Consider the following 54,666-nt stretch of genomic DNA (forward strand, 5'->3'; position numbering starts at 1 on the left):
CGCGCGGGCCGGCGGCGGGGTGTGTGGCCGCCGCCTGGTCATGGTGGGGGGCGGGGGCCCCCGGGGGGCGCGTCCCCCCGCGGCCCCGCCCCCCCCCCCCCCCCCCCCGCCGGGGCCCCCCGCGACGCTGTTCGGTGAGGTAGGTCACCGTTCGTTTTGACCAAGCGCCCAAAAGTACTTATTTGGACGCAAAGTCGCGCACCGTTTCGTACGCAGTGTTAAGGAAGCAGTAAGAGACGTATAGCCCTGGCCGCAGCGCGGGAGGCCGGGGCGGAGCGCCAGGTACGTTCGCTCGGAGTGTGCAAGGGGCGACGGACGAGCTCTCGGGCCGATGGGGCCCGGGGCGCGACCTGACGCGAGAGGTGCTCATGACTACAGCGCTGCCGGGCGGGACCAGTGGGTCCACCCAGTTGACAGCGCCAGGGAACTTCCTCCGACCTGGTTCGGGGAGGGGCCCGCGCCGATGACCTACCGATTACACGACGACGAGTCCATCGACAGATCGAATGACGTGTCCGGCCGGTACGGATCCCACTCCGCCGACAGCACGGGCGACGATCGATACACCTACCAGCGCCCTGCGGACTGGGCTCCGCGACGGCGCCGCCGCTACGCCGACCCCGACGAGCAGCCGACCGCGGAGGAGACTCCGGTCGACTGGTGGGGCGGAAGCGCGAACTACGCCGAGCCGAGCATCGGCGGCGCGAACTACGCCGAGCCGATCGTCGGCGGTGCCAACTACACCGAATCCGGGTTCGGTGGCCGCAATTCCGATCGCCCCTCGGACTCGGCCCCCGACACTGCTGCCGGACCGACCTGGTACGAGCAGGCTCCGCCGGACTGGAACAACCGCCGCCGCGGTGACGACAGCGCCTGGGATGCCGACGCGTTACGCGCGGCCGCCGGCGTGCTTTTCCGCGACCGGCAGCACGTCGACCCCGACGCCACCGAGGTCCGTGCGCCGTCCTACGGAGCGCCTGCTGAACAGCGTCCGCAAGAAAGTACGGAACCGGCCGTGCCGGTCGAACCACCGCCCCCCGGAACGGGGAAACGACCGCGGAAGCACCTCGTGCTGCGGATCGCCGCCGCGCTCGTGCTGGTCTTCTCGGCGGCGATCGGCGTCGCGGTGACCGTCCTGCGGGACTCCGACCCGGACACCGTGCAGGTCCAGCAGGACCTGCAGGCGGACGCGCCGCTGAAGGCGCAGCCGTCCAGCGACTCCGGTGCCGTCTCGGCCTCGCCGACACAAGACTCGGCGGCAGTGCAGAAGCAGCAGCACGAAGCGGCGGTGGACGCGGCGCAGACCCGGGCCGCGGACAAGGCCACGACCGTGCAGAAGAAGGCCGCGCAGACCGCCGAGCGGGCGGAGAAGGCGCGGGCCTCCCGAAGCGAGGCGCGGACCGAGAGCAGCACGTCGAGCAGTTCCGGCTCGAGCAGTTCGAGCAGCGGGTCCAAGGGTGACCCGGTGCCGTCCGGGCCGGCTGACTGCAGCTCCTACTCGGGTAACAAGAAGACCGGGTGCTCGCTGCTGAGCGAGTTCGGGTTCGCGACCAGCCAGATGTCGTGCCTGGAGAAGCTCTGGGACCGCGAGAGCGGGTGGCGCGTCTCGGCGCAGAACCCCTCGTCGGGGGCGTTCGGCATCCCGCAGGCGCTGCCGGGAAGCAAGATGGCGACGGTCGCGGGTGACTGGCAGACCAACGCCGCCACGCAGATCCGCTGGGGTCTCGGGTACATCAAGGGCCGTTACACCACTCCGTGTGGCGCTTGGGGTCACTCCGAGTCGTACGGCTGGTACTAAGTCCGTGTTTGCCGGCCCGCCCCCGGACGGGGGCGGGCCGGTTCCGTTCAGGGGCGGGTCATCGCCAGGACGTCGAGGGCGGCGTCGAGGTCCTTCTCGCTCACCTTGTCCGGGACGTGACCGCGCTCGATCACGACCTCCCGGATCGTCTTGCGCTCCTTGAGCGCCTGCTTCGCGATCGCCGCCGCCTCCTCGTAGCCGAGGTAGCGGTTGAGCGGCGTGACGATCGACGGTGACGACTCCGCGTACTCGCGGCACCGGTCGACGTTGGCGACGATCCCGTCGACGCAGCGGTCGGCGAGCAGCCGGGAGACGTTCGCGATCAGCCGCATCGACTCGAGCACGTTGCGGGCCAGCACCGGCAGCATGACGTTCAGCTCGAACGATCCGGACGCCCCGGCGAAGGTGACCGTCGCGTCGTTGCCGATGACCTGTGCCGCGACCTGGGCCACCGCCTCCGGGATGACCGGGTTGACCTTGCCCGGCATGATCGACGATCCCGGCTGCAGGTCGGGCAGCGCGATCTCGGCCAGCCCGGCGCGCGGGCCGGAGCCCATCCAGCGCAGGTCGTTGGCGATCTTGACCAGCCCGACCGCGATCGTGCGCAGCTGACCCGACACCTCGACCAGGCCGTCACGGGCGCCCTGGGCCTCGAAGTGGTCGCGGGCCTCGGTGACCGGGAGCCCGGTGCGGGTGGCCAGGTCGGCGATGACCCGGCCGGCGAATCCGGGCGGGGTGTTGATGCCGGTGCCGACCGCGGTGCCGCCGAGCGGGAGTTCGGCCAGGCGGGGGAGCGTGGCGTGGAGTCGCTCGATGCCGAGCTCGATCTGGGTGGCGTAACCGCCGAACTCCTGACCGAGCGTGACCGGGGTGGCGTCCATCAGGTGGGTGCGGCCGGACTTCACGACGTCTGCGAACTCGCGCTGTTTGCGGCGCAGCGCACCCGTGAGGTGCTCGAGCGCCGGGACGAGGTCGTTGGAGACCGCGCCGGTGGCGGCGAGGTGGATCGACGACGGGAACACGTCGTTCGACGACTGGGACGCGTTGACGTGGTCGTTCGGGTGGACGGGCTTCCCGAGCCTCTCGGTGGCGAGCGTGGCGATGACCTCGTTCGCGTTCATGTTGCTGGACGTGCCGGAGCCGGTCTGGAACACGTCGACCGGGAACTCGGCGTCGTACCGGCCGGAGGCGACGTCCTCGGCGGCCGCGGTGATGGCCTCGGCGACGTCGGCGTCGATGACACCGAGTTCGGCGTTGACGCGAGCGGCCGAGGCTTTGATGCGGCCCAGGGCGGCGATCAGTGCGGGTTCGAGTGGGGTGCCCGAGATCGGAAAGTTCTCGACGGCGCGCTGCGTCTGAGCCCGCCACTTCGCGGCCGCGGGGACCTTTACCTCGCCCATGGTGTCGTGCTCGATGCGGAATCGGCTCTCGCTCATACCTCATACCTACGCCGTCGGCCGGGGCCGCGCCCAGTTCGGTCCGCTGGTACACTCATCCCAACGAACCATCGAGCGAGAAGCGGGAGTAATGGCATGAGCACTCCCACGTTAGATCCGAGTACGCGCAGTCAACGCGGACGACGTGAACGTTCCGCGTGCGACGATGTTCCCGTGGCGACCGCGGGCAAGGCTCCGGAGGGCCCGGAGGCGATTCTCCGCGTGCCACTCCCGATGCCCCCGGACGGCTACACCGTTGCGGATCTGCTCGCGATGCCGGAAACCCCTACCCGGATCGAGCTGACCGACGGAGTCCTGACCGTGTCGCCCTCTGCGTCGAGCGCCCATCAACATCTGGCAATGAGGCTCGGCGCTCGTCTCGACCAAGTACGAACGAAGGGATACCGGGTCAACCTCGACGTCGATGTTCATCTGAGCAGGCAGACGACTCGGCGACCGGATGTACTGATCGTGCGGTCGGGAACCAGCAGCGGGTGGCCCCACTACGCGGGTGACGACCTCGTGGCGGCGATCGAGATCGAGTCGCCGACCAGCAGCCGGATGGACCGGATCGTCAAGCCCCTCATCTACGCCGACTACAAGATCCCGCACTACTGGCGGATCGAGCTCGAGGCCGAGCCGGTCGCGATCGTCCATCGCTGGTACCTCGGCGGGTACGCCGAGGTCTCACGTGGGCCTCGGATCGAGGTCACCGAGCCGTTCCCGTTCGCGGTAGACCTGAAGGAGCTGATCGACCCGGACGCGTGAGGCCGAGGAAGCGGGTGATGTTGTCTACTTCGGAGGCTACGGCCGCCTGAACGGCGTCGCTGAGGGGTTCGAACGGTTCCAGCGCGATCGTGTTGCCGTGCAGGCGCCAGGTGGCCACCGCGATGCCGTCGACCAGCACCGTCGGAGTCACGAAGCCGCCGCCGGTGCGGACGCGGTCGACGTACGAGGCCGGCACCGCGGCGGTCTTGTCGGCGTAGCCGAGCAGGTAGGGGTCGAAGTGACCGACCATCCGGACGGTGCCGGTGGCTCTTGGGTTGGCAGCGGCAGCCGCGGCCGGGGCGGTGGCAGCGCTGGCCGGGGCGAGCCTCGTGAACGCGGCCTTTGCGTCTCGTGCCGGGAGGCCCGACCAGGCGGCGAAGTCCGCCGGGTCGGCGGGACGGTGGCCGTTCAGATAGCGTCGCGCGAGTTCCGGAAGCGCGTCCGCTCGGGGCGGTCCGGCGTGCAGCAGGCGGTAGGACGCTTTGCCGCGGGCCACCTCCGGGCCCAGACAGAGAACGCCGGCGGCGGCCGCGTAGGCGAGCAGGTGCGCCGGGGCCTGTCCGGTCGGGTCGATGACGACGCCCAGGGCCGCCAGCCGGGCCACTAGTTCCTCGCGCCCCAACGGACCCCCGGCCAGGGCCTCGGGTAGCGCCTCGACCGCCCGGTCGCAGAGCGTGTCGTCGAGGCCGAGCTGGGCCCGCCGACGTGCGCCTCGGGTGCGGTTGAGCGGGCCCAGCAGCCCGAGCATCCAGCCCGCGTCTTCGGCGGCGACCAGGTGCAGGGTGCCGCGCATGAGCCAGATCCGGACGAACGCCGGCCCCTCCAGCCCGAGGTCCGCCGCCACGAGATCGTGAGTCCGCGCCCGGACCGCGAGGGCGGTGGCCGCCAGATCCTGCGCCTGCAACGCCCCGAGCCGCCCGACGACGCCGGCCGCGTCGGTGGCCCGCTCCGTCCCGAGCAGCTGCGCCTCGACCCGAGCCGCCGCCACCCGCCCGACCGTCCCGCCGCTCACGCGCCTGACACCCGTCTGCCGGGCCTACTCCCCGCCAACCCAGCACCCCACGGCCAGATCCCTGCCGGCCCGGCACGCAGCGGCCGGGTTTTTGCTGGTCTGGCGTTCAGCGGCCGGGTTTTTGCCGGTGCGGCGCTCAGCCGCCGGGTTCCTGCCGGCCCGGCGCGCAGCGGCTGGGCTTCTTGTCGGCCCAGCGGCTGTCGGCCGAGCTTCCGCTGGTGTCTGCGTGTCGGCCGAACACTCGCCGGCCCGGGGTAGGTCGGCTCGAGGCCCGTTGGTCCGGGGTGTGTCGGCCCGGCTTCCGCCGGCTTGGAGCCTGCCGGCTCGGCGTCCTTTGGCTCAGTCCTCATCGGCCTGTCTCCAGCGGTGCGATCTCCGGACCGACAACATTTTCGGGGATACCGACGACTTTCCGGTCCTACGACCGGCGATTGAGCACCGAAAACTTGTCGCACACCCGAAACGACATCGGCCACGCCCCAAGCAGCGCGATCTCAGCGGTGCGGGTTCTCAGCGGTGCAGGGTCTCCGCCGCGCGGGACCTGAGGGGCGGGGGCTCAGCGGCGCGCGGCCTCAGTCGCTCGGGCCCCGGGGCGCGGGGTCTCAGCGGCGGGGTCCCCAGGCGCGTGGGGCCGAGCCGCGTGGGGCCGAGCCGCGTGGGGCCGAGCCGCGTGGGGCCGAGCCGCGTGGGGCCGAGCCGCGTGGGGCCGAGCCGCGTGGGGCCCAGCCGCGCGGGGCGGCTGGGCCGGGCCGGCCGGCCCGGGGCCGGGCCCGGTCGGGCGGGGCGGGGTCAGGGGCGGGGGCCGATCGTCAGGACGGGCTTGGACGTCTCGGCGAAGAAGTCCTCGCCCTTGTCGTCCACCACGATGAACGCCGGGAAGTCACGCACCTCGATCTTCCAGACCGCCTCCATGCCGAGCTCCTGGTACTCCAGCACCTCGACGTGGGTGATGCAGTCCTGCGCCAGCCGCGCGGCGGGCCCACCGATCGAGCCCAGATAAAAGCCGCCGTGGGTGTGGCACGCATCGGTGACCTGCTTCGAGCGGTTGCCCTTGGCGAGCATCACCAGCGAGCCACCGGCAGCCTGGAACTTCTCCACGTAGGAGTCCATCCGCCCGGCGGTGGTCGGCCCGAACGATCCGGACGCGTATCCCTCCGGGGTCTTCGCCGGGCCGGCGTAGTAGACCGCGTGGTCGCGCAGGTACTGCGGCATCGGCTCGCCGGCGTCCAACCGTTCCGCGATCTTGGCGTGCGCGATGTCCCGCGCCACGACCAGCGGCCCGGTCAGCGACAGCCGGGTCTTCACCGGATACCGCGACAACTCCGCGCGGATCTGCTCCATCGGCCGGTTGAGGTCGATCTGGACGACGTCGGAGTCCAGGTCGTCGTGGGTGGTCTCGGGCAGGTAGCGCGCCGGGTCGGTCTCGAGCTGCTCGAGGAAAACGCCCTCGGCGGTGATCTTGCCCAGCGCCTGCCGGTCGGCCGAGCACGACACCGCGATCGCGACCGGGCAGGAGGCACCGTGCCGCGGCAACCGCACGACCCGGACGTCGTGGCAGAAGTACTTGCCGCCGAACTGGGCGCCGATGCCGAACTGGCGGGTCAGCTCGAGCACCTGCCACTCCAGCTCGATGTCGCGGAAACCGTGCGCCGACAGGGAGCCCGACGTGGGCAGCGTGTCCAGGTACTTCGCGCTCGCGTACTTCGCGGTCTTCAGCGCGTACTCGGCGCTGGTACCGCCGATGACGATCGCCAGGTGGTACGGCGGGCAAGCCGCGGTGCCCAGCGAGCGGAGCTTCTCCTCCAGGAACCGCATCATGCGCGTCGGGTTCAGGACGGCCTTCGTCTCCTGGTACAGGAAGCTCTTGTTGGCCGAGCCGCCGCCCTTGGCCATGAACAGGAACTTGTACTCGCCCGGCTTGCCGTCGGCGTACAGCTCGACCTGCGCCGGCAGGTTCGACCCGGTGTTCTTCTCGTCCCACATGGTCAGGGGCGCGAGCTGCGAGTACCGCAGATTGAGCGACGTGTAGGCGTCGTAGACGCCACGCGAGATCGCCTCGCCGTCGATCGCCCCGCCGCCGGTGAGGACGCGCTCGCCCTTCTTGCCCATGACGATCGCGGTGCCGGTGTCTTGGCACATCGGCAGCACGCCGCCGGCCGAGATGTTCGCGTTCTTCAGCAGGTCGAGCGCGACGAACCGGTCGTTCCCGGAGGCCTCCGGGTCGTCCAGGATGTTGCGCAGCTGCTGGAGGTGCGCCGGGCGCAGCAGGTGTGCGATGTCCCGCATGGCGGCCCTGGTCAGCGTGGTCAGCGCCGACGGCGCCACCTTCAGAAACGTCTCGCCGGCGACGTCGATCGGCTCGACGCCCTCGGACGTGAGCAGCCGGTACTGCGTTTCGTCGGGCCCGAGCGGGAGCAGATCCGAGTAGCGGAAGTCAGGCATCGAAGGAACCTCACGGCGTTGGGGAGTTGCCGCAAGATTAATCCTGCCCCCGGACAGCTCCAGGGTGAGAAGCACCACCGACGCGCGGGAAAACCGTTCGGCGCGGCGCGACCCGCCGATGCAAACTGAGCTCCTCACGACCTGACGAGGAGCAACGCCATGCGATGGCCGACCGGCGAGCGAGGCATCCGCGCCTCCGCCGTGTGCTCCCCGAGGTATCAACCCGCCTGATCCCCTGCGGTGGTCCGGAAGTTCGGCGGGGCGGCGGTGGTTCGCCGCTGAGCCCCTCACCTGCGGTGTTCCGGGGCTGACGTCATCAAGAAGGAGAAGCATGTACACGTTGCTGCCCGGAACGCGGGCGCCGGTGAAGGTATGGACGGATCCCGACGACATCGAGGCGGAGGCTGCGAAGCAGCTGCGGAACATCGGCGCTCTGCCGTGGGTCGAGGGCGTCGCGGTCATGCCGGACGTGCACTTCGGGAAGGGCGCCACGGTCGGTTCGGTCATCGCGATGCGGCAGGCGGTCTCGCCGGCCGCGGTCGGCGTCGACATCGGCTGCGGGATGTCCGCGGTCCGGACGTCGCTGACGGCGGAGGACCTGCCGGACGACCTCGGTCCGCTGCGCCGGGCGATCGAGGACGCGATCCCGGTGGGGTTCCACTCGCACGACGAGCAGGTCGACCCGCGCCGGGTCCGCGGCGTCGACACTCGCGGGCTCAGCAACTTCTGGGCGGCCTTCGACGATCTGCACGTCGGCGTCTCCCCGCTGCGGACGCGCGCGGGTAAGCAGCTCGGCACGCTCGGGGGCGGTAACCACTTCCTCGAGGTCTGCCTCGACACCGACGGTCAGGTCTGGCTGATGCTGCACAGCGGTTCGCGCAACATCGGCAAGGAGCTCGCGGAGCGGCACATCGCGGTCGCGAAGAAGCTGCCGCACAACGCCGATCTGCCCGACCGCGACCTGGCCGTCTTCCTCGCCGGCACGCCGGAGATGGACGCCTACCGGCGGGACCTGTACTGGGCGCAGGAGTACGCGCGGCGCAACCGGGCGCTCGTGCTGGGGCTGTTCGTGCGCGTGGTCCGGGGAATGTTTCCGCAGGTCACGCTGGACGAGCCGATCTCCTGCCACCACAACTACGTGTCCGAGGAGCAGTACGGCGGCGTGGACGTGCTGGTGACCCGGAAGGGGGCCATCCGCGCCGGGAAGAACGACCTGGGCATCATCCCGGGATCGATGGGCACCGGTTCGTACATCGTGCGCGGGCGGGGTAACCCGGACTCTTACAACTCGGCCTCGCACGGGGCCGGGCGCCGGATGAGCCGGGCGAAGGCCAAGAAGACGTTCACGGCCGAGGATCTGGCGGCGCAGACGGCCGGGGTCGAGTGCCGCAAGGACCCGGGCGTCATCGACGAGATCCCCGGCGCGTACAAGGACGTCGACGCGGTCCTGGCCCAGCAGACCGACCTGGTCGAGGTGGTCGCCCACCTCAAGCAGGTCGTCTGCGTGAAGGGCTAGCGGTCAGCCGAACTCTTTGAGAGCGGCGTCGAGCTCCGCCGCAGTGGGGGGCTCGGCGCCGACCCGGGTGCAGGTCAGCGCAGCCGCCGTCGCGGCGGTGCGGATGACCTCGGTGAGGGTCGCCGCATCGAGGCCGGCGATCCGGTCCGCGCCTCCCGGCCCCAGCAGCCCGCGGACGCCGAGCGCGTGCAGAAGTGCACCGGCGAACGAGTCACCGGCCCCGATCGTGTCGGCGACATCGACCCTCGGAGCGGGCACGGTCACGGTGGCCGCCCGCCCGATCGCGGTCGCACCTTCGGCGCCGCGGGTCAGTACCACCAGCGCCGGCCCGATCTCGGCCCATTCGGCCGCCGCGTCCTCGGCCGGCGAGTCCGGGTAGAGCCAGCCCAGGTCTTCGTCGCTAACCTTGACGACGTCGACGAGCCGGACGAGACGCTCGGTGCGCGCCCGGGCGGCATCCAGCGAGCCGTCGGCCGCGGCGATGATCGTCGGGCGGATGTTCGGGTCGAAACTCAGCGTGACCCGGCCCCGGTAACCCTCGCGGGCGATGACCTTCTCGATCACCTCGGCACCCGGCGAGAGGTACGCCGCCAGCGAGCCGATGTGCAGCGCGGCGACGTCGTCGTCGAGCGGGTTGGGCAGGTCGCGGTCGCGCCACTGCCAGTCGGCGGTGCCGTTGAGCCAGAAGTCGTAACTGGCCCGGCGCTCGGCGTCGAACGTGACGACCGCGAGCGACGAGGGCTCGGCCGCGTCGACCAGGTAGCGCGCCTCGACCCCGGCCCCGGCGAGCCGGGACCGGATGCGGGCGCCGAACACGTCCCGGCTGACCCGGGCCGCGAGCGCGGCCTGGGACCCGAGCTTGGCCACCGACACCGCGATGTTGGCCGGGCTGCCGCCGGCACGCGCGTGGTACGGAGCGTCGTCCCCGTGGTCAGGGACCAGGTCGATGATGTTTTCGCCAACGACCGTAATCAGGTTTGTGGTCACTCGTCCTCGTCGTCGCCGCGGTGTCCGAAGTCGATCAGCGAGTAGGCCCGGAGCTTGGTCAGCGAGTGCCAGCTTCCCACGGTCCGGATCGTCCCGCTGCGGGACCGCATCACGAGCGACTCGGTCGAGGCCCCGCCGCGACGGTAGTGGACGCCACGGAGCAACTCGCCGTCGGTCACACCGGTGGCGCAGAAGAACACGTTGTCGCCGCTGACCAGGTCGTCGGTGGTGAGCACCCGGTCGAGGTCGTGACCGGCGTCGATGGCCTTCTGACGCTCGTCGTCGTCGCGGGGCCAGAGCTTGCCCTGGATCTCGCCACCCAGGCATTTCATCGCGCAGGCGGTGATGATGCCCTCGGGCGTGCCCCCGATGCCGACCAGCAGGTCGACGCCGGTCTGCTCGCGGGCCGCGGAGATCGCGCCGGCGACGTCACCGTCGGAGATGAACTGGATCCGTGCGCCGGTCTCCCGGATCTCCTCCACCAGCTTCTCGTGACGCGGACGGTCGAGGATGCAGACCGTGACGTCCCGGACGCCGGTGCGCTTGGCCTTGGCGACCGCGCGGATGTTGTCGCGGATCGGCGCGTTGATGTCGACGACGCCGACCGCGTCCGGGCCGACCGCGAGCTTCTCCATGTAGAAGACGGCGGACGGGTCGAACATCGCGCCTCGCTCGGCCACCGCGAGCACGGCGATCGAGTTCGGCATGCCCTTCGCCATCAGCGTGGTGCCGTCGATCGGGTCGACCGCGACGTCGACCTCGGGGCCGGTGCCGTCACCGACCTCTTCGCCGTTGTAGAGCATCGGGGCGTTGTCCTTCTCGCCCTCGCCGATCACGACGACGCCACGCATCGAGACGCTGTTGATGAGCTGGCGCATCGCGTCGACGGCCGCGCCGTCGCCGCCGTTCTTGTCGCCGCGGCCGACCCACCGACCGGCGGCCATCGCCGCGGCCTCGGTGACCCGGACCAGCTCCAGGGCGAGGTTGCGGTCCGGTACTTGGGGCTCAGACATCTAACCTCCATCGACGGGGCCTTCATCCTGACATCACGGATGGGTCACGCCGGGAGGTATGGGGCCCCGAGGTGGTCAATGCCACCGGCCGATTCGATTCAGTCGCCTCGCGGGGAGCCGGGGGTGGCAGTTCGCGCCGCGTGTACGACGATAGAGACATGAGCAGTGACGAGCCCTCGAACGACCGGGGCATGGTCGACATCGTCGAGTCGAAGCGGACGCCGAAGGTCAAGCCGGAGCCCGAGCCGGACTACGTCACGGTCGCTCTGAGCACTGACGAGGGATCGAGCACGCCTCCGCCCAAGGCGACCCGGCGCGACGCCACCGTCCGCAACCTGGCGATCGCGCTCGGCATCCTGGTCGTTCCGCTGGTGGCGATCGTCGCGCTGTTCCAGCCCAAGGCGTCCGACGCCCCGGCCGTCGACCCGGCGCACGTCTACGACACCGCCAAGGCGCAGAAGGCGTTCCGGGTGCGGGAGCCGCAGGGCCTGTCCGGCTGGAAGCCGACGGTGGCCGCGTACAACCCGGCGGTCGGCGGGCGCTTCACGATCCGGGTCAGCTACTCGACGCCGGACGGCGGCTATCTCCAGCTCGTCCAGAGCAACGCGGCCGCCGACTCGCTGATCGCCGGCATCATCGACCGGACCGCTCCGGTCGGTACCGAGCAGATCGAGGGCGACACCTGGACGCGGTACACCGCGCGGGAGGGCAAGGAGAACGCGTTCGTGCTCCTCGAGCCGGACGTGACCGTCGTGGTGGTCGGCGACGCGTCGGCCGATACCGCCCGCACGATGATCCGTTCACTCCAATAAGACCGATTAGCGTAAATTGTCGGTTTGTTCCGGGGCGACCATTCGAAGAATGGTCGCCCGGCCTTTCCGCTGCTCAATTCCGGTGTCGATCGCACTCCGAAAAATTTCTTTCTCCGGGTGTGTGAGAACTCGTTGCCCCGGGCATCAGATGGTCAACGCCAACCCGCCAGGGAGCGACAACCTCCAGGAAGTAAAGGGAGCAAGCCATGACCATCACCGGCATCATCACCGCGCTGATCATCGGTGCCATCGTGGGCGCGCTGGGCCGGCTCGTCGTTCCCGGAAAGCAGAACCTGCCGATCTGGCTGACGATCGTCGTCGGCATCGTCGCTGCCTTCCTCGGTACGGCCCTCGCCCGCGCGATCGGCATCCCGACCGCCACCTCCGGTATCGACTGGCGTGAGCTGGCCGTTCAGGTCGTGCTCGCCGCCGTGGGTGTCGCCCTGGTGGCCGGCTTCTACGGTCGCAGCGGTGGCCGTGGCCGTCGCCCGCTGGTTCGCTGAACCAGCTAGTACCGGAAACGCGGCTCGGGCCGCTCCCCTTCGAAGGGGAGCGGCCCGAGCCGCGTTTTCTCATTCGCCGAATTGCTATTAGTCGATCAGCCGCCGGCGCAGAAAGGAGACCGCGAGTACCCACATCGCACCCGCGAAAAACACGAGCGCGACAATGTGCCCCAGATCGTTGATTCCGAGCCGATCGAACACCGAGTGACGCACGAGTTCGACGCAGTGATAGAGCGGGTTGAGCTGACTCGCGGTGTGCGCCCAGGGCGGAAGCGTGTCGAGCGGGAAGAACGTGCCCGCGACCAGGAACAGCGGAGTCAGCGCCCCCGAGATGATGTAGTTGAAGCCGTCGATGTTCGGCACGACCGCCGACATCCACATACCGAACAGGCCGAAGCCGAGACCGGTGACGAACCCGATCAGCGGCACCAGCACCACGGTCGGCGACGGCCGGAGCCCGAAGAGCGTCGCCACGACCAGCGGCGCGCAGCCGTAGATCCCGGCTTTCACCCCGGTCCAGAGCGCCTCGCCGGTGACCAGTTCGTGCACGTCGACCGGAGCGGCGAGGACGGCGTCGTACGTGTGCTGGAACGTGCGGCGGATGAACGTCTGGAACATCCCGGTGAAGGCCGACGTGAACAGCACCGCGGAGCCCACCACGCCGGTGCCCAGGAAGTCGATGTACCGGTAGCCGCCGACCGTCGACACCAGCGAGCCGAAGCCGAATCCGAACGCCAGCAGGTAGATCGTCGGTTCGACCACGGCCGAGAACGTGCTGTTCATCCAGTAGCGGCGGAACACCGCGAGGTCGTGCACCATCACGCCGGCCAGCGCGGTCGGCTCGATGAACCGCAGGCGCGGCCGTTGTTCGGTAGTGGTCATGCCACGTACTCCCCGGTCAGCGTGACGAAGACGTCTTCGAGGTTGGCCGGGCGCGGTGTGCCGGGGCCGAGGACCGCGGCCAGTGTGGCCGGCATCTCCTCGGCCCGGAGCACCGAGACGCTCGGGCCGGTCCGGCGCGTCGGCATGCCGGCCGCGGCCGCCATCCGCTCGACCTCGACGAGCCGGGCGGGCGGTCCGCTGTATTCGACCGCCGACCGCCCGGCGTGACCCGCCAGCAGTTCGGCCGGCGACCCCTGCGCGATGACGCGGCCGGCTCTGACCACCGCCACCGAGTCGGCCAGCCGCTCGGCCTCCTCGATGTAGTGCGTCGACATCAGCACGGTCGTGCCGTCCCGGCGCAACCGGTCGATCAGCGACCAGAGGTCTTGGCGCACCTGCGGATCCAGCCCCACGGTGGGTTCGTCGAGCAGGACCAGCCGCGGACGATGGACCAGCCCGCGGGCGATCAGCAGCCGACGCCGCATGCCCCCCGACAGCTCGGTGACCCTGGCGTCGGCACGGTCGGTGAGCTGGCCGAGTTCGAGCGCGGCGTCGACCGCGGCCCTCCGCTCGGTGCGCGGCACCCGGTAGAGGCGCGCGAACACCGCGAGGTTCTCCCGCGCGGTCAGCTCGGTGTCGAGATTGTCGAGCTGCGGGACGACGCCCATCAGGGCCCTCGCGTGCTTGGACTCCACCGGGACCCGGTAGCCCAGCACTCGGATCTCGCCGGCGTCGGGCAGCGCCTGGCCGGTGAGCATCCGCATCGTGGTGGACTTCCCGGCCCCGTTCGGCCCCAGCAGCCCCAGGCAGGTGCCGGCCGGCACGACGAGATCGAGCCCGTTCACCGCCGTCACCGCGCCGAACCGTTTGACTACCCCGGACAGCTCGATCGCGTTCTGAGCAGGCACGAGCTACACGGTGACAGGAATGGGGCCAATTATCGACACGTTTCTGTGCAGCCGCTCAATCCGCATCGCGCCGAAACGCCCGGACACCGAGTGCGGTAGCGCCCGCGGCGAGCACCAGCGTCAGGCCCGCGCCCAACCACACCGCCGCCGACGTGTAGTGACCCGCGAACAGTTCGCGCAGAGCGTCCACCGCGTAGCGGAACGGGTCGGCGTGCGAGAGGACCTCGAGCCAGCGCGGGCCGGACGTCATCGGCAGGAACGCGCCCGAGAGCAGCACCAGCGGGATCAGGAGCAGCAACCCGGTCAGGACGCCGCCGACCGGCGCGCGCAGCCCCAGCGCGAGTCCGGCCAGGACTCGGTCACGAGTGGGCCGAAGAACATCAGGTACGACATCGGCTGCAGCAGCCCGAACAGCACGCCGACCTTGGTGCGCAGCGTCTGCCGCATCGACCGCCGGAAGATGAGCCAGGTCGCGGTCATGCCGTCAGCGCCAGGTAGACGTCGTCCAGCGTGGAGTTCTCGCCGAGCTGCGTCTTCAGCGCGGCCGGGTCGTCGTCCGCGATCACCCGGCCGCCGTGCAGAACGACGACCCGGTCGCAGAGCGCGTCCGCCTCGTCGAGGTAGTGGGTGCTCAGCACGACCGCCGCTCCGGCGTCGCGGGCCTGGCGGACGCAACGCCAGAGTGTCGCGCGGCTGCCCGGGTCGAGCCCGGAGCTCGGTTCGTCGAGGAACAGCACCGCCGGTCGGTGCACCAGCCCGAGGGCCAGGTCGAGGCGGCGACGCTGGCCGCCGGAGAGCTGCCCGATCGGACGGTCGTGCAGGTCGAACGTGGTCAGGAGTTCGTCGGTGCGGCCGAGGGCGGCGGCTGCGCTCATGCCGTGTCGAAGACTCGCTGGCCGCCGTCGTCCGGTCCCGGCCGCCGGGGGAGAGCGCGGTCGGCGCGCTGCGCCGCTGGGTGGTGGACGGTTTCGAGACCGACCTGTGGGCGACCGGCCTCTGGGACGGCGCCGCCGACTTCTTCCGGCTGGTCGACGACAGCCCGTCGCTGCGGGCCCGGGAACGGGAGCTCGGGGAGCGGGTCGAGGCCGCGCTGAGCCGTGAGCTCACGGCCCAGACCGGCGCCGGCCCGGACGATCCGATGCCGGGCCTCGTCGCCGGGGTGGTGGTGGGCAGCCGCCGCGCGGTACTCGTCCGGGCCCGGCAGCGGATGCTCGGCGGCGAGGCGTTCGAGACGGTCAGGGCCTGGGCCGAAGAAGCCTACCGGCGCGCGTTCGACCTGGTCGAGAACGGCGTTCCGGCCGACTACGGAGTGCGGCGCGACTGAGGCGCGCTGACCGAGCGGGGCGCGCCGGTGAGCTGGTCGGTGTAGTGCTGCGGGTAGGTATCGCCGTGCGGCCGGTGGACCAGCCGGCCCTCCTGGTCGAGGACGCCCGGCATCCGGATCATCACCCGGGTGCCCGAGTTGACGTCGCTGCTCATACCGACGGCCCCGCCCTGGGCGGTGACCAGCGCATGGACGATCGCCAGGCCCAGACCGCTGCCGCCGGTGGCGCGGGTACGGCCCGAATCGGCCCGCCAGAACCGCTCGAAGGCGTGGGCCACCTGCTCCGGGGTCATGCCGGGGCCCTCGTCCGCGACCATCAGCAGGACCGAACCCCCGTCCGGCCGGGCCCCGAGACGAATCGGGCGCGGTCCGGGTGTGTGGATCGCCGCGTTGCGCAGCAAGTTGCCGAGGACCTGCAGCAGCACCTCGCGGTCGCCGCTCACGACGAGCCCGGTGTTGGGCGTGTCGACGACGAACGGGCGCGCGGGGTGCGCCGCACCAGCGCGGTCGGCGGCCTCGTCCAGCAGCTCGTCGACCGGGACCGGCTCGACCTCGGGCGACGAGCCCTGATCGGTGCGGGCGAGCAGCAGCAGGTCGTCGACGAGGCGGGCCATCCGGTCGCCCTCGGTCTCGATCCGGCGTAGCGCGTCCTGGGTCGCGGCCGGGTCCTCGGCGCCGATCGTGGTGGCGCGGAGACGTTCGAGTTCGGCGTAGCCGCGGAGAGAGGTCAGCGGGGTGCGGAGCTCGTGCGAGGCGTCGGCGAGGAAGCGCCGCATGCGATCCTCGTTCTCCACGCGCTGGGCGTAGGCGACCTGGGCGGCGCCCAGCATCGTGTTGACGGCCTCGGTGAGCTGGCCCACCTCGGTGCGCGGGTCGCTCGGCGGCACCCGCCGTTCCAGCCCGCTGCCGTGCTGCGACAGGTTCTCGGCGATCTCGTGCGCGGTCCGGCTGACCCGCGTCAGCGGCTGCAACCCGGCGCGGACGCCGTACGCCCCGAGCCCGATCGCGGCCAGCACGGCCGCGCCCCCGACCGCCAGCTCCAGGAACAGCAGCTGGTTGAGGCTCGCGTCGGTCTCCGAGGTGGACAATCCGGTGAGCAGCACGTAGCCGTTGTTGAGCGGCTGGGCCATCGCCCGCATCTTGTGCCCGTCGATCGTCCGGACGGTCCGGGTGTCGTTCTTCGTCCCGGCCGCGGCGACCAACTCGTCCGCGTCGTCGCGGGAGAGCGAGAGCAGGACGCTCTGCGTCGTCCGGAACGTGGAGCTGGTGACCGTGATCTTGGTCCAGACCGGCGCGCCGTTGGGCTGCAGAACGGTGAACAGGAAGACCGAGCTGTGCGGGCCCAGCCCCGGGAGGGGGAAACCCGCGTCGTCGAGGTCGCCGCTGGTGAGACCGTTCTGCAGCTCACGGTCGAGCGCGTCGACGAACCGGCCGCTGCTCATGCCGTGCAACTGGTCGTCGGCCCGGTTGTAGAGGTACTGCCGCAGCGCGAGGTACGTCGCCGCGCCGCCGGCGGTGAGAGCGAAGATCGTGACCGCTACGACGACCGCCACCAGACGGGTGCGCAGTGAGAACCGCGTCATCGGGCCTCCCGGTCGGGCGCTCTCAGCGCGGGGCTTTCAGCACGTAGCCGGCGCCGCGCACCGTGTGGATCAGGCGGGGTTCGACGTTGTCGATCTTCTTCCGCAGATAGCCGATGTACAGCTCGACGATGTTCGACTGCCCGCCGAAGTCGTAGCGCCACACCCGCTCCAGGATCTGCGCTTTGCTCACCACGACCCGCTCGTTACGCATCAGGTACCGCAGCAGCTCGAACTCGGTCGCGGTGAGATGCACCTCCTGGCCGGCCCGGTGCACCTCCCGGCTCTCTTCGTCCAGCTCGAGGTCGGCGACCTGGAGCGTGGCCGCGCGCGCCGGATCCGGAACCGCGCGGCGCATCACCGCGTGCACCCGGGCGAGCAGCTCCTCCACCCGGAACGGCTTGACGACGTAGTCGTCGGCACCGGCCCGCAGACCGGCGACGACGTCACCGCTGTTGTCCCGCGCGGTCAGGAAGATCACCGGTACCTCGGCGCCCACCTCGCGGAGCCGGCGCAGTACCCCGACGCCGTCCATGCCCCCGGCGTCCCCCAGCATGATGTCGAGAACCACGAGGTCGGGGTCGTGTTCGGCCACGGCGGCGAGCGCGCCGGGCGCGGTGTCGGCCACCACCGTGGTGAAGCCGTCCAGCCGGAGCGCGGTCGACACCAGGTGCGAGACGTTCTCCTCGTCGTCCACGACGAGAACTCGGCGCTGTCCGGGACGGTCGCTCATGCTGTCCAGCCTGACACGCGAGGGGAGTGATTCGTCGTCATGCCACCCACGATGGTCAGGCACTCTGAGCGGATCCTGTGCCGATCCTGTGTCCGGGCTGTGAGCCTCACTCCGCGGTGGCGCGGGCCGCTTCCAGGCGGGCGCGGGCGCCGTCCAGCCACTCCTGGCACACGGTCGCGAGTTGCTCGCCGCGCTCCCAGAGCGCCAGCGCCTCCTCCAGCGTGGTGCCGCCGGCTTCCAGGCGCGCGACGACCTCCACCAGCTGTGCGCGGGCGTCCTCGTAGCTCAGCCGTTCCGCCATGGCGGCCAGCCTAGTCGCCGCCGTCCGCTACGCGTCGGCCGCGGCGCCGGGCTCGGTGTCGTCGACCGTCGCGGTGAGCTCGCCGGACGCCAGGCGGACCCGGAGGGCGTCGCCGGTGGACGCGTCGGACGCGTCGCGGAGGACCGTGCCGTCCGACCGCTGCACCACCGCGTATCCACGATCGAGCGTCGCCTGCGGTGAGAGTGCGCGCACCCGGGCGCGGACCTGCGTCAACTCACCGCCGGCGGCGTCGAGCCGGTGCCCGAGCGTCCGGCGGGCCCGCTCGCGCAACCCGTCGACCTCGGTTTCGCGCTGGTCCACCAGCACGGTCGGCCGCGCGAACGCCGGGCGTGACCGCACGCCGTCGAGCCACTGCTGGCCGGAGTCCAGCCGGGCCACCACCGACCGGAGCATCCGCTGCCGGGCGGCATCGATGCGCTGGCGCTCCTCGCTCAGGTCGGGCACCACGCGCTTGGCGGCGTCGGTCGGCGTCGAGCAGCGGACGTCGGCCACGTAGTCGACGAGCGGGGTGTCGGTCTCGTGCCCGATCGCGCTGACGACCGGCGTCCGGCACCCGAACACCGCCCGGCAGAGCGTCTCGTCGCTGAACGGCAGCAGGTCCTCGACCGATCCGCCCCCGCGGGCCAGCACGATGACGTCGACCTCGGGGTCCTGGTCCAGCTCGCGGAGCGCGTCCAGGATCTGCGGCACCGCCTGCGTGCCTTGCACCGCGACCGGACGCACCGCGAACCGCACCGCGGGCCAGCGCCGTCGCGCGTTCTCGAGCACGTCCCGCTCGGCGGCGCTGGCCCGGCCGGTGATCAGCCCGATCGTCCCGGGCAGGAACGGCAGCTTCCGCTTGCGCTCGGCGGCGAACAGGCCCTCGGCGCCGAGGAGCTCCTTCAGCCGGGCGAGCCGGGCGAGCAGTTCGCCGATTCCGACCGCCCGCAGCTCGCTGGCCCGCAGCGAGAGCGTGCCGCGCTGGAGGTAGTAGTCGGGCTTGGCGTGCACCAGCACGCGCGCGCCCTCGGCCAGCGGGGGCTGGACGGCGTCGAACACGATCCGGGCGCAGGTGACCGAGACGCTGATGTCGGCCGCGGGGTCACGCAGCGTGAGGAATACGGTGGGTGCGCCGGGCCGCCGCGACACCTGGGCGACCTGCCCCTCGACCCAGACGTCGCCGAGCCGGGAGACCCACTGCCCGATCTTCATGCTCACCAGCCGCACCGGCCAGGGCGCCTCTGGAGTGCTCTGCGGGCGCGAGACGGCGGTTTCGGTCACGTCGCGAGCCTACGGGGCCGGGTGCGTAGACCGCTTGCACTATTAGTCGGTAAACATGCGTATTAGCCCCATATCCTCCGAACGGTTAAGAGCCCATCCTCCGCAAAGCCCGAAATAGTTTATGTATGCCTAAAAATCACTAAAAAACAATTTTGTCTGATTAGCTCCGCTCGGCAGGAAGATTCAAGGGAGGCACAGACAATGACATCCACGATCCGCCGGACTTCGGTACTTCTGGCCGGACTGACCCTGGCCGCCGGTGGCGTGCTGGGCATGGCGAACCCGGCCTCGGCCGCGGTCGACAACGCCAAGGCCACCACCGACCAGAGCCAGAGCCAGACCGCCCGGGGCGCACACGGCCACAACTGGGGCGGCTGGAACGACAACGACTGGGACTTCCGGGGCCTCTACGACAGCCGCTGGGCCTGCGAGCGGGCCGGCCAGTGGCAGACCCGGGGCTGGCGCGGTGACGACTACGTCTGCGTCCGCAGCAACGAGTGGCGTCGCGGCTGGGACCGGCGCAACACGTACGGCAACTGGGGCGGCGAATGGGACCGCTGGGGCCACCGCTACGGCGTCTGGGCGTTGTACGTCGAGGACTGAGTTCCTGGATCAGGTGGCGGCCTGAGACAGTCGCCCCGGTCACCTGCAGAGGTGGCCGGGGCGCTCTGCTGCCAGGGAGCGCTTCGCCGGAGCATGCCTACGATGGGGTCATGACTTCCGCCAAGCGCGTCCTGCTCGCCAAGCCCCGGGGCTATTGCGCCGGTGTCGACCGCGCGGTCGTCACGGTGGAAAAAGCGCTGGAGTTGTACGGCGCTCCCGTTTACGTGCGGAAGCAGATCGTGCACAACCGTCACGTCGTCGCCGAACTCGAGAAACGCGGCGCGATCTTCGTCGAGGAAACCGACGAGGTGCCCGAGGGCGCCACGGTCATCTTCTCCGCCCACGGCGTCGCGCCGATCGTCCACGACGAGGCCAGGGCCCGCAACCTCAAGTCGATCGACGCCACCTGTCCGCTGGTCACGAAGGTGCACCACGAGGCGCGCCGGTTCGCTGCCGCCGACTACGACATCCTGCTGATCGGCCACGAGGGCCACGAAGAGGTCATCGGAACGAGCGGCGAGGCGCCCGACCACGTCCACCTGGTCGACGGCCCGGACGACGTCGCGAACATCACTGTGCGTGACGAGTCGAAGGTCGTCTGGCTCTCGCAGACGACGCTGTCGGTCGACGAGACGATGACGACCGTCGACCGGCTCAAGACCCGCTTCCCCGGGCTGGAGTCACCGCCCAGCGACGACATCTGCTACGCGACGTCGAACCGGCAGCAGGCGGTCAAGGACATCGCGCCGCAGTGCGAGCTCGTGCTCGTCGTCGGCTCGACGAACTCGTCCAACTCGGTCCGGCTGGTCGAGGTGGCCAAGCAGGCCGGTGCGCACGACGCCCGGCTGGTCGACTTCGCGCACCAGATCGACGAGGCCTGGCTCGACGGGGTCACGACGGTCGGGCTGACGTCCGGCGCCTCGGTCCCGGAAGAACTCGTCGAGCAGGTGCTGGCGTTCCTGGCCGCGCGTGGCTACGGCGACGTCGACGAGATCCTCTCCGCGCAGGAGAAACTCGCGTTCTCCCTGCCGCAGGAGCTCCGCCGCGACCTGAAAGCGGCCGGAAAGGCTTAACTGCGTCGGTTTCCCGCCGATGCTGGAGTGCTCGCACTCCGCCCGCCCGGGAGAGTACGCATGTCGTTGCGATCGTTCGTCGCGGATCGGCCGGTCGGCCAAAAACTGTCGGCCTTCGGCGTTCTCGCGGTAGTAGGTGCGCTCGGCGTCGGTGCCGCCGGGATCCACGGCCTTTCGGTCGCCCACGACTCGGCCGAGCGTGTCCTGGCCGCCGGCGACCTGACCCGCGCGACCCTCCAAGCCGACATGGATCACGACGCGATCCGCGGCGACGTGCTGCTCGCGCTCGTCGACACCGGTACCGCCCTCGGTGACATCCGCACCGAGTTCGAAGCGCACGCGGCCGAGCTGAGCTCGCTGATCGTCCGCGTCCGCGACGCGGGCGTCTCTTCCGCGGTCACCGATGCGGCGACCCGGTCGCTGACCGCGATCGACGACTACAAGACCAAAGCGGACGCGGTCCTGAGCGCGGCCGCGACCGACCGGAACCGCGCACGCACGCTGCTCCCGGCGTTCAATACCGCGTTCACCGCGGTCGAGGAGGCGCTGCCGCAGGTGGCCGACGGCGTCGAAGCCCAGGCCGCGCGGGACGCGGCCCAGGTCGACGACGCCCGCCGGTCGGCGCTGATCTCGATCAGCGTGACCGCGCTGATCCTGATCCTGATCGTGGTCGTCGCCGCGGCCGGGCTGATCCGGTCGATGGTGTCCCGGCTCCGCGCGGTTCAGCACGTGGTGGTCGGGATGGCGGCCGGTGATCTCAGCCGCCGCTCGAATCTGACCAGCAAGGACGAACTCGGGCGGCTCGGCCGTGAGCTCGACACCGCGGTCGGCAACGTCGCCGGCATCGTGACGTCGATCAGCTCGTCGGCGCAGCGGCTCTCGTCCTCGTCGGCCGAGTTGGTCAGCACGGGGGAGCGGATCAGCGCCTCGGCGAACGGGGCGGCGAACTCGGCCGGGTCGGTCGCCGCGACGGCGGAAGAGGTCTCCGCCCACGTGCAGGCCGTCTCGGCCGGATCCGAGGAGATGGGCGTCTCGATCCAGGAGATCGCGCAGAACGCGGCCCGGGCCGCGGACGTCGCGAACGCGGCCGTACGCGGCGCCGCCGGGGCGCGGGACACCGTGGAGCGGCTCGGCGCCTCGTCAGCGCAGGTCGGCGAGGTGGTGAGGGTCATCACGTCGATCGCCGAGCAGACGAACCTGCTGGCCCTGAACGCGACGATCGAAGCCGCGCGGGCCGGCGACCTCGGCAAGGGGTTCGCGGTCGTGGCCGGTGAGGTGAAGGACCTGGCGCAGGAGACCGCCCGGGCCACCGAAGACATCGCCCAGCGGGTCAACGCGATCCAGGCCGACACCCAGGGCGCGGTGGTGGCGATCGCCGAGATCGCCGAGGTCATCGGGCAGATCAGCGAGTACCAGACGACGATCGCGGCCGCGGTCGAGGAGCAGAGCGCGACCGTCATCGAGATGAACCGGAGCGTGGCCGAGGCGGCGACCGGGGCGATCGGCATCGCCTCGACGATCCGGAACGTCGCCGACGGCGCGGTCGGGATCAGTAACCAGGCCGACGGTTCCCGCGGGTCGGCGGCCGAGGTCGCCGGCATGGCCGGCGAGCTCGAGCGTCTGGTGTCCGGATTTCAGTCGACCAGTTCGGGGGCCTGAAGCGCCCGCGGGACCGCTTCCACCTGGCGGGGCGGCTCGATGTCGCTGGTCGCCACCTGCAGGTCGGTGAACCGTCGCGCGGTGACCAGCACCCGGGCCTCCAGCGAGCCGACCGCGTCGTTGTAGCGGGCGACGGCCGCGCTCAGCGCGGTACCGAGTTTGTCGACGTGGCCGCCCATCGTCGAGAGCCGCTGGTACAGGTCCCGGCCCAGCGCGTGCACCGCGGCCGCGTTCTCCGCCAGCGCCTCCTGGCGCCAGGTGTAGGCGATCGTCCGGAGCAGCGCGACCAGCGTCGAGGGGGTCGCGACCACGATGTTCCTGGCGAACGCGTGCTCGAGCAGGTTCGGCTCGCGCTGCAGGGCGGCGTCCAGGAACGTGTCGGCCGGGACGAACAGCACGACGAACTCCGGCGTCGGCTCGAACCGCTGCCAGTACGCCTTCCCGGACAGCTGGTCGACGTGCGTGCGGAGGTGCCGGGCGTGCGCCTCCATCCGGGCGTTCCGGGCCTGCTCGTCCCTGGCCTCCATCGCCTCCAGATACGCGGCGAACGGGACTTTCGCGTCCACCACGACGCTCTTCCCGCCGGCCAGCGTCACGACCAGGTCCGGGCGCAGCAGGCCGTCCTCGGTGTTCGAGACCGCCTGCTCGACGAAGTCGCAGTGCTCGACCATGCCCGCGACTTCGACGATGCGCCGGAGCTGGTGCTCGCCCCACCGTCCGCGGACCTGCGGGGCTTTCAGCGCCGACACCAGCTGGCCGGTCTCGACCCGGAGCTTCTCGCCGGTCTGCTGCATCGCGTTGACCTGCTCGCGGAGGGCCGCGTGGGCGACCGCGCGATCTTTCTCGAGCTCCACGACCGTGTGCTCGACGTTCGCGATGCTCTCCCGGATCGGGCCCACGAGCTGGGTGAACGCGGCGTTGTTGCGGTCGATCGCCTCAGCCGAGACCGCGCGCAGCGCCTGCTCCAGCCGGGCCTCGCCGGCCTTCGAGACGTCCACAGTGGCGCGGAGCGCGGCGGTTTCGGTGGCCGACCGGGCCATCGCGGCGAACCAGCCCGCGGCGGCACCGGCGGCCAAGCACACCAGCGCGACGACGATCAAGCCGATGGTGGACATGTGCGAATCGTGACTCATCGGGCCGGCGGTTTCCCGGTCGGCACGCCCTCCGGCTCAGAGATTCTCGGTCAAACGTCCGATAAATGCTGTTAAGAAGGCTTCGTCCGTCAGGTAGTCCACAAGGGGGCAGCCGAGCGCGCGGAGGTCGGACGTGGGGGGAACCGTGGCGGAGGGCACGCTGGCGGAGGTGATCCGGCAGCGGTTGGGGGACTGCAGTCCGGCGGAACGGAAAGTCGCGCGGGTGCTGCTCGCCGATTATCCGGCGGCGGGTTTCGAGACCGTGGCGCGGCTGGCCGCGCGGGCCGGGGTGAGCGGGCCGACCGTCGTGCGGTTCGCGACCCGGCTGGGATTCCAGGGTTTCCCGGATTTCCAGCGGGGTCTGCGCAGCGAGACGAGTGGCACCGACCCGGCTCCGGCGGAACGGGACACCCCGCTGCTGGGGCCGATCGACGCGGCCGCCGGTGCGATGCGCCGGACCGTCCAGGGGTTACCGCCCTACGACGTGGAAGAAGCGGTCGAGCTGCTGGCCGATCGGCGACGGCAGGTCTACGTGGCCGGGGGGTCGCTGCTCGCCGGGTACCTGTACCAGCTGCTGGCCACCGTGCGGCCGGGTGTGCACGTCGTCGGCCCGCTGTCGGCCACGACGATCGCCGACCTGACCGGACGCGACGTGCTGGTCGCGTTCGACCTGCCACCGTACGAGCCGGCCGTGACGGCGCTGGCCCGGCACGCGTCCAAGCAGCACGCGAAGGTCGTGCTGTTCACCGCGGCCGGGCTGTCACCGGCCGCGGCGCACGCCGAGGTGGTGTTACCGAGCGAGTCGGCGCCCCGGGCGCTGACCCCGGCCGTCGCGTTGCTGGAGGCGGTGGCCGGCCGGGTGCTGGAGCGTCTGGGCGGGGAGGGCGCGATCCGGCTGGCCCAGGCCGAGACGCTCGCCGCCGAGCTCGACGCTCCTTAGCGGCCGGCCAGTTCCTGGAGGTCGGCGTAGCGCCCGCCGGTCGACAGCAGGTCGGCGGGCGTGCCGTCCTCGACGATCACGCCGTTCTCCAGCACCAGCACCCGGTCGGCGATCTCCACCGTCGACAGCCGGTGCGCGATGATCACCGCGGTCCGGTCGGCCAGCAGCGTCTCCAGCGCCCGCTGCACCGCCCGCTCACTCGGGATGTCCAGCGACGACGTGGCCTCGTCGAGTATCAGCACGTCCGGGTCGGCCAGCACCGCGCGGGCGAACGCCACCAGCTGACGCTGCCCGGCCGACAGCCGGGACCCCCGTTGCCCCACCGGCGTGTCGTACCCCAGCGGCAGCGAGCGGATCATCGCGTCCGCACCGATGTGCGCGGCCGCCGCCTCCACCTCCGAACGGCTCGCTCCCGGGCGTCCGAAGGAGATGTTGTCGGCGACCGTGCCGCCGAACAGGAAGTTCTCCTGGGTGACGGTCACGATGCTCGCGCGCAGCGCGTCGTCGTCGAGCTCCCGGAGGTCGACGCCGTCCAACCGGACCGATCCTTCGGACGGGTCGTAGAACCGGCCCAGCAGCCGGACCACCGTCGTCTTGCCCGCGCCGGTCGCACCGAGCAGCGCGACGGTCTGACCGGCCGGGATCACCAGATCGAGCCCCGGCAGCACGGTCCGCCCGTCCCGATAGCCGAACCGGACCTCGCGCAGTTCCAGCCGCCGGCCGCGGCTCGACCGCTCCGGCAGCGGCGTCGGCGACGCGGGCGGAGCGACGTCGGGCTGCTCCTCCAGGACCCCGGAGATCTTCTCCAGCGCGGCCGTCGCCGACTGCAGGCTGTTGTAGAACACCGACAGCTGCGCCATCGGGTCGAAGAAGCGGCGGACGTAGAGCAGGATCGCGGCCAGCACCCCGACCTGCAGGTATCCGTGCACCGCCAGCCATCCGCCGGCCGCCAGCACCAGCGCGGTCGTCACGCTCGCGACCCCGTAGATCCCCGGCGCGAAGTACGCCATCAGCCGCATGACCCGCCGGTCGGCCGAAGCGAGGTCGGTGGCGAGTTCGTCGAAGATCTCGTCGTTCCGCGGCTCCCGCCGGAACGCTTGCACCGCTCGCACGCCGCCGAGCGTCTCGACGAAGTGGACGATGACCAGCGCGACGGTCTCCCGGGTGCGCCGGTACGCCGGGGCCGAGCGACGCCGGAACCACCCGATCAGCACCGCCAGCAGTGGGAACGAGAGCATCGTCAGCAGGCCCATCCGCCAGTCCAGGACGAGCAGGATCCCGCCGATCACGACGATGTTCAGCGTCTGCATGATCAGGTCGTCGAGCATTCCGTCGAGCATGTCGTTCATCGCGTCGACGTCCGAGGTCAGCCTCGAGATGACCCGGCCGGACGTGTAGCGCTCGTGGAACGCGGGCGAGAGCTTCTGCAGGTGCGCGAACGCGCGCCGGCGCAGGTCGAACAGGATTCCGTTCGTGACCCGCGCGGACAGCATCAGGTAGGTCCGGCGGGCCGCGTACTCGATCGCGGTGGCGCCGACCATGGCGCCGACCACCGCGAACAGCACGCCGCCGTCGTGATCGCGGACGAGCGGAGGCAGCCCGGCGTCGATCCCGACGCTGACCAGGTACGGACCGGCCAGACCGCTGAGGTTCTGCACGACCAGCAGCAGCGAGGCGATCACGATCCGTCTGCGGTGCGGCCGGACCAGGCTGCCCAGCAGCGCACGGCTGCGCTGCCGCAGGAGTACGCCCGCGGCGTCCGGGATCTCGTCGGCCTGCTCCGCCGCCACCCCGTGCCAGGCCGGGGTCTCGGTCACGGTTTCCGTACTCACGCGGACGCCTTGGCTGCGAGCACCTCGCGGTAGGCGGGCACCGTCTCGGTCAGTTCCTCGTGCGTGCCGACGGCGGCGATCGTGCCGTCGGCGATCAGCGCGACCCGGTCGGCGAGGGCCACGGTCGAGGGCCGGTGGACGACGAGCAGCGCGGTCGTGTCGGTGAGGACGCTCTTGAGCGCCTGCTCGACCAGGGACTCGGTATGGACGTCGAGCGCCGAGAGCGGGTCGTCGAGCACCAGCACCCGCGGCCGTCCGAGCACCGCGCGGGCCAGCGCGAGCCGCTGGCGCTGGCCGCCGGAGAGCGAGAGCCCCTTTTCGCCAATCCGGGTGTCCAGGCCCCAGGGCAGGTCGTAGGCGAAATCGGCCTGGGCGACCCGCAGCGCGGTGGTGACCTCGTCGTCGGACGCGTCCGGGCGGCCCAGCGTCAGGTTCTCCCGGACGCTGGCCGAGAACAGCGTCGGGTCTTCGAACGCCGAGCCGACGACCGTCCGCAGGGTCTCCAGCCGCAGGTCACGGATGTCGACGCCGTCCAGCGTGATCCGGCCCCGGGTGACCTCGTGGAGACGGTTGACCAGCAACGTCAGCGTCGTTTTGCCGGAGCCGCTGGCACCGACCAGCGCCATCGTCTCGCCCGGCCGGACGTCGAGGTCGACGTCGCGCAGGACGGGTTGCTTCTCGGTGGGGTAGCGGAAGCTGACGTGCTCGAAGCGGAGGTGGCCGTGGTTCGTGACGGTCTGCTGATCGCCGTCGACGATGGACGGTTTCGCGTCGAGGATCTCGTAGACGCGCTGGGCCGCGGTGGCAGCCTGCTGGGCCTCGCCGAGGAGCCAGCCGAGCGAGTCCAGGGGCCAGATCGCGAACAGCATCAGGCCGATGAACGCCACCAGCTGGCCGATCGTCAGCTCGCCGTTCGCGACCGCGTAGGCGCCGCCGAGGAGGATGACCGCCAGCATCAGCCCGGGGACCGTCTCGATCGCGGGCCAGAAGCGGGCGATGATGCGGCCCTGCGTCAGGCCGGTGTCGTAGACCGTACCGGCCGCCTTGCCGAACAGCCCGTTGACGTGGCGGTGCCGGCCGAACGCCCGGATCGTGCGGAAGCCGAGCACGGATTCCTCGACCAGGCTGGTGAGGTCACCGAGCTGGTCCTGCAGACGGCGGGAGATCGGCAGGAACGTGCGGCTCAGCCGGTACGTCATCCAGAGCACCGGGACGACACCGGCGGAGACCAGCAGGCCGAGCGGCCAGTAGATCGTGATCAGCAGGATCGAGACGCCGAGGTACGTCGAGGACTGCAGGACGATGAACACCGACCCGAACGCCAGGAAGCCGCCGACCGCGCGCAGATCGGTGGTCGCGCGGGAGAGCAGCTGGCCGCTCTGCCAGCTCTCGTGGAACGAGAGCGGGAGTCGCTGCAGGTGGGAGTAGAGGTCGGTTCGCAGCGACTTCTCGATGCCGACGGCGCCGGCCGCGTGCGCCAGCCGTCCGATGTGGTCGCAGGCGACGTTGGCGGCGCTGACGAGCAGCCCGAGCCCGGCGAGTGCGGCGATGCCGTCGGTGGTGCCGTGCCGGACCGGTCCGTCGATCAGACGTTGGGTGAGGAGCGGCCCGACGATCGCGAGTGCCTGCCCGAGCGCGGCGCAGAACATCATGAGCGAGAGTGGCCCGGCGTACGGTCGGGCGTACGAGCGGAGCCGGAACAGCGTCTTCAGGGCGCCAGGTTTCGCCATCCCCGCTTCGCGCCCCATACCTCGACGATAAGCGTCGTTACCGTCACAGCCCGCATGGTTTTAGCGTGGGGTCTTCGTGCCTGGTTCGGCGTGCTGCGCGGGCTGCGGCCCCGGGCCGCCATCCCGTCGGTGGGGACGGTGATGCGGAAAGGCCCGGAGCGCGGTGCGCTCCGGGCCTTCGCTTCTCGGGAGTATCAGCTGCAGTAGCTGTAGTCCCAGCAGTCGTTGTAGTGGCGACGCTTGTGGTGGCGACGACGGGGGCGGCAGTCGTAGTCGTACGAGTCGTTGCAGTTGTAGTCGTACTCGTAGCAGCCGCTCATGTCGTCCAGCCTCCGAAGATCGTTGTCGGGGTGTGTTCCCCGTGTGGGATCAGATTGCCGCTGATCGGGGAGGCTTTCGTTCGGCCCGGCGACGGCTACGACGTTCGTTTGCCAACACTCTCGTGGAGTCTGGATGCCCGGTGCCACCGCGGCCTTCTGCGCCTTGTGCGGCGCTGCTCGACTTGGACGACGGACCTGAGGCGCTCCCCCGGCCGCGCGCACTGGCCCTACCGCCCGCCTTGGATCGATCAGTACGCCGCCGCGGTGGGGCCCCGGTCGGTCCGGCGTTCTGGTGTCCGCGAGGTCGGTCGCGGCGCTTCGTGCGCTCGATCGCGGCCGGTGGTCTGGCCGCCGTGCGGCGTGGAGCGGTCTGCCCACCGTGCTGCCCGGCAACCCGGACGCAGGAACAGTGCGTCGAGGCCCACTCGGGCGGGGAGCAGTGCCGCCCCGCGGCGGCCACGGTTGTCTTGGACGGCCGCGACCCACGGTGGGCCGCGGCCGATCAACCGAAGCATCCCCAGGCCGAAAGCTCCGGCCACGACCCGCACGAGGAGCCGACCAGGGCCCTCGCCGCAGACCGGCCGGGGTTTCCGCCGCTGGCCGGCCAGCCTTTCCGCCGCAGGCCGGCCGTGGTTTCCGCCGTGGGTCGGCAAGAGCCTTCCGCCGTGGGCCAACCGGGGCTTTCCGCCGGGGCTTCCGTCGGGGCTTTCCGCCGTGGGCCGGGCCGGCCGCGGTCTTGTGGTGCAGGCGGCCGGTGGCCTTCCGTCGCAGGCGGCCTGGGGCTTTCTGGTGCAGGCGGGTCAGAGCTTGTCGCCGCAGATCGGTCGGGGTTTCCGCCATGGGCTGGCCGGGGCCTTCTGGCGCAGGCCGGTCGGGGTTTTCGGCCGTGGGCCGGGCCGGCCGGGGCTTTCTGGTGCAGGTCGGCCAGAGCTTTCCGCCGCAGGCCGGTCAGGGCCTGACGCCGCAGGCCCGACCCGCACGGGTTCCCCTTGAGGCAGGGCCCGCCGGGCCGTCGACGCCCTCGCTGACGCGATGGGCTGCAGGTCGCGGAATCGCACTCTCCGCGGCCGACCGCGGTGCCGCGCGCCGTCCACGCGGAGAAAACGCGAACTCCCCGCGACCGTCAGCCGCGTTTGACCGCCACCAGGCGGATGCGCCGATAGTCGGCCCACCACGAGCCGTTTCGCCACAGGGCGTCGCGGACCCGGTCTTCCAGCTCGACGACGAACTTCTCGTCGTCGGCGCCCTCGAGCAGGAACGCGCCGAACATCCGGACCCAGTTCGCCAGGCCCTCGGTGCCGTCCAGCACCGTCGGGCGGTCGAACAGCCAGGCCGACCGCACCTCGAGCCCCGCCCCTTCGACGACCGTCGCGTACTCGCCGACGGTCGGGTAGTACCAGGGCACCGGCACCCGGGGGAGCCCGAAGGCCTCGCGGACGTCCTGCGCGGCACCGATGATCGTCCCGACGTTGCCTGCCCCGCCGAACTCGGCCACGAACCGACCGCCCGGCCGCAGCGCCGCCGCGACCGACGCGACCACCCGCGACGGCTCCGGCACCCAGTGCAGCACCGCGTTCGAGAACACCGCGTCGTACCGCGCGCCGAGGGCCAGTTCCCGGGCGTCCGCCACCGAGAAGTACGGGTAGTCGGGGTACTTCTCCTCGGCGCGGGCGATCATCGACGGGCTCGCGTCGACGCCGTCGGCCACCACCCGGCGCGACCGCAGCAGCGCCACGTGATCACCCGTACCGCAGCCCAGATCCAGCACGCGCTCGCCCGGAAGCGCGGCCAGCAGTTCCAGCAGATCCTGCCCGTAAGAGGCGACGAAGCCGTGGTGGCGGTCGTACAGCGCGGCGTCCCAGGTCTGCGGTTCCATTCACCCGACCCTAGTGGCTCGTCCCATCAGTTAGGAAGCCCGTCTCACGTGGCGGACGACGACAGATGGGAGAGCGCTCGGCTGAGCAGCGCCGCGACCCCCGGCACCGAGATGATCACGCCGAGCACCGCCAGCACCGTGAACGCCGGCACCAGCACCGTCCGCTCCACGGTGCCGCCCGCCCGCACCGCGATCTTGTCGGGCATCCCGACCTCGTGCCAGCGCTTGCCGCGGATCGGCAACGGCCACAGCACCGGGCATCCGGCCTTCGTGATCATGTCGCCGAACGTGTGCACCACGCAGCCGATACCGACCGAGAGGCCGAGCAGTGGATACCCCCGGTCGGCCGGCAGCGTGTCGATCGCGACGTAGGCCGCGAGCGCCGAGAGGGCAGTGACGATCACCCACCCCGACGACTTCGCCGCGTCGGCCATTAGCCCGCGGATACCGAGCCCGAACAGCAGGAACAGCGCGATCGCGACGGCGGTGCGTCCGAAGTGCTCGGCCAGGTACCCGACACCGAAGCCCAGCGCCCCGGCGAACAGCCAGGTGTGGGTGAACGTGCGGTGGCCGTTACGCCGCTTCCCGTCCCGCTTCGATCTGGTCACCGTGTAGACGCCGAGCGAGACCTTCTCGACGCACTCGGCGAGGAAGAGCGACACGATGCCGAACGTCCGGGCCACCGTGGCCCCACCCTTGTTCGCGGTGACGCGGCCGGACGTGTCGAGGTCGGGGAGCAGCGCCGCCCCGGCACACGCGACCGTGTAGGTCGTCAGCTCGATCGGCGACTGCATGTAACCGCCGAGTTGGGCCGCCACCGCGGAGCCGACCAGCCAGGCGGCGGCTCCGGAGATGGCATGGGTGGGCCCCATGACCATGCGTGCTCACTCTCCACTGTGCACAACCAAAGTCCATTGGCGAAACCCGCACAGTGAAGCACGCACCGATAGCGAAACCGGACTACGACACTCCGGTGCCCAGCGTCGTCATTCCGACTGCGCCTCGTGGTCGAGCAACCAGCGCTTGGTCTGGACGCCCCACCGGAACCCGCCGAGCGTCCCGTCGGAGCGGAGCACCCGGTGGCACGGGACGAAGAGCGCGGCCGCGTTCCGGGCACACGCCATCGCCGCGGCCCGCACCGCGAGCGGACGCCCGGACAGCGTGGCGTACTCGGTGTAGGTCACCGGCTCGCCCGGCATGACGCCGCGCAATGCGTCCCAGGCAGCCAGCATGAACGGCCCGGACTCCTGGCGCACCGGCACGGAGTCGATCGCTGTGACGTCGCCCTCGTGATAGGCGGCGACGGCCTTCGTGACGTCGCCCAGTTCCTTGCGGTTCGTCAGTTCGGCCGGTCGCAGCCGCGGGTGGATCAGCCCGATCAGATCGTCGATCGAGCTCGTCCAGCCGCTCGCCAGGACCGTTCCGTCGGTCTCGATCGCAGTGAACGGACCGACCGGGGTGTCGATAGTGGAGTAGTAGGCGGACACGGTTACACGCCTTTCGTCGAGAGGGAGTTCCAGAGATGCAGGACGGCGTACGACCGCCACGGCCGCCAGCGCCGCGCCCATTCGTCGAGCGCCGGCTGGGCCTCGGGCAGCCCGAGCCGGGCGGCGGCCCGCCGCACGCCCAGGTCACTGGCGAGGAACACGTCGGGCGCACCGGTCACCCGCAGGGCGAGGTAACCCGCGGTCCACGGACCGATGCCGGGCAGCTCCTCGAGAGCAGCCACCGCCTCGGCCGGGTCGGTGCCCGCGTCGAGCACAAGATCACCCGATGCGAGCGCCCGGCAGAGCGCGACCAGCGACCGCGCCCGGCTCGCGGGCATCGGGAGCGCGGCCGGATCAAGCCCCGCGAGTGCCTCGGCGGTCGGGAACACTCGCGCGCCGTCGGGCTCCACCGGCTCGCCGTACGCGGCCGCCAGCCGACCGGCCACCGTGCGCGCGGCGGCCACCGAGACCTGCTGCCCGAGGACGGCCCGGATCGCCATCTCGGCCCCGTCGACCGCCCCGGGGACGCGCAGCCCCGGATGAGCGGCGACCAGCGGGCCCAGCACCGGATCGCCGCCCAGCGCGGTGTCGACGGCCACCGGGTCGGCGTCCAGATCGAGGAGGCGGCGGCAGCGCTGCACGGCGGTGCCGAGATCACGCAGGTCGGCCAGTACGAGCTCGGCCCGCACGTGGCCGATGGCCGGCGTGAGCGCGACCATCCCGACCCCGTGCGGCAGCCGCAGCGTGCGCCGGTAGGTCTCACCGTCGAGTTCCTCGACGCCCGGCACCGCACGGACGCCGAGGAACGACCAGAGCGCGGCCGCGTCGAACGGCCCGCGGTACGCCAGACGCAGGCTGATCACGCCCGGCCCACCCGGCGACTCGACGCGCCCCCGCTTCGCCCGCAGCTGCGTCGGCGTCGAGGCGAAGATCTCGCGGATCGTGTCGTTGAACTGCCGGATGCTGCTGAACCCGGCCGCGAACGCCACCTCGGCGAACGACAGCGCGGTGGTCTCGATCAGCGTGCGGGCGATCTGTGCCCGGCGGGCCCGGGCCAACGCCAGCGGGCCGACGCCGAGCTCGGCGATCAGCTGCCGGTTGAGGTGCCGGGCCGAGTAGCCGAGCCGCTCGGCCAGCCCCGTGACGCCGTCGCGTTCGACGACGCCGTCACTCACCAGCCGCATCGCGCGGCCGACCAGATCGGCCCGGAGGTTCCAGTCGGGAGAGCCGGGCGCCGCGTCGGGCAAGCAGCGGAGGCAGGCTCGGAAACCGGCCGCCTGGGCGGTGGCCGGGGTGGTGTAGAAGCGGACGTTGGCCCGCTTCGGCGTCATCGCCGGGCAGCTCGGACGGCAGTAGATGCCGGTGGACGTCACCGCCAGGATGAATTGCCCGTCGAACCGCGCGTCGCGGCTGCGCGCGACGCGGTAGCAGAAATCGGGGTCGAGTAGTGCGGTCACAACGACGATCCTGCCCTGCCGCACCCCACCCCGGCTGGCGGGAATCGGACCTGTGCATAACCGCCCTGCCACACTGTGCGCCATGACGCCGTTCCCGTTCCACAGCGATGGCCTGGCACTCGACGGCACCCTCCGGGTTCCGGACGGCACCCCACCGGAAGGCGCCTGGCCCGCGCTCGTGTTCACGGGCCCGCTCTCCGGCGTCAAGGAACAGGTCGTCGGCGGCTACGCCGAGCGCCTCACCGGCAAAGGGTTCGTCACCCTCACCTTCGACCACCGCAACTTCGGCGCCAGCGACGGCGAACCCCGCCAGCACGAGGACTCCGCGGGCAAGCTGGCCGACCTCCGCGACGCGGTCAGCGCGCTGGCGATCCACCCCGCCGTCGATCAGGCGCGAATCGGCGCCGTCGGCGTCTGTCTCGGCGGTGGCTACGCGCTCCGGTTCGCGGCGTTCGACCCGCGGGTCAAGGCCGTGGCCTGCATCGCCGGTGGTTACAACGACCCGGCCGCGATGCGGGCCGCGATGGGCGCCGACGCCTACCGCGCGCAGCTGGCCGGCTTCGCCGAATCCGCGCAGACGCAGTACAGCACCGGCCGGATCGAGTACCTCGCCGCGGTCTCCGACGACGAAGACGTGCCCGCCGTGATGGCAGGCGCCGAACCGTTCGCCTACTACGGCACCGAACGCTCAGCCAGCCCCGGCTGGGTCAACCGGCTCACGCGCCTCAGCGTCCGCGAGCTGATCACGGTCGACCTGGCCGTCGGCGCGGACTTCCTCGGCCCCACCCCGCTGCTGGTCGTCCACGGCACGACCGACGCGTTCTGCTCACCCGAGGGCGCCCGGACCGTCTTCGAACGTGCGAAGGGCCCGGCCGAGATCCTCTGGCTCGACACCACGAACCACATCGACCTTTACGACCGTCCCGAGTACGTCGATCCCGCGGTCACCCGCGCGGCGGAGTTCTTTTCCTCCCATTTGTGACCACGACCTGTGAATTTTGTCCGCCAGATAGCTGACAGCAATGTCTTGTCATCGGCGGCACAATAACGGGAGACGAAACGCTCACCCGGGAGGTGGTCCGAGGTCATGACACTTGCCAGCTCACGACCGGCCCAGCTCCCGGCTCCCCGGGTCACCCAGATCCTGACCCGTGCGGCCGACTGGGCGAAGGAACGACGTCGCCGCCGGTACGTCGCCGCGGTCAAGCGCCGCCTGCGCCGCTACGACCCGCCCGCCGACCCGCCGTCGCCGCGCTGACCCAGCAGTTTCGCGGCACCGGCCTTCGCGCGCACCACCCCGAGGTCGTACGCGAGGATCGTCGCCTGCACCCGGTCACGCACCCCCAGCTTCGCCAGCAGGGCATTGACGTGCGTCTTCACGGTTCCGACGCCGACTCCGAGATGCTCGGCCAGCTCCGCGTTCGACAGCCCGGACGCCAGCAGCCCGAACACCTCCCGCTCCCGCGCGGTCAGCTCCGCGAGCGCCCGCTCCGCGTCCGGGCCGGGCGGGGGACCGCCGGCCGCGAACGTCGCGATCAGCCGCCGCGTGATCGGCGGCGCCAGCATCGCCTCGCCGGTGGCGACCACCCTGATCGCGGCCAGCAACTCGTCGGGCTCGGCGTCTTTCAGCAGGTAGCCGGACGCGCCTGCCCGCAGGGCCTCGTACACGTACGCGTCCAGGTCGAACGTGGTCAGCACGACGACCGCCGGTGGATCGGCCCGCTCGGTCAGCAACTGCGTGGCGGTCAGCCCGTCCATGCCCGGCATCCGGATGTCCATCAGCACGACGTCCGGCATCAGCAGGCCGACCAGTTCCACCGCGGCCGCGCCGTCTCCGGCTTCGCCGACGACGGTCAGGTCGGGCTCCGCGTTCACGATCGCCGAGAAACCGGCGCGCAGCACCGGCTGATCCTCCACGACGACGACCCGGATCATGCGGACGCCGCCAGCGACGGCGCCGGAGGCTCCAGCGCGGTGAGCAGCTCACGCATCGCCGCCAACGCCGCCCGGGCCGCCGTCAGTACCGCCTCCGGATCGCCCTGCTCGGCCGCGGCCACGACCCGATCGGTCTGCTGCAACACCTGATCTCGCAGACCCGCCACCAGCCGCGCCCGCTCGGCCCTGGCTTCCGCCTCGGCCGCGGCCACCGCGGCCGTCACCGCACCGTCTTCCATCCGGACGATCTGGTCGCGCCGTAACCGCACGAGGAAGCCGACCGCCCACAGGAACAAGGCCGACAACCCGAAACAGGCCCCGAAGACCCCGAACATCAGCACGGAGAGGTACCAACTGGATTCCGTCTCCCACTGATAGACGGACGTGGCCACCGTGAAGACGGCCCCCAGCACCGCACCGGACGCCGGCACCACCAGCAGGCTCACCCACTTGCGCCGGGCGTCCGCGCCCACCGCATAGATCGCCACGGCGTCCGCACCGGCCGCGAACATCGCCACGTACTGCATTCGCTCCGACGGCGGCATCCATTCGCTGAGCAGCCAGGCCGGCCACAGCGCGGCGGTCGCGAACACCGCCGCCCACACCAACCAGGGCGCCCGGCGCCGGTACAGCAGGGGAAGCGAGTGCAACGGAACGACCAGCGCCAGCCAGAGCCAGGACCGGACGTCGAGCGGCGGCGACGGGTCGGGGAGAAGCGCGGCGCCGACCGGTAGCCCGAGAGCCAACGCCACCACCCCGACGTCGATCAGCCCGGCGCGCCGCCCCCCGGTGCTCCTGGCGGTGGTCAGCATCGTCGCCTCCACCCGCCAGTCGTCCGCGTCACCCGGACCGGCCGACAACGTTCCGCCGAGCAACTGCACCCGCCGCCGCAGGCCCGCCAGACCACGCCCCGACCCCAACCGGCCGGCCGACGAGACCCCCGAACCCTGGCCGTTCCGCACCACGACGCGCAGCTGGTCGGCGTCCAGAGAAAGACGGACACCGACCGTGGACCCGGGTGCGTAGCGCACCGTGTTGGTCAGCGCCTCGCGGACGATCGCGTGCGTGAGCTCAGCCACCGCCGGCGGGAGCGTCACCACCGGACCGAGATCGACAGTGACCCGCTGCCCCAGCCGGACGAACGCATCGGCCAGCTCGGCCAGCCGCAGGGCCAGCGGAATCTCCTCCGGCCCGGCCGCGTCCGAGAGCAACCGGCGCAGCTCGGCCTGGGCGTTGCGCCCGGTGTCGGCGGCGAACTGCAAACTCTCGGCCACCAGCTCCGGGCGCGCCACCCGGCCGGCCGCGTTCATCGTGACGACGATCGAGGTGAGGTGGTGCGCGCTGACGTCGTGCAGCTCGGCCGAGAGCCGATGACGCTCACCGTCCTGAGCCTCGGCGCGGGCGTTCTCGGCCCGGCGTAACGCCACGGCCGCGGCCTCCCGACCGTCCAGCCATTGCTTCCGCGCCACCCCACCGCCGGCTACCAGCACGTACACGAGCAACGTCAGCCCCGACTCGGCCGCGTACTCGGCGGTGAAGCCGTACTCGATCGCCCCGAACACCAGCTGCCAGACGCTCAGCACACCGAGCGCGGCCGGCCAAACGCTCCGCGGTGACCGCGCGACCACCGAGTACAGCGCGATCATGTCGGTGACCTGCAGCCATACCAGCGCGTCGTCCGGCGTCGACAGCACCCCGATCGAGATGCCGGCCATCGTGCAAGCCAGCGCGACCAGCGGACGTCGTCGCCGCCGGCCCAGCCCGGCCGTGACGAGGAGAATGGCGATCACGGCCAGGTATTCGGACGGCTGCGGAACGAGGTCGCGTGGCCAGTACAGCAACTGCGCAGCGGCCAGCGCCAACGGCAGCAACCAGTTCCGGACGGCGTTCATCGGCACAAAGACTAGAGGTTCCGATCGAACCGGACTGTCGGCTCTCTATCCCTGGGTAGAGATCGCTTTCCTGCCCACAGCCGACGAGATCGGCCTTGCGCGACCCGACGCTGAGTACATGCTGATCTACACCGCTCCGCAGACCCCGTACCACCGCCTCGCCGCCACGGCGACCAACCGATGGTGGAAGACGCTCCTCGGGTTGCTCCTCTTTCCCGTCACCTACGTCCCGGTCATCTTCGTCGGTTTGTTGATCCCGGTCGTCGCGACCGGGAGCACCGACCTCGACGACCTCAGCCCCATCCCCGACCTGGCGTTCAGCCTGGGCTCGATCGCCGTCGCGCTGCCGTTGATCCTGCTGCTGGCGTGGTGGACGCAGGGCCGCAGACCGGGCACGCTCTCCTCGGTCCGGGGCCGGCTGCGGGTGCGCTGGATGCTCGGCTGCGGGCTGGTCGCGCTCGCCGCCACCGTGCTCTCGTTCGGCGCCGCGACGGTCCTCGGGGCGCTGACCGGCGTCGACTCGGGGCCCGACTACCGGTTCGCGGGCTGGGCCACGTTCGGACCGGCGCTGATGGTCGTCGTCGCGCTGGTGCCGGTGCAGGCCGCGGCCGAGGAATACCTGTGCCGAGGCTGGATTCTGCAGTCGATCGGGGCGTTCATGCGCTCCCCCTGGTTCGCGATCGGCGTCCAGTCGGTGGTCTTCGCGCTGCTGCACGGCATCGGAACCCCGTGGGGGTTCGCCGACCTGATCGTGTTCGCCGGTGTCGTCGGCTGGCTCGCGATCCGCACCGGCGGTCTGGAGGCCGGCATCGCGCTGCACGTCGTCAACAACGTGGTCGCGTTCGCGCTCTCGGCCAGCGCCGTCGGCGGCTTGGCCGGCGACGAGACCGCAGCGGACGCCGGATGGCAGCTCGCCGTCGTGGACATCGCGTTCGTGCTCGCCTACGGGCTGGTCGTCCGCCTGCTGGCCCGGCGGTTCCGGCTCGAGACGTCGGCCCGGACGCCGCTGGCCGACGTGTCCAGGCGAGTCGTCCCGATGGCGTGGGGGCCCGTCTTGACCAGCTTGTCGAGCCGCGAAGACGTCTCCTCGTCGTGCGGCAGGTAGACGACGATCCGCAGGTCGGCGGTGTCGGCCACGGCCAGGGCCTCACGTTTCAACCGCAGCTCACCGACGTCCGGATGGTGCAGTTGCTCGAGGTCACGCCGGTGCCGACCGGTCGGCGGGGCACCCAGCTCGGCCAGCAGGGCGGCGACGAACGGGTCGGTCGCCCGGAGGTCGCCGACCACGGCGCCGGGCCAGTTCCGGTAGGCCTTCCGGGCTCGCGGATCGGTGAGCACGAAGCGCGCGAGGTTGTGGTGGTCGAACAGGCCGAGGGGCTCCATCAACAGGCGGAAGCCGTCGGTGCAGGCGAGGACGTCGGTCAGCCGGTTGACCACGACGGCGGGCGCGGGCTCGAGGCGCTCGAGCAGCAGGCGGATGCTCGGCCGCACCCCCGTCTCCGGCGGCTCGACGACCAGACAGCCGATCCCGTCGGCGGCCTTGACCAGCGACCGCAGGTCCAGCCGGTCGGCCACCGACAGCTGCAATGCGTCGGCCAGCGCGGCCAGTACCTGCGCGGACGGATGCCGGTCGCGGCCCTGCTCCAGGCGGGCGAGGTACTCGACGCTGACGCCGGCCAGCGTGGCCAGCTCGCCGCGCCGCAGGCCCGGCGTGCGACGGCGCGAACCGGCCGGAAGCCCGACGGCGGCCGGCGACAGGGCCTCGCGCCGGGCGCGGAGGAACTCACCGAGATCGCTCACGTCGTCGAGGCTAGTAGCGGGGCCGGTCTTTATCGTCGCCCTGCGAGGGTGTTCCTGTGCGGGCGTCGTCGCCCCAGGCTCAACGGCATGAAACTCGTGATCATCGTGGGCAGCGTTCGTGAGGGCCGGTTCGGGCCGTCGGTAGCCTCGTGGTTCGCCGCGCAGGCCGGGGAGCATTTCGACCTCGACGTGCTGGACCTCGCCGAGATCTCTCTCCCGTCGGCCCTGCCGTCGAACGCGATGGCGCTGCGCGACGTGACCGGCCGCCCGGCCGAGATGCGGGCGCTGGCGGCCCGGCTGGATGCGGCGGACGCGTTCGTCGTCGTCACCCCGGAGTACAACCACAGCTTCCCGGCGTCGCTCAAGCACCTGATCGACTGGCACTTCACCCAGTGGCAGGCCAAGCCGATCGGGTTCGTCTCCTACGGCGGCCACGGCGGTGGGTTGCGCTCCGTCGAACAGCTGAGGCTCGTCTTCGCCGAGCTCCATGCGGCGACCGTGAGGGAGACGGTCAGCTTCGACCGCCACTGGGAGAAGTTCGGTGCTGACGGTCTTTTGATCGACGCCACGGGGCCGAACGCCGCCGCGAAGGTTTTGCTCGACCACCTGGCGTGGTGGGCCCAGGCTTTGGCCGAGGCCCGGGCGGTGCGACCGTACGAGGCGGGCGCCGCGTAACCTTGGTCGACGTGAGCCTTACGCTGGGTATCGTCGGTCTGCCGAATGTCGGGAAGTCGACGCTCTTCAATGCTTTGACCAAGAACGACGTGCTTGCCGCGAACTACCCGTTCGCGACGATCGAGCCGAACGTCGGTGTGGTCGGGGTGCCTGACGAGCGTCTCGGGGCACTGGCCAAGATCTTCGATTCGCAGAAGATCGTCCCGGCGGCGGTGAGTTTCGTGGACATCGCCGGCCTGGTGCGCGGCGCTTCCACCGGCCAGGGCCGGGGTAACGCGTTCCTCGCGAACATCCGCGAGGCGAGCGCGATCTGCCAGGTCATCCGGGCGTTCAGCGACCCCAACGTCGTCCACGTCGACGGCAAGGTGAGCCCGGCCGACGACATGGAGACGATCAACACCGAGCTGATCCTGGCCGACCTGCAGACGCTGGAGAAGGCGATTCCGCGGCTGGAGAAGGAAGCCCGGATGAAGAAGGACCGGGTGCCGGTGCTGGAGGCGGCCCGGGCGGCGTCGGCGCTGCTGGACTCCGGGACCACGCTGTACGCGGGGGGTGCGTCCGTCGATGTGGGGGCGCTCCGCGAGTTGTCCCTGCTGACGACGAAGCCGTTCCTGTACGTGTTCAACGTCGACGAGGACGAGCTGGGGAACTCCGCCTTCCTGGACGAGTTGCGGGCCCTGGTCGCGCCGGCCGAGGCGGTGTTCCTCGACGCGAAGATCGAGTCCGAGCTGATCGACCTGCCCGACGACGAGGCGCGCGAACTGCTGGAGTCGGTCGGTCAGGCCGAGCCCGGTCTGAACCAGCTGATCCGGGTGGGCTTCCGGACGCTCGGCCTGCAGACCTACCTCACGGCCGGCCCGAAAGAAGCCCGCGCCTGGACGATCCCGATCGGCGCGACCGCGCCCGAAGCCGCGGGCGTGATCCACTCGGACTTCCAGCGCGGTTTCATCAAGGCCGAGGTCGTGTCGTTCGACGACCTGATGGCGGCCGGGTCGATGCAGGAGGCGCGCTCGAAGGGGCGGGTCCGCATGGAGGGCAAGGAGTACGTCATGCAGGACGGCGACGTCGTGGAGTTCCGCTTCAACGTGTAGCGCGTTGACCACCCGGGTTCACCGGGCCGCGCCCGGGGGCGTGATCGTTCGGTGCGGCGGGGAGCAGTTTCCACAGCGCGCCGTCGGTGCCTTACCTGGGCCGGGGCCGAGTCGTTACGGTCGTCGCGACCGAACCGCTCGTCGATGGCGGGGTGTGCCGTGCAGACTGAGTCTTGGCTCGACCAGATCACGGCTGAGCGCCGGGCCAGGCTCGAGCGCAAGGCGGTGGAGCGGGCGTTCCGGGCAGCGCGCCGCCGTCACGGCATGGACGCCAGGAACAAGGCCAAACTCGAGCGCCTCAATGTCCCGCCCGACGACGATGGCTGACTTCCGAGTGTTCGCAAGCGAACGCAGCGGCCGTCGCGCAGCCGATCGAGCCCACCGTGGTTCCCCGCCACGCTAGGAGCACACGGGGAACACACCCCGACATCGATCTTCGGAGGCTGGACGACATGAGCGGCTGCTACGACTACGACTACTCGTACGACTGCAACGACAACTACGACTACGACTGCCGGCCGCGTCGTCGCCACCACAAGAAGCGCCACTACAACGACTGCTGGGACTACAGCTACTGCAGCTGACACCAGCCTTCAACCGAGGCCCGGACCGCCCAGCGCGGTCCGGGCCTCGGTGCGTCCCGATCGTCATCGGGCGACCTCGCGTGCGACTGCCACGGCCCGAAGCGCGCTGGGCCGCTACGGTCGCCGCCGCCGTTCGGGTCGGGTCGGGCGCTTCGAAGGTGCACGGGCCGACTCACCCGTGCCCCACCGCACCGGCAACCTGGCCTCGCCGCGAGATGGGCCCGCCTACGATCGCGGGCATGGCGCTCCGACTGGTCCAGGTCAACTTCAAGGCTCGCGACGACACGGCGCTCGGCCGGTTCTGGGCCGATGCTCTCGGCTGGGGCGTCTCCAGCGAGGCCCCGGGAGTGACCAACGTGGAACCCCGCGGATTCGTCTGGCCGGACCCCTCCGCCGTGTGCGTCGACGTCGTCACGGTCCCGGACCCCGAAACGGTCGAATACCGGGTGCACCTCGACCTCGCCAGCAGCTCCCCGGCCCATCACGCGGAGTTGGTCTCCCGCCTCACCGACCTCGGCGCGACGCCCGCCGACGTGGGCCAGGTCGACGTCCCGTGGACGGTCCTGGCCGACCCCGAGGGCAACGTGTTCTGCGTGTTGGAACCCCGGGAGATCTACCGGGACACCGGGCCGATCGCCGCGGTCGTGGTCGACTGCGCGGATCCGCGGGTGATGGCCCGCTTCTGGGGCGAGGCGACGGACTGGACCGTGCACGAGGTGAACGACGACCACGCGTCGTTGCGCTCGTCCGCGGGCGTCGGCCCCTACCTGGAGCTCCTCCGCACGCCGGAACCGCGGACCTGGTGGAGCCGCGTCCACCTCGACGTGGCGCCCTACGGCGATGACGATCAGGACCTGGAAGTGGCCCGGCTGCGGGGTCTGGGCGCGACCGACGCCGACATCGGCCAGGGCGAGGTCTCGTGGAAGGTCATGGCCGACCCGGAAGGAAACGACTTCTGCGTGCTGTCGCCACGCTGATCGGCAAAACGTCGAACTGCGGCCCGGGCCTCCGACTTCTGTCGTAGGGCCGTGCTGACCTGAGGCACGGCGTAACCGAGGAGGCGAAGCATGGCACGAGCGGTGGTGCACTTCGAGGTCATCGGGAAAGACCCGGCGGCGTTGCGCACGTTCTACGGCGAGCTGTTCGGCTGGCAGTTCGACGTCGGCGACGCGTCGACGGGCGTGGTCTCCGATCCGGGCCGGTACGGGTTCATCAACGGCGGCGAAGGCACGGTCAACGGCGGCGTCGGCGGCGGTCCCGGTTTCAGCCCGCACGTGGTGTTCTACGTCGGGGTGCCCGACGTCGAAGACGCGTTGCGAGCCGCCGAGCGGCTCGGGGGGAAGCGCGTGATGGGGCCGGAACCCGCGCAGGGCGGTCCGATCGCCGTCGGCCACTTCGCCGACCCGGAGGGCAACGTGATCGGCGTCGCCGGCCCGCCCCTCTGACGCCCCCCCATCGGCGGGGCTCCGGCCCCGCCGACCAACTCCAGAAGGCAAACGCAGGAGCAAACCTCTTGAAGTACCTCGTCTTGATCTACGCGAACCCGGTCACCTGGGCACATCCGATGTACCTCAACGACCCGGCGTTCCTCGCCCTCCCGCCCGACGAGCGGGACGCGATCCGACAGCGCGCGGAGGCGCTCCGGAAAGAACTCGTCGACTCCGGCGAGCTCCTCGGTGGCGAGATGCTCGCCGCCCCGTCCCGAGCCCGCACGGTCCGCGTCCGCGGCAAGAAGAAGCTGGTCACCGACGGCCCCTACGCCGAGGCCAAGGAACAGTTGGCCGGCTACGTGATCCTCGACTGCGCCACTGCGGAGCGCGCCACCGAGATCGTCGCCACCATCCCGGACGCTCGGTTCAGCGGCATCGAAATACGTCCGCTGACCTGAAAGTCCCCGGAAAACCGACGCGCACGTTTTTATCGTTTCGCACCACGGCGGCCCTTGTCAGCAGGTTCGTCAACAATCCGTCCACGTCGATCCGCCCGAACCGAACTCTCCGTAACCTCGAAACGTGCCTACTTCGCAGGAGCTCTTCGAGCGCTACATCTACGCCGGCCTGACGAAGAACGCCGAGCTCCAATCGAGCCTGTTCGCGGCCGACGGCCTCTACGAGGTGCCCTTCGCCGCGCCCGGCGGCGTCTACCCGCGCCGAGTCCAGGGCCGGGAGGAGATTCGGACGTTCTTCACCGAGCTGCACGCCCGCGGAAACACCTCCGGTACCCCCACCGACGTCCGCTACGTCCCGCACCGCACCGAAGACCCGGCCGTCTTCATCGCCGAGACCGACGCCGTGGTCGACGACGCCCCGATGTCGCTCGTCCACATCGTCCGGAGCGCGGACGGCGAGATCACCCACCTCCGCGATTATTTCGTGCTCACGCCATGACCGAACTCGCCGGACCGAGACTGCTGCTGCGTCCGTTCCGGCTCACCGACGAATCGGCCGTGCACCGGTACGCGGCCGATCCCGAGGTGACCCGCTACACCGACTGGGGTCCGAACACCATCGCCGACACCGCCGCGTTCATCGAATCGGTCGTCGACCCGCCGCCGTCGGTCCATCCGTTCGCGGTCGTCGTCCGCGACCGGGGCGACCTGATCGGCGCGGCCGAGCTCCGCGTCCTCAGCGACCACGGCGAAATCGGCTACACGCTGGCCCGCCGCTGGTGGGGCCAGGGCTACGCGACCGAGGCGGCCACGCTGCTGATCGGGCACGCCTTCGGCCCGCTCGGCCTGCACCGGCTCGAAGCGACCTGCGACCCGGAGAACCTGGCGTCCGCGCGGGTGCTCGCCAAGGTCGGCTTCCGGTCGGTCGAACGGCTTCCCGACCACCTGCTCGTGCGTGGCCGCTGGCGTGACTCGCTCCTGTTCGTCCGGGAAAACCACTGACTTCTCTTCGGACGCTCCGCCGCGCGCCTGCCTGCGGAAGCGAACCGCGGCGGGGCGGCGCGGTCGCCGCGAGACTCGCAGGAACGGTCCGCGCCTAGCGCGCCGGCGTCTGCCGCTGCGCGTCGATCAGGTCGACGACGATCAGCGCGCACACCGCGGCCGCGATCAACAGCGCGGCGATCGCCAGCGGGACACCGGCCCAGGTCGTGGCCGCCGCGGCCAGCGCCAGCACCGCGGCGGTCCCGAACCGGACCAGATAGGACCGCTCCGAATCCAGCCCGGTCTGCAGCGCACCCATCGTGACCAGCGCGACCGCCACCGGAACGGCCAGCGAGAACGCGGCTCCCGCGGCGCTCAGATGGGTCTCGTGCAAGGCGGTCTCGGCCACGACCTCGATCCCGGCGCCCACCGCGGCGAGCGCCACGAACACCGCGTAGTGCGCGTAGCCCCACAGGAACGACACCCGGGACGTCCCGCGCAGGCCCTCCTCGGCCGGGCGCTTGAAGTACGACCACCACAGCCCGAAGATCACCAGGAGCCCGGCCAGCGCGACCGCGAGCAGACCGGCCGAGATGCCTTCCGCCACCGCGGCCTGAATGGTCACGGTCGCACCGAGGACGCCCTCACCGAGCACCAGCAGCGTGAACAGCCCGTACCGCTCGGCGATGTGACCGGGGTGCCAGGTCGTGACGCCGGTCCGCTCGGCCCAGATCGGCACCGCGATCTCGGCCACGACCAGGACGAAGAACGCGACGAAGCCCCAGTCGTCCGGCAGCAGGAGACGGAGCACCCAGCAGACCTGCACCAGCGCGAGGCCGGCGGCGTAGCGCAGCGCGGTGGCCCGGTCTGCGGAGGAGGCGGCCGCGACGCGCAACCAGTGCGCGATCTGGGGCAGCCGCATGATCAGGTAACCGACCGTGACGACGCCGAAGTCCTCGTGCTCGAACGCCTGCGGGATCCCGGCCGCCAGCACCAGGACACCGGCGATCTCGACCAGCGTGAGCAACCGGTGCGGAACGTCGTCCGGGTCGTAGGCCGACGCGAACCAGGTGAAGTTCATCCACGCCCACCAGATCGCGAAGAACACCATCAGGTAGCCGAGGAGCTGCGGAAAGAAGTGCTTCTCCACCAGCGCGTGGTGCAACTCGGACGCGTTCGAGGCGATCGCGACGACGAAGCAGAGGTCGAAGAGCAGTTCGAGGGGCGTCGAGGCGCGGTGTGGCTCGTTGGGGTCGCGGGCGACGACCGGGGCCTGCCACGGTCTTGTCGTGCGGACTCTTTCCGGCGGTGTGGCGGTCATCGGTCTCCCCGGTCGGCACTGGCCTCGCAGCCTATTCGTACCGACCGGGAAGGCCGTGAGTTCGTGACCGGGACTACGCCGCCTGGGTGGTGATCGCTCCTCGCACCGACGCGACGAGCTCACTCGGCAGGTCGGTCAGCCCGTGATCCTGCCGCGCGTGGTGCGCCACCAGTCCCAGGATTTCCTCGACGCTGTCGCCGACGAAAACCGCTGTGCAACCGCTGACGACGTCACCGCAGGCGAAGTGCTTCATGTGCTTGACCTCCAAGGGGCAGGGGCTGACCTCTGAAGGATCGACCGCGGGCGCGGGAACGTTAGTGGTCCGCGGACCGCGCCCCGACGACGTGCCGGGTCAGCTCGTCGACCAGCGCGATTCCGATCACCTGTCCCCAGGAGTCGGTGCACACGACCGGGTCGAACCGGTGCTCGGCCGGTCGGGTCAGCGCGCGCAGGAGCACGTCGTCGGCCGCGTCCGAGGCCAGCACCCGCAGACTCACCGGCAGCTTCCGCATGACGCCGTCCCGCGGGTCCGGTGCGACCATCGTGATCGGTGAGCCGGACCGGTCGACGACGACCAACGGGTCCGACGGAGCCTGCGCCGGTGTCGGGGTCGTGTCGTCGCACCGATCGGCGGTGGTCACCGTCACCTTGCTCATCATCACGCTGGCGATCGCGTCGGTCACCGCGACCCGGCTGGTCTCGGCCAGCACCCGCGCCCGGACGTCGTCGGCGAGAGGCCGCATCTCGTCGGCCGGACGGCCCAGCAGCCAACCCTGGCCGAGCGGAACGCCCATCCGGCAGAACGTGGCCAGCTCGCCGTCGGTCTCGATGCCCTCGGCCAGCAGCCACGCGTCCAGGCGGCCGGCGAACTGCCCGAGCAACTCGGCCAGCGCGGCCCGGGCCGGATCCCGGTCGGCTCCGGCCACCAGCGCCCGGTCGAGCTTCACCAGCTGCGGACGGAGCTCCAGAATCTGCTGCAGGCCCGCGTAGCCGCTGCCCGCATCGTCCACCGCGATCAGTGCACCGGCGGAACGCAGACGGCGGGTCTCGGTCGTGATCGACTCCAGGTCGCCGAAGGCGACGTGTTCGGTGAGCTCGACGACGACGCGGGACAGCTCCGGCACGCTGGCGAACGCCTCGTCGAGTTCCGGCGTACCCAGCAGGTGCGGGCTGACGTTGACGGTGAGGAACGCGTTCGGGGGCAGGTCGTCGAGGCGGGTCAGCGCCCGGGCGATGACGACACCCTCCAGCGCGGGACCGAGACCGTTCTCCTCGGCCGCACCGAACCACTGGTCGGGAGAGAGGCGGTCGCCGATACCCGGCACCGGGACGTCGATCCGGGCCAGCGTCTCGTAGCCCGCGACCGTGCCACGAGCCAGATCGGCGATCGGCTGGAACACCACCCGGATCTGGTCCGGTTCGGCGAGCACGCCGGTGATCGCCCGGCGCCAGGCCAGCTGGCGCCGGATCGCGGCCGGATCCGGCGGCATCGTCGGCCGTGACCGGTTCTTCTGCCCACCCCACCAGGACGACGCGTCATCCAGCGGGTCGAAGTCCGACCCGCTGGTGAGGCCGGTGACCAGATCAGTGCTCATCCGGCCGTCTTCCCACCGCGTCTCGCATGCGTCCTCACCTTGGTCGCCCGTGGTGACACTCCGGCCTAACCATCGGCAGAAATGACAAAACCTGAGAGATGCGGACTTTTGGGTCCGCGATCTCTCAGGTTCGACGCGTAATCGGGCGGATCAGGCCTCGGTGGTCTGCTCGGCCTCAGCGGCCTGCTGACGTACCTCGTCCATGTCGACCTTCCGCGCCTGACCGATCAGGTCTTCCAGCGCCTCGCCCGGCAGAGCGCCCGGCTGCGCGAACAGCACGACGCGGTCGCGGACGATCATCAGCGTCGGGATCGACCGGATGTCGAACGCCGCCGCGAGCTCCTGCTGGGCCTCCGTGTCGACCTTGCCGAACACGATGTCGTCGTACTGCTCGGAGGCCTTCTCGAAGATCGGCGCGAACTGCTTGCACGGTCCGCACCAGGACGCCCAGAAGTCCACGAGCGTGATGCCGTCGCGAGCCAGCGTCTCGTTGAAGTTCTCGGTGGTGAGTTCCACCGTGGCCATCAAAATCTCCCTCGGTTGTTCCGCCCGTCCATGAGCACAACGCAGGCGTCGGTCAGAACCTTCCTGGCTTGTAGGTGCCCGGTTCAGCGTGGATGGAACACTGTTGACGTGTCTCTTACCGTCGTCGGCGCTGCGATCGTGAACGACCGCGGGCAGGTTCTCGCCGCCCAGCGGGCCGAACCCGACCGGCTGGCCGGCGGTTGGGAGTTCCCGGGCGGGAAGGTCGAGCCCGGTGAGACCGACGAAGCCGCGCTGGTCCGCGAGTGCCGTGAGGAGCTCGGCGTCGAGGTCACCCTCGGCGGTCGCCTCGGTCCGGACATCCCGCTCGCCCTCGGGCGTGGAGTCCTCCGCGTGTGGATGGCTCGCGCTCTCGGTGAGCCGTCCGCCCTCGAGCACGCTGAGCTTCGCTGGTTGGACGCCTCTGAGCTGGACGACGTCCCGTGGCTGCCTGCCGATGCGCCGCTGATCGCGGAGTTGCGTACCCGTCTGCAGGTCGTCTGAGGTGCCGGTCCTCATGACGACGACGCTCGTCCACGCGCCGGTCGAGGTGGTGTTCGATCTGGCCCGGGACGTGCGGGAGCACACGTCGGCGCTGGCCCACACGGGGGAGCGGGTGGTGGCGCCGGGCCGGCTCTCGGGCCGGCTCTCGGCCGGTGACCTGGTGTGTTTCCGCGCCCGTCATTTCGGGCTGAGGCTCGGTCTGGACGCGCGAGTGGTCTCGATGGAGGCGCCGGTGAGGTTCTCGGACGAGCAGGTGCGCGGGCCGTTCGCGTCGCTGCGGCACGACCACCTGTTCGCGCCGACCGGGGCCGGGACGCTGGTGACGGATCGGGTCGTGTGGCGGTCGCCGTTCGGGCTCGTGGGGCGGCTGGCGGACGAGATCGCGGTGCGGCGGCAACTGCTGGGCATCCTGACGGCGCGCAACACCCACCTCAAACGGCGGGCCGAAGTGCGCAGCTACGGGATCTGACGGGACTTGGCCAGGACGGCCGCGGCCAGCTGGACGGCGGAGTTGCGGGTGCGCTCGCCGAGGCGCCAGGGTTCGATGGCGGAGCCGGTCGCGAGGTGGCGGTCGTAGGGAAGTAGTGCGGGGACCACGCCGAACGGGGCGAACGCCTCCGCGGTGCGGTTCAGGTCGATGGACGCGGCCTGCGGAGACATCGCGGTGAGCGCGACCAGGGTCTGGGGCAGGCGGTGCGGGCCCCACTCGCGGATCCACTCCAGCGCGCGCCGGGCGCTGACGACGCCGTCGATGCTGGCCGGGGTCGCGAGGACGATCGAGTGGGCGTCGGCGAGCACGGACTGGTTCAGCGGCGTCACCATGCCGGCGCCGGCGTCGATGACCGCGACCGCGAAGTAACGGCTGATGCCGTGGACGACGCCGAGGTACGCGTTCGGCGGCACGATCTCGGGGGCGGCCGTGCCGCGCTCGCCGGAGAGGACCCAGGCGCCGGACTGGCTCCGGCCGAGGCAGCGCTCGGCCTCGTCGAGCGTCGCCCAGACGCGGGGGACCTTGCCGAGGTTCGCTAACGACGTCGGGGACGTGGCGCCGAGACGCAGGCCGAGCGAGCCCAGGTCGGGGTCGGCGTCGACGGCGAGCACCCGGTCGCCGCGGTGGGTGGCGAACGCGCTGACCAGGAGCGAAGCGACCGTGCTCTTGCCGGAGCCGCCGCGGATGCCGAGGACGGCGATGCGCCGGGTGTTGGCGATCGGCTGGCTCAGCTCGGAGGCCAGGCCGGCGGCCTCGCGGGCGGCGCGGCCGGAGTTGATGCTGGTCTTGAAGCGCTGGAGACGGTTGTCGGCGTGCTCCGGCAACGGGAGCAGGCCGTCGGGGGTCCAGGCGGCCTGGACCGGGGTGGCGTCGGGGCCGAAGACCTTGGAGGGGTTTGCGCCCGGATGGTGGGGGACCGGGAGCTGAGGGGGCTGGTGATTCGGGGGTGGAGCGGCGGCCGGCGGGATGGCGCCCGGTTGGCCGGGTGGCGGCTGCGGCGGGTAACCGGGGGGCGCGTAGTTGGCCGGCGGGTACTGGGCCGGTGCGTACTGGGGCGGCACGTACTGGGGCGGCACGTACTGGGGCGGCACGTATTCGGGCGGCGTGTACTCGGGCGGTGGTGCGGGTGAGTAAGCCGGAGGCGTGGAGTAGTTCGGGTCGGCCGGCGGCGAGGGATAGCCGGCGGTGTCGAGAATCGGCTGCGCCGTGAGCGGATTCCCGCCGTTCAGAGGCACGCTGAGACTCGCCGGGTCGACGACGACGGTCGCGTTCGCGTCGCCCGCCTCCCCGTCCGGCACCCCCGGAGAGGGCGCCGCGTCGGGCTGGGCGGTCTCGTCCGCGGGGCCGTCGACCTGCGGCGGGGCGCCTAACCTCGTCCCCGGCCAGTCCTGGCGCGCGTCGTGGGAACTCGTCACGGCTCGGGCCTCTCCGTCCTCTACGGTACGGATTCAGACTAACCACGAGATCCGGAATCATGGCCAATTCGCTGCTCAACGAGTACTCGGACCCGATCGTGGAGCGCGAAGCCACCAGCGAGAGCGGCCCGGGCCGGTAGCAGGTACCAGCCCGGGCCGCCACGTCGGCGTCGACGCGTCAGTCCTTGCGCCGACCGATCTTCGAGCCGAGCCAGGTGATCGGGTCGTACTTCCGATCGACCACCCGTTCCTTCATCGGGATGATCGCGTTGTCGGTGATGTGGATCCCCTCGGGGCACACCTCCGAGCAGCACTTCGTGATGTTGCAGTACCCGATGCCCTGCGTCGCCTGCGCGAACTCCTTGCGGTCTTCCTTGGAGTCCAGCGGGTGCATGTCGAGCTCGGCCGCCCGGATGAACAGCCGCGGGCCGGCGAACGCCGGCTTGTTGTCGTCGTGGTCACGCACCACGTGACAGGTGTTCTGGCACAGGAAGCACTCGATGCACTTCCGGAACTCCTGCGACCGCTCGACGTCGATCTGCTGCATCCGGTAGTCACCCGGTGCGACGCCCGGCGGCGGTGCGAACGCGGACAGCTCCCGGGCTTTCTCGTAGTTGTACGAAACGTCCGTGACCAGGTCCCGGATCAGCGGGAACGTCCGGATCGGCGTCACGGTGACGGTCTCGCCCTCGGAGAACGTCGACATCCGGGTCATGCACATCAGTCGCGGCTTGCCGTTGACCTCGGCCGAGCACGACCCGCACTTGCCGGCCTTGCAGTTCCACCGGACGGCCAGGTCCGGCGTCTGGGTCGCCTGCAGCCGGTGGATGACGTCGAGCACGACCTCACCCTCGTTGACCTCGACGTCGTAGTCGTGCAGCGCGCCGTCGGCCTCCTCGGCGGTGATCGTCTCGTCGGGACGGCCGGCACCGCGCCAGACCCGGAAATGCGCCTGGTACCCCATCAGCCCCTGCTTCCCTCGGAGTGACTCCTGCCGACCGCGTCCCCGGTCGCGCTCCGCTCGTCGGCGACCGTCTCGGGCGACGAGTCGGTGCGCGACGAGTCGTCGGCCGGATGGCGCGCGGCCGCGACGACCGGCGGCGGAGCATCCGGCTCCGAGGCCAGCACGGTCAGCTCCTCCTCGGTCAGATACTTCGAGAGCTCCGACCGCTCGAACAGGCTCAGCAGCTCGACCGGCATCGTCGGCAGCGGCTGTTCGTGCACGTGGACGCCGGGCTCGTCCTTGCTCAGCGAGCAGATGAGGTTGCGACGCCGCCACTCCGCGGACATCTCCGGGAAGTCGTCCCGGGTGTGTCCGCCGCGGCTCTCCTGGCGGATCAGCGCGGCCCGCGCCACGCACTCCGCGACGACCAGCAGGTTCCGCAGGTCGAGCGCGACGTGCCAGCCCGGATTGTAGGTACGTCCGCCGGCCGCGGCGACCACCGCGGCCCGCTCCCGCAGTTCCACCAGCCGGGACAGCGCCTGCTCGATCTCCGGCGCTTTCCGGATGATGCCGACCAACTCGTGCATGGTCTTCTGCAGATCCGACTGCACCTGGTACGGGTTCTCCCCGTCCGCGCGCGAGAGCGGCGCGAGCGCGAAGTCGACCGCTTCGTCCAGGTCCGCCTGCAGCACAGCCGGGCGTCCCTCCAGACCGGCGACGTAGGCCGCCGCGCCTGCTCCGGCCCGCCGCCCGAAGACCAGCAGGTCCGACAGGGAGTTACCACCGAGGCGGTTCGAGCCGTGCATGCCGCCCGACACCTCGCCGGCCGCGAACAGCCCGGAGACGCCGACCGTGGCCTGGGAGTCCGGGTCGACCTCGACGCCACCCATCACGTAGTGACAGGTCGGGCCGACCTCCATCGGCTCGGCGGTGATGTCGACGTCGGCCAGCTCCTTGAACTGGTGGTACATCGACGGGAGCCGGCGCCGGATCTCCTCGGCCGGAAGACGCTTGGACACGTCGAGGTAGACGCCGCCGTGCGGAGACCCCCGACCGGCCTTGACCTCGGAGTTGATCGCCCGCGCGACCTCGTCGCGGGGAAGCAGCTCCGGGGGACGCCGGTTGTTGTCGGCGTCGGCGTACCAGCGGTCGGCTTCTTCCTCGGTGGTCGCGTACTTGTCCTTGAACACGTCCGGGATGTACTCGAACATGAACCGCTTGCCCTCGGAGTTCGTCAGCACCCCGCCGTCGCCGCGAACCGACTCCGTCACCAGGATGCCCTTGACCGACGGCGGCCAGACCATCCCGGTCGGGTGGAACTGCACGAACTCCATGTTGACGAGAGTCCCGCCGGCCCGGAGGGCCAGCGCGTGCCCGTCACCGGTGTACTCCCAGGAGTTGGACGTGACCTGGAACGACTTGCCGATGCCACCGGTCGCGAGGACGATCGCCGGCGCCTCGAACAGCATGAAGCGGCCGTCGTCGCGGGCGTAGGCGAACGCCCCGGCGATCCGGTCGCCGTCTTTGAGCAGCGTGGTGATCGTGACCTCGTGGAAGACCCGCAGGTACGCCTCGGCGTCGCCGTGCTCGCGCAGGTCGTCCTGCTGGAGGCTGACGATCTTCTGCTGCAGCGTGCGGATCAGCTCGAGACCGGTGCGGTCGCCGACGTGCGCCAGCCGCGGGTACTCGTGGCCACCGAAGTTCCGCTGGCTGATCTTGCCGTCCTTGGTGCGGTCGAACAGCGCACCGTAGGTCTCCAGCTCCCAGATCCGCTCCGGGGCCTCGCGCGCGTGCAGCTCGGCCATCCGCCAGTGGTTGAGGAACTTGCCGCCGCGCATCGTGTCGCGGAAGTGGACCTGCCAGTTGTCGCGGCTGTTGACGTTGCCCATCGCGGCCGCGGCACCGCCCTCGGCCATCACCGTGTGGGCCTTGCCGAACAGCGACTTGCAGACGATCGCCGTCCGCAGCCCCTGCTGGCGAGCCTCGATCGCCGCGCGCAGCCCGGCGCCACCGGCACCGACCACCACCACGTCGTATTCGAACTTCTGTATGTCAGTCATCGAAAAATCACCCGACGAATCGCAGATCGGAGAACCAGCCGGCGGAAACTGCCATCACGTAGAAGTCCGTGAGAGCGAGCGTCGCCAGCGTCGTCCAGGCCAAGCCCATGTGGTGGCCGTTGAGCCGGGAGATGAACGTCCAGGCACGGTACCTGACCGGGTGTTTGGAGAAGTGCTTGAGTTTCCCGCCGACGATGTGCCGGCAGGAGTGGCAGGACAGCGTGTATGCCCAGAGCGCCACGACGTTGCCGACCAGGATCAGGTTGCCCAGCCCGAAGCCGAAGCCGCCGGGCGAGTGGAACGACTGGATCGCGTCCCACGTGTTGATGAGCGAGATCAGGAACGCGGCGTAGAACGCGTACCGGTGGGCGTTCTGGCCGAGCAGCGGGAACCGGGTCTCACCGGTGTACTTCGCGTGCGGCTCGGAGACCGCGCAGGCCGGCGGAGACAACCAGAAGGACCGGTAGTAGGCCTTCCGGTAGTAGTAGCAGGTGAGCCGGAACAGCAGCAGGAACGGCAGGCTGAACGCGGCGAACGGGATGAACCAGACGTCTGGCAGCACCCGCCCGAAGTGCGCGGACTCCGGCACGCAGCCGTTGGAGACGCACGGCGAGTAGAACGGCGTCAGGTAGTGGTAGTCGTCGACCCAATACCACTTCTGCATGAACGCCCGCACGGTCGCGTACGCGACCCAGGCGACCAGTCCGAGGACGGTCAGAAGGGGTGCCAGCCACCACCTGTCGGTGCGCAGCGTCCGGACGCGAATCTTCGCGCGTTCCCGGGGCTGAACGCTTTCGGGGGAGACGGCCGGGGGAATAGGGGGTGCACTCATGCCGAAGGTGGCTCCTGTGAAGTTTTCGTGCTGGACCTACCGGTGACCGTCCTGGGCCTACCGGTGACCGCCGAGGCCTTCGTCGTCGCAATCGCGCCAGAGGTCCGGTGGATACGGCGTATCGGAGACGTAGTGCAGCCGGGTTTCGGCCGCCGCGCCGGCGGGTGCGGGTGGGAGGTCGCCGATCTCGTCGAGGTCTTCGATGAGCCTGCGGACGTCACTCACCAGGCGCCGGACGCCGAGCGTCTCGGCGTGGTGGGCCTGGAGCCGGCCGACCGCGCGTTCGAGTTCGACCAGTGAGCGCCGGACCTGGGCGAGGTCCGGATCGAGACTGGTCGAGGCAGCGGTACTGCCTTCACGCACCGACATCGTGACCACCTCCGTGGCGCCTCGACGCACGAGCTGGAGGCCGGGCATCGTCAGCCCGCCGGCGCTCCGTTGCGCGTCGACCCTACGTACGCGCAGTCTGCCGTGATCGATCCCACACGGGAAGCGTTTGCGGGTAACCGGCGCGCCGCGGAACGGGCTTAATCGTGCAAAGTCTGAATCGAGACGTTACGGAATCAGTTCAGCCGGTGACGAGTGAGTCGATCTCGGACGCGAGTTCGAGATCCTTCGCGGTGACTCCGCCGGCCGAGTGCGTGGAAAGCGTGAACGTGACCGTCCGCCAGCGGATGTCGATGTCGGGATGGTGATCCCGCTGCTCGGCGACGACCGCTACCCGGTCGACCA

The 54,666-nt window shown here is 70.8% G+C and carries 58 protein-coding genes and 1 pseudogene (1 of these 59 only partly in view); 24 read left to right on the plus strand and 35 right to left on the minus strand.

The genetic code is table 11. The features are described from left to right. The first annotated feature begins 463 nt into the window (after window positions 1-463). Complete coding sequence (locus ACIBZJ_RS21865; protein WP_395932314.1) at window positions 464-1,798, plus strand: hypothetical protein; 1,335 nt, start codon at window positions 464-466, stop codon at window positions 1,796-1,798. A 47-nt stretch (window positions 1,799-1,845) separates the two neighbouring features. Here ACIBZJ_RS21865 and ACIBZJ_RS21870 read toward each other — a convergent pair whose 3' ends face one another. Continuing rightward, a complete protein-coding gene (locus ACIBZJ_RS21870) occupies window positions 1,846-3,234 on the minus strand; it encodes a class II fumarate hydratase (protein ID WP_395932316.1) in 1,389 nt (462 codons plus the stop codon). A gap of 174 nt (window positions 3,235-3,408) precedes the next feature. Here ACIBZJ_RS21870 and ACIBZJ_RS21875 point away from each other — a divergent pair, with 174 nt between their 5' ends. Further along, window positions 3,409-4,002, plus strand: a complete 594-nt coding sequence (locus ACIBZJ_RS21875) for a Uma2 family endonuclease (protein ID WP_395932318.1) — start codon at window positions 3,409-3,411, stop codon at window positions 4,000-4,002. On the opposite strand, the gene ACIBZJ_RS21880 is transcribed toward ACIBZJ_RS21875, so the two are convergent. Both ACIBZJ_RS21880 and ACIBZJ_RS21885 read right to left on the minus strand, forming a co-directional pair. Next, window positions 3,944-5,014, minus strand: coding sequence for a winged helix DNA-binding domain-containing protein (locus tag ACIBZJ_RS21880; protein ID WP_395932320.1), 1,071 nt, complete (start codon window positions 5,012-5,014; stop codon window positions 3,944-3,946). The genes ACIBZJ_RS21875 and ACIBZJ_RS21880 overlap by 59 nt on opposite strands. Before the next feature lie 789 nt (window positions 5,015-5,803). Further along, window positions 5,804-7,456: a fumarate hydratase gene (locus ACIBZJ_RS21885; protein ID WP_395932322.1), complete on the minus strand. Its 1,653-nt coding sequence runs from the start codon at window positions 7,454-7,456 to the stop codon at window positions 5,804-5,806. 331 nt (window positions 7,457-7,787) lie between these two features. Here ACIBZJ_RS21885 and ACIBZJ_RS21890 point away from each other — a divergent pair, with 331 nt between their 5' ends. After that, on the plus strand, window positions 7,788-8,972 hold the full coding sequence (locus ACIBZJ_RS21890) for an RtcB family protein (RefSeq protein WP_395932324.1): 1,185 nt from the start codon (window positions 7,788-7,790) through the stop codon (window positions 8,970-8,972). A 3-nt stretch (window positions 8,973-8,975) separates the two neighbouring features. Here ACIBZJ_RS21890 and ACIBZJ_RS21895 read toward each other — a convergent pair whose 3' ends face one another. Both ACIBZJ_RS21895 and glpX read right to left on the minus strand, forming a co-directional pair. Further along, complete coding sequence (locus ACIBZJ_RS21895; protein WP_395932326.1) at window positions 8,976-9,959, minus strand: carbohydrate kinase; 984 nt, start codon at window positions 9,957-9,959, stop codon at window positions 8,976-8,978. Beyond that, window positions 9,956-10,972, minus strand: coding sequence for a class II fructose-bisphosphatase (gene glpX / locus ACIBZJ_RS21900; RefSeq protein ID WP_395932328.1), 1,017 nt, complete (start codon window positions 10,970-10,972; stop codon window positions 9,956-9,958). Before glpX ends, ACIBZJ_RS21895 begins: the two co-directional genes overlap by 4 nt. 158 nt (window positions 10,973-11,130) lie before the next feature. Between glpX and ACIBZJ_RS21905 the strand changes: the two genes are divergently transcribed. Together ACIBZJ_RS21905 and ACIBZJ_RS21910 are read left to right on the plus strand one after the other, a co-directional pair. Further along, window positions 11,131-11,784: a DUF4245 domain-containing protein gene (locus ACIBZJ_RS21905; protein WP_395932330.1), complete on the plus strand. Its 654-nt coding sequence runs from the start codon at window positions 11,131-11,133 to the stop codon at window positions 11,782-11,784. Between the two features lie 206 nt (window positions 11,785-11,990). Then, window positions 11,991-12,287 (plus strand): GlsB/YeaQ/YmgE family stress response membrane protein, encoded by a 297-nt coding sequence (locus tag ACIBZJ_RS21910; RefSeq protein ID WP_395932332.1) that lies wholly within the window; start codon window positions 11,991-11,993, stop codon window positions 12,285-12,287. 87 nt (window positions 12,288-12,374) lie between these two features. Here the strand turns inward: ACIBZJ_RS21910 and ACIBZJ_RS21915 are convergent, their stop codons facing one another. From ACIBZJ_RS21915 to ACIBZJ_RS21935, 5 genes are read right to left on the minus strand one after another with little or no spacing between them, the layout of a single operon-like run. Next, window positions 12,375-13,169 carry an ABC transporter permease gene (locus ACIBZJ_RS21915; RefSeq protein ID WP_395932334.1) on the minus strand — a complete coding sequence of 265 codons (795 nt, stop codon included), beginning with the start codon at window positions 13,167-13,169 and terminating at the stop codon, window positions 12,375-12,377. After that, window positions 13,166-14,077, minus strand: coding sequence for an ABC transporter ATP-binding protein (locus tag ACIBZJ_RS21920; protein ID WP_395932336.1), 912 nt, complete (start codon window positions 14,075-14,077; stop codon window positions 13,166-13,168). Before ACIBZJ_RS21920 ends, ACIBZJ_RS21915 begins: the two co-directional genes overlap by 4 nt. Window positions 14,078-14,132: 55 nt before the next feature. Then, window positions 14,133-14,375 carry an ABC transporter permease gene (locus ACIBZJ_RS21925; RefSeq protein ID WP_395932338.1) on the minus strand — a complete coding sequence of 81 codons (243 nt, stop codon included), beginning with the start codon at window positions 14,373-14,375 and terminating at the stop codon, window positions 14,133-14,135. Between the two features lie 5 nt (window positions 14,376-14,380). Beyond that, complete coding sequence (locus tag ACIBZJ_RS21930; protein ID WP_395932340.1) at window positions 14,381-14,557, minus strand: hypothetical protein; 177 nt, start codon at window positions 14,555-14,557, stop codon at window positions 14,381-14,383. Further along, on the minus strand, window positions 14,554-14,952 hold the full coding sequence (locus ACIBZJ_RS21935; protein WP_395932342.1) for an AAA family ATPase: 399 nt from the start codon (window positions 14,950-14,952) through the stop codon (window positions 14,554-14,556). The genes ACIBZJ_RS21930 and ACIBZJ_RS21935 overlap by 4 nt, the downstream gene beginning before the upstream one ends. 83 nt (window positions 14,953-15,035) lie before the next feature. Here ACIBZJ_RS21935 and ACIBZJ_RS21940 point away from each other — a divergent pair, with 83 nt between their 5' ends. After that, window positions 15,036-15,401 carry a hypothetical protein gene (locus tag ACIBZJ_RS21940; RefSeq protein ID WP_395932344.1) on the plus strand — a complete coding sequence of 122 codons (366 nt, stop codon included), beginning with the start codon at window positions 15,036-15,038 and terminating at the stop codon, window positions 15,399-15,401. Here the strand turns inward: ACIBZJ_RS21940 and ACIBZJ_RS21945 are convergent. The 4 genes from ACIBZJ_RS21945 to xseA form a co-directional block, all read right to left on the minus strand. Continuing rightward, window positions 15,380-16,984, minus strand: coding sequence for a sensor histidine kinase (locus ACIBZJ_RS21945; protein ID WP_395932345.1), 1,605 nt, complete (start codon window positions 16,982-16,984; stop codon window positions 15,380-15,382). The genes ACIBZJ_RS21940 and ACIBZJ_RS21945 overlap by 22 nt on opposite strands. A 22-nt stretch (window positions 16,985-17,006) precedes the next feature. After that, window positions 17,007-17,714, minus strand: a complete 708-nt coding sequence (locus ACIBZJ_RS21950; protein ID WP_395932347.1) for a response regulator transcription factor — start codon at window positions 17,712-17,714, stop codon at window positions 17,007-17,009. A gap of 106 nt (window positions 17,715-17,820) precedes the next feature. After that, a complete protein-coding gene (locus ACIBZJ_RS21955) occupies window positions 17,821-18,015 on the minus strand; it encodes an exodeoxyribonuclease VII small subunit (RefSeq protein WP_395932349.1) in 195 nt (64 codons plus the stop codon). Window positions 18,016-18,042: 27 nt separating this feature from the next. After that, on the minus strand, window positions 18,043-19,296 hold the full coding sequence (gene xseA, locus ACIBZJ_RS21960; protein WP_395932351.1) for an exodeoxyribonuclease VII large subunit: 1,254 nt from the start codon (window positions 19,294-19,296) through the stop codon (window positions 18,043-18,045). 201 nt (window positions 19,297-19,497) lie between these two features. On the opposite strand from xseA, the gene ACIBZJ_RS21965 reads away from it, so the two are divergent. The 3 genes from ACIBZJ_RS21965 to ACIBZJ_RS21975 all read left to right on the plus strand — a co-directional run bounded on the left by ACIBZJ_RS21965 (window position 19,498) and on the right by ACIBZJ_RS21975 (window position 22,631). Continuing rightward, complete coding sequence (locus ACIBZJ_RS21965) at window positions 19,498-19,899, plus strand: hypothetical protein (protein ID WP_395932353.1); 402 nt, start codon at window positions 19,498-19,500, stop codon at window positions 19,897-19,899. Between the two features lie 110 nt (window positions 19,900-20,009). Further along, complete coding sequence (locus ACIBZJ_RS21970) at window positions 20,010-20,972, plus strand: 4-hydroxy-3-methylbut-2-enyl diphosphate reductase (RefSeq protein WP_395932355.1); 963 nt, start codon at window positions 20,010-20,012, stop codon at window positions 20,970-20,972. A gap of 60 nt (window positions 20,973-21,032) precedes the next feature. Continuing rightward, window positions 21,033-22,631: a methyl-accepting chemotaxis protein gene (locus ACIBZJ_RS21975; protein WP_395932357.1), complete on the plus strand. Its 1,599-nt coding sequence runs from the start codon at window positions 21,033-21,035 to the stop codon at window positions 22,629-22,631. Here the strand turns inward: ACIBZJ_RS21975 and ACIBZJ_RS21980 are convergent. Beyond that, window positions 22,607-23,746, minus strand: a complete 1,140-nt coding sequence (locus tag ACIBZJ_RS21980; protein WP_395932359.1) for a DNA recombination protein RmuC — start codon at window positions 23,744-23,746, stop codon at window positions 22,607-22,609. The two genes, ACIBZJ_RS21975 and ACIBZJ_RS21980, sit on opposite strands and share 25 nt — an antisense overlap. Window positions 23,747-23,897: 151 nt before the next feature. Here ACIBZJ_RS21980 and ACIBZJ_RS21985 point away from each other — a divergent pair, with 151 nt between their 5' ends. Further along, window positions 23,898-24,704 carry a MurR/RpiR family transcriptional regulator gene (locus ACIBZJ_RS21985; RefSeq protein WP_395932361.1) on the plus strand — a complete coding sequence of 269 codons (807 nt, stop codon included), beginning with the start codon at window positions 23,898-23,900 and terminating at the stop codon, window positions 24,702-24,704. Here the strand turns inward: ACIBZJ_RS21985 and ACIBZJ_RS21990 are convergent. From ACIBZJ_RS21990 to ACIBZJ_RS22020, 7 genes are all read right to left on the minus strand, one after another. Continuing rightward, window positions 24,701-26,536: an ABC transporter ATP-binding protein gene (locus ACIBZJ_RS21990; protein ID WP_395932363.1), complete on the minus strand. Its 1,836-nt coding sequence runs from the start codon at window positions 26,534-26,536 to the stop codon at window positions 24,701-24,703. The two genes, ACIBZJ_RS21985 and ACIBZJ_RS21990, sit on opposite strands and share 4 nt — an antisense overlap. Then, window positions 26,533-28,284, minus strand: coding sequence for an ABC transporter ATP-binding protein (locus ACIBZJ_RS21995; RefSeq protein WP_395932365.1), 1,752 nt, complete (start codon window positions 28,282-28,284; stop codon window positions 26,533-26,535). Before ACIBZJ_RS21995 ends, ACIBZJ_RS21990 begins: the two co-directional genes overlap by 4 nt. 176 nt (window positions 28,285-28,460) lie before the next feature. After that, entirely contained in the window at window positions 28,461-28,586 is a 126-nt protein-coding gene (locus ACIBZJ_RS22000; RefSeq protein WP_395932367.1) for a hypothetical protein, read from the minus strand. Window positions 28,587-29,709: 1,123 nt separating this feature from the next. Further along, window positions 29,710-30,462 (minus strand): class I SAM-dependent methyltransferase, encoded by a 753-nt coding sequence (locus tag ACIBZJ_RS22005; protein ID WP_395932369.1) that lies wholly within the window; start codon window positions 30,460-30,462, stop codon window positions 29,710-29,712. 44 nt (window positions 30,463-30,506) lie between these two features. Further along, entirely contained in the window at window positions 30,507-31,340 is an 834-nt protein-coding gene (locus tag ACIBZJ_RS22010) for a metal-dependent hydrolase (RefSeq protein ID WP_395932371.1), read from the minus strand. 108 nt (window positions 31,341-31,448) lie between these two features. Continuing rightward, the gene (locus tag ACIBZJ_RS22015) at window positions 31,449-31,949 is read right to left on the minus strand and encodes a methylated-DNA--[protein]-cysteine S-methyltransferase (protein ID WP_395932373.1); all 501 of its coding nucleotides are present in this window, start codon (window positions 31,947-31,949) and stop codon (window positions 31,449-31,451) included. A gap of 2 nt (window positions 31,950-31,951) precedes the next feature. Further along, complete coding sequence (locus ACIBZJ_RS22020; RefSeq protein ID WP_395932375.1) at window positions 31,952-33,406, minus strand: AlkA N-terminal domain-containing protein; 1,455 nt, start codon at window positions 33,404-33,406, stop codon at window positions 31,952-31,954. Between the two features lie 82 nt (window positions 33,407-33,488). On the opposite strand from ACIBZJ_RS22020, the gene ACIBZJ_RS22025 reads away from it, so the two are divergent. Together ACIBZJ_RS22025 and ACIBZJ_RS22030 are read left to right on the plus strand one after the other, a co-directional pair. After that, window positions 33,489-34,388 (plus strand): alpha/beta hydrolase, encoded by a 900-nt coding sequence (locus ACIBZJ_RS22025; protein WP_395932377.1) that lies wholly within the window; start codon window positions 33,489-33,491, stop codon window positions 34,386-34,388. A 105-nt stretch (window positions 34,389-34,493) separates the two neighbouring features. Further along, window positions 34,494-34,664: a hypothetical protein gene (locus ACIBZJ_RS22030; protein ID WP_395932379.1), complete on the plus strand. Its 171-nt coding sequence runs from the start codon at window positions 34,494-34,496 to the stop codon at window positions 34,662-34,664. Here ACIBZJ_RS22030 and ACIBZJ_RS22035 read toward each other — a convergent pair. Beyond that, a complete protein-coding gene (locus tag ACIBZJ_RS22035) occupies window positions 34,628-35,341 on the minus strand; it encodes a response regulator (protein ID WP_395932381.1) in 714 nt (237 codons plus the stop codon). The genes ACIBZJ_RS22030 and ACIBZJ_RS22035 overlap by 37 nt on opposite strands. Next, window positions 35,338-37,233, minus strand: a complete 1,896-nt coding sequence (locus ACIBZJ_RS22040; RefSeq protein WP_395932383.1) for a sensor histidine kinase — start codon at window positions 37,231-37,233, stop codon at window positions 35,338-35,340. The genes ACIBZJ_RS22035 and ACIBZJ_RS22040 overlap by 4 nt, the downstream gene beginning before the upstream one ends. 571 nt (window positions 37,234-37,804) lie before the next feature. On the opposite strand from ACIBZJ_RS22040, the pseudogene ACIBZJ_RS22045 reads away from it, so the two are divergent. Then, window positions 37,805-38,059: pseudogene (locus tag ACIBZJ_RS22045) on the plus strand (lysostaphin resistance A-like protein); the annotation flags it as partial. 116 nt (window positions 38,060-38,175) lie between these two features. Here ACIBZJ_RS22045 and ACIBZJ_RS22050 read toward each other — a convergent pair. After that, the gene (locus ACIBZJ_RS22050; protein WP_395932385.1) at window positions 38,176-39,033 is read right to left on the minus strand and encodes a helix-turn-helix domain-containing protein; all 858 of its coding nucleotides are present in this window, start codon (window positions 39,031-39,033) and stop codon (window positions 38,176-38,178) included. 87 nt (window positions 39,034-39,120) lie between these two features. On the opposite strand from ACIBZJ_RS22050, the gene ACIBZJ_RS22055 reads away from it, so the two are divergent. From ACIBZJ_RS22055 to ACIBZJ_RS22095, 9 genes are all read left to right on the plus strand, one after another. Further along, window positions 39,121-39,708 (plus strand): NAD(P)H-dependent oxidoreductase, encoded by a 588-nt coding sequence (locus tag ACIBZJ_RS22055; RefSeq protein WP_395932387.1) that lies wholly within the window; start codon window positions 39,121-39,123, stop codon window positions 39,706-39,708. An 11-nt stretch (window positions 39,709-39,719) separates the two neighbouring features. Next, window positions 39,720-40,799: a redox-regulated ATPase YchF gene (ychF, locus tag ACIBZJ_RS22060; RefSeq protein WP_395932389.1), complete on the plus strand. Its 1,080-nt coding sequence runs from the start codon at window positions 39,720-39,722 to the stop codon at window positions 40,797-40,799. Between the two features lie 159 nt (window positions 40,800-40,958). Further along, a complete protein-coding gene (locus tag ACIBZJ_RS22065; RefSeq protein WP_395932391.1) occupies window positions 40,959-41,126 on the plus strand; it encodes a hypothetical protein in 168 nt (55 codons plus the stop codon). Window positions 41,127-41,251: 125 nt separating this feature from the next. Beyond that, on the plus strand, window positions 41,252-41,383 hold the full coding sequence (locus tag ACIBZJ_RS22070; RefSeq protein ID WP_395932393.1) for a hypothetical protein: 132 nt from the start codon (window positions 41,252-41,254) through the stop codon (window positions 41,381-41,383). A gap of 239 nt (window positions 41,384-41,622) precedes the next feature. Next, window positions 41,623-42,360 (plus strand): VOC family protein, encoded by a 738-nt coding sequence (locus ACIBZJ_RS22075; RefSeq protein ID WP_395932395.1) that lies wholly within the window; start codon window positions 41,623-41,625, stop codon window positions 42,358-42,360. A gap of 90 nt (window positions 42,361-42,450) precedes the next feature. Further along, entirely contained in the window at window positions 42,451-42,828 is a 378-nt protein-coding gene (locus tag ACIBZJ_RS22080; RefSeq protein ID WP_395932397.1) for a VOC family protein, read from the plus strand. Between the two features lie 68 nt (window positions 42,829-42,896). Then, window positions 42,897-43,271: a YciI family protein gene (locus tag ACIBZJ_RS22085; protein WP_395932399.1), complete on the plus strand. Its 375-nt coding sequence runs from the start codon at window positions 42,897-42,899 to the stop codon at window positions 43,269-43,271. Between the two features lie 124 nt (window positions 43,272-43,395). Next, window positions 43,396-43,770 (plus strand): nuclear transport factor 2 family protein, encoded by a 375-nt coding sequence (locus ACIBZJ_RS22090; RefSeq protein ID WP_395932401.1) that lies wholly within the window; start codon window positions 43,396-43,398, stop codon window positions 43,768-43,770. After that, window positions 43,767-44,273 carry a GNAT family N-acetyltransferase gene (locus tag ACIBZJ_RS22095; RefSeq protein ID WP_395932403.1) on the plus strand — a complete coding sequence of 169 codons (507 nt, stop codon included), beginning with the start codon at window positions 43,767-43,769 and terminating at the stop codon, window positions 44,271-44,273. The genes ACIBZJ_RS22090 and ACIBZJ_RS22095 overlap by 4 nt, the downstream gene beginning before the upstream one ends. A 94-nt stretch (window positions 44,274-44,367) precedes the next feature. On the opposite strand, the gene ACIBZJ_RS22100 is transcribed toward ACIBZJ_RS22095, so the two are convergent. From ACIBZJ_RS22100 to trxA, 4 genes are all read right to left on the minus strand, one after another. Then, window positions 44,368-45,573, minus strand: a complete 1,206-nt coding sequence (locus ACIBZJ_RS22100) for a low temperature requirement protein A (RefSeq protein WP_395932405.1) — start codon at window positions 45,571-45,573, stop codon at window positions 44,368-44,370. A 73-nt stretch (window positions 45,574-45,646) separates the two neighbouring features. Next, entirely contained in the window at window positions 45,647-45,826 is a 180-nt protein-coding gene (locus tag ACIBZJ_RS22105) for a DUF1059 domain-containing protein (protein ID WP_395932407.1), read from the minus strand. A gap of 61 nt (window positions 45,827-45,887) precedes the next feature. Next, complete coding sequence (locus ACIBZJ_RS22110) at window positions 45,888-47,168, minus strand: EAL domain-containing protein (protein WP_395932409.1); 1,281 nt, start codon at window positions 47,166-47,168, stop codon at window positions 45,888-45,890. Window positions 47,169-47,318: 150 nt separating this feature from the next. Further along, window positions 47,319-47,693 (minus strand): thioredoxin, encoded by a 375-nt coding sequence (trxA, locus tag ACIBZJ_RS22115; RefSeq protein ID WP_395932411.1) that lies wholly within the window; start codon window positions 47,691-47,693, stop codon window positions 47,319-47,321. A gap of 108 nt (window positions 47,694-47,801) precedes the next feature. Between trxA and ACIBZJ_RS22120 the strand changes: the two genes are divergently transcribed. Further along, window positions 47,802-48,194: a (deoxy)nucleoside triphosphate pyrophosphohydrolase gene (locus ACIBZJ_RS22120; protein ID WP_395932413.1), complete on the plus strand. Its 393-nt coding sequence runs from the start codon at window positions 47,802-47,804 to the stop codon at window positions 48,192-48,194. A 13-nt stretch (window positions 48,195-48,207) separates the two neighbouring features. Next, window positions 48,208-48,663, plus strand: coding sequence for an SRPBCC family protein (locus tag ACIBZJ_RS22125; RefSeq protein WP_395932415.1), 456 nt, complete (start codon window positions 48,208-48,210; stop codon window positions 48,661-48,663). Here the strand turns inward: ACIBZJ_RS22125 and ACIBZJ_RS22130 are convergent. The 6 genes from ACIBZJ_RS22130 to ACIBZJ_RS22155 all read right to left on the minus strand — a co-directional run. After that, window positions 48,651-50,099 (minus strand): CpaE family protein, encoded by a 1,449-nt coding sequence (locus tag ACIBZJ_RS22130; RefSeq protein ID WP_395932417.1) that lies wholly within the window; start codon window positions 50,097-50,099, stop codon window positions 48,651-48,653. The two genes, ACIBZJ_RS22125 and ACIBZJ_RS22130, sit on opposite strands and share 13 nt — an antisense overlap. Window positions 50,100-50,277: 178 nt before the next feature. Beyond that, window positions 50,278-51,063 carry a succinate dehydrogenase/fumarate reductase iron-sulfur subunit gene (locus ACIBZJ_RS22135; RefSeq protein ID WP_395932419.1) on the minus strand — a complete coding sequence of 262 codons (786 nt, stop codon included), beginning with the start codon at window positions 51,061-51,063 and terminating at the stop codon, window positions 50,278-50,280. After that, the gene (locus tag ACIBZJ_RS22140; RefSeq protein ID WP_395932421.1) at window positions 51,063-53,102 is read right to left on the minus strand and encodes a fumarate reductase/succinate dehydrogenase flavoprotein subunit; all 2,040 of its coding nucleotides are present in this window, start codon (window positions 53,100-53,102) and stop codon (window positions 51,063-51,065) included. Before ACIBZJ_RS22140 ends, ACIBZJ_RS22135 begins: the two co-directional genes overlap by 1 nt. A gap of 7 nt (window positions 53,103-53,109) precedes the next feature. Then, window positions 53,110-53,934 carry a hypothetical protein gene (locus ACIBZJ_RS22145; RefSeq protein ID WP_395932423.1) on the minus strand — a complete coding sequence of 275 codons (825 nt, stop codon included), beginning with the start codon at window positions 53,932-53,934 and terminating at the stop codon, window positions 53,110-53,112. Window positions 53,935-53,991: 57 nt separating this feature from the next. Further along, window positions 53,992-54,303, minus strand: a complete 312-nt coding sequence (locus ACIBZJ_RS22150; protein WP_395932425.1) for a hypothetical protein — start codon at window positions 54,301-54,303, stop codon at window positions 53,992-53,994. Between the two features lie 199 nt (window positions 54,304-54,502). Further along, a protein-coding gene (locus ACIBZJ_RS22155; RefSeq protein ID WP_395932427.1) for a 4a-hydroxytetrahydrobiopterin dehydratase crosses the window boundary here: on the minus strand, window positions 54,503-54,666 show its 3' portion. 118 nt of this gene lie beyond the right edge of the window; only the last 164 of its 282 coding nucleotides appear in the window; the start codon falls outside the window, past its right edge; the stop codon is at window positions 54,503-54,505.

The organism is Cryptosporangium sp. NPDC051539, from assembly GCF_044454545.1.
Lineage (GTDB): Bacteria > Actinomycetota > Actinomycetes > Mycobacteriales > Cryptosporangiaceae > Cryptosporangium.

Coding starts and splice junctions, on each gene's coding strand:
- ACIBZJ_RS21890 (WP_395932324.1), top strand. CDS start 7,788: ATGTACACGTTGCTGCCCGGAACGCGGGCGCCGGTGAAGGTATGGACG.
- ACIBZJ_RS22125 (WP_395932415.1), top strand. CDS start 48,208: ATGACGACGACGCTCGTCCACGCGCCGGTCGAGGTGGTGTTCGATCTG.
- ACIBZJ_RS21970 (WP_395932355.1), top strand. CDS start 20,010: ATGACTTCCGCCAAGCGCGTCCTGCTCGCCAAGCCCCGGGGCTATTGC.
- ACIBZJ_RS22135 (WP_395932419.1), bottom strand. CDS start 51,063: ATGGGGTACCAGGCGCATTTCCGGGTCTGGCGCGGTGCCGGCCGTCCC.
- ACIBZJ_RS22070 (WP_395932393.1), top strand. CDS start 41,252: ATGAGCGGCTGCTACGACTACGACTACTCGTACGACTGCAACGACAAC.
- ACIBZJ_RS22095 (WP_395932403.1), top strand. CDS start 43,767: ATGACCGAACTCGCCGGACCGAGACTGCTGCTGCGTCCGTTCCGGCTC.
- ACIBZJ_RS21950 (WP_395932347.1), bottom strand. CDS start 17,714: ATGAGCGACCGTCCCGGACAGCGCCGAGTTCTCGTCGTGGACGACGAG.
- ACIBZJ_RS22075 (WP_395932395.1), top strand. CDS start 41,623: ATGGCGCTCCGACTGGTCCAGGTCAACTTCAAGGCTCGCGACGACACG.
- ACIBZJ_RS22005 (WP_395932369.1), bottom strand. CDS start 30,462: ATGGAACCGCAGACCTGGGACGCCGCGCTGTACGACCGCCACCACGGC.
- ACIBZJ_RS22035 (WP_395932381.1), bottom strand. CDS start 35,341: ATGATCCGGGTCGTCGTCGTGGAGGATCAGCCGGTGCTGCGCGCCGGT.
- ACIBZJ_RS22105 (WP_395932407.1), bottom strand. CDS start 45,826: ATGAAGCACTTCGCCTGCGGTGACGTCGTCAGCGGTTGCACAGCGGTT.
- ACIBZJ_RS21910 (WP_395932332.1), top strand. CDS start 11,991: ATGACCATCACCGGCATCATCACCGCGCTGATCATCGGTGCCATCGTG.
- trxA (WP_395932411.1), bottom strand. CDS start 47,693: ATGGCCACGGTGGAACTCACCACCGAGAACTTCAACGAGACGCTGGCT.
- ACIBZJ_RS22140 (WP_395932421.1), bottom strand. CDS start 53,102: ATGACTGACATACAGAAGTTCGAATACGACGTGGTGGTGGTCGGTGCC.
- ACIBZJ_RS22000 (WP_395932367.1), bottom strand. CDS start 28,586: ATGAGCGGCTGCTACGAGTACGACTACAACTGCAACGACTCGTACGAC.
- ACIBZJ_RS21865 (WP_395932314.1), top strand. CDS start 464: ATGACCTACCGATTACACGACGACGAGTCCATCGACAGATCGAATGAC.
- ACIBZJ_RS22100 (WP_395932405.1), bottom strand. CDS start 45,573: ATGACCGCCACACCGCCGGAAAGAGTCCGCACGACAAGACCGTGGCAG.
- ACIBZJ_RS21915 (WP_395932334.1), bottom strand. CDS start 13,169: ATGACCACTACCGAACAACGGCCGCGCCTGCGGTTCATCGAGCCGACC.
- ACIBZJ_RS21975 (WP_395932357.1), top strand. CDS start 21,033: ATGTCGTTGCGATCGTTCGTCGCGGATCGGCCGGTCGGCCAAAAACTG.
- ACIBZJ_RS21995 (WP_395932365.1), bottom strand. CDS start 28,284: ATGGGGCGCGAAGCGGGGATGGCGAAACCTGGCGCCCTGAAGACGCTG.
- ACIBZJ_RS22110 (WP_395932409.1), bottom strand. CDS start 47,168: ATGAGCACTGATCTGGTCACCGGCCTCACCAGCGGGTCGGACTTCGAC.
- ACIBZJ_RS21905 (WP_395932330.1), top strand. CDS start 11,131: ATGAGCAGTGACGAGCCCTCGAACGACCGGGGCATGGTCGACATCGTC.
- ACIBZJ_RS22030 (WP_395932379.1), top strand. CDS start 34,494: ATGACACTTGCCAGCTCACGACCGGCCCAGCTCCCGGCTCCCCGGGTC.
- ACIBZJ_RS22025 (WP_395932377.1), top strand. CDS start 33,489: ATGACGCCGTTCCCGTTCCACAGCGATGGCCTGGCACTCGACGGCACC.
- ACIBZJ_RS21945 (WP_395932345.1), bottom strand. CDS start 16,984: ATGACGCGGTTCTCACTGCGCACCCGTCTGGTGGCGGTCGTCGTAGCG.
- ACIBZJ_RS22080 (WP_395932397.1), top strand. CDS start 42,451: ATGGCACGAGCGGTGGTGCACTTCGAGGTCATCGGGAAAGACCCGGCG.
- ACIBZJ_RS21935 (WP_395932342.1), bottom strand. CDS start 14,952: ATGAGCGCAGCCGCCGCCCTCGGCCGCACCGACGAACTCCTGACCACG.
- ACIBZJ_RS21955 (WP_395932349.1), bottom strand. CDS start 18,015: ATGGCGGAACGGCTGAGCTACGAGGACGCCCGCGCACAGCTGGTGGAG.
- ACIBZJ_RS21930 (WP_395932340.1), bottom strand. CDS start 14,557: ATGACCGCGACCTGGCTCATCTTCCGGCGGTCGATGCGGCAGACGCTG.
- ACIBZJ_RS22150 (WP_395932425.1), bottom strand. CDS start 54,303: ATGTCGGTGCGTGAAGGCAGTACCGCTGCCTCGACCAGTCTCGATCCG.
- ACIBZJ_RS22040 (WP_395932383.1), bottom strand. CDS start 37,233: ATGAACGCCGTCCGGAACTGGTTGCTGCCGTTGGCGCTGGCCGCTGCG.
- ACIBZJ_RS21885 (WP_395932322.1), bottom strand. CDS start 7,456: ATGCCTGACTTCCGCTACTCGGATCTGCTCCCGCTCGGGCCCGACGAA.
- ACIBZJ_RS21980 (WP_395932359.1), bottom strand. CDS start 23,746: ATGTCCACCATCGGCTTGATCGTCGTCGCGCTGGTGTGCTTGGCCGCC.
- ACIBZJ_RS22010 (WP_395932371.1), bottom strand. CDS start 31,340: ATGGTCATGGGGCCCACCCATGCCATCTCCGGAGCCGCCGCCTGGCTG.
- ACIBZJ_RS22055 (WP_395932387.1), top strand. CDS start 39,121: ATGAAACTCGTGATCATCGTGGGCAGCGTTCGTGAGGGCCGGTTCGGG.
- glpX (WP_395932328.1), bottom strand. CDS start 10,972: ATGTCTGAGCCCCAAGTACCGGACCGCAACCTCGCCCTGGAGCTGGTC.
- ACIBZJ_RS22145 (WP_395932423.1), bottom strand. CDS start 53,934: ATGAGTGCACCCCCTATTCCCCCGGCCGTCTCCCCCGAAAGCGTTCAG.
- ACIBZJ_RS21965 (WP_395932353.1), top strand. CDS start 19,498: ATGACATCCACGATCCGCCGGACTTCGGTACTTCTGGCCGGACTGACC.
- ACIBZJ_RS21870 (WP_395932316.1), bottom strand. CDS start 3,234: ATGAGCGAGAGCCGATTCCGCATCGAGCACGACACCATGGGCGAGGTA.